General features: G+C 62.7%; 42 protein-coding genes, 1 tRNA gene and 2 pseudogenes. 14 read left to right on the forward strand and 31 right to left on the reverse strand.

Going from position 1 to position 45,038, the window contains the following annotated elements; all coding sequences use genetic code 11:
- The 9 genes and pseudogenes from B2V21_RS18215 to B2V21_RS18255 all read right to left on the reverse strand — a co-directional run.
- Positions 1 to 347 (reverse strand): annotated as a pseudogene (locus B2V21_RS18215) (aminodeoxychorismate lyase); the annotation flags it as partial.
- Between the two features lie 3 nt (positions 348 to 350).
- Positions 351 to 1,166 (reverse strand): aminodeoxychorismate lyase, encoded by an 816-nt coding sequence (pabC, locus tag B2V21_RS18220; RefSeq protein ID WP_282345761.1) that lies wholly within the window; start codon positions 1,164 to 1,166, stop codon positions 351 to 353.
- Positions 1,166 to 2,410, reverse strand: a complete 1,245-nt coding sequence (gene fabF, locus B2V21_RS18225; protein ID WP_286917625.1) for a beta-ketoacyl-ACP synthase II — start codon at positions 2,408 to 2,410, stop codon at positions 1,166 to 1,168. The genes pabC and fabF overlap by 1 nt, the downstream gene beginning before the upstream one ends.
- A gap of 110 nt (positions 2,411 to 2,520) precedes the next feature.
- Entirely contained in the window at positions 2,521 to 2,757 is a 237-nt protein-coding gene (acpP, locus tag B2V21_RS18230) for an acyl carrier protein (protein ID WP_049862239.1), read from the reverse strand.
- 197 nt (positions 2,758 to 2,954) lie between these two features.
- On the reverse strand, positions 2,955 to 3,695 hold the full coding sequence (gene fabG / locus B2V21_RS18235) for a 3-oxoacyl-ACP reductase FabG (protein ID WP_049862240.1): 741 nt from the start codon (positions 3,693 to 3,695) through the stop codon (positions 2,955 to 2,957).
- Positions 3,696 to 3,710: 15 nt separating this feature from the next.
- A complete protein-coding gene (gene fabD, locus B2V21_RS18240) occupies positions 3,711 to 4,649 on the reverse strand; it encodes an ACP S-malonyltransferase (RefSeq protein WP_090359703.1) in 939 nt (312 codons plus the stop codon).
- A 129-nt stretch (positions 4,650 to 4,778) separates the two neighbouring features.
- Positions 4,779 to 5,789: a phosphate acyltransferase PlsX gene (gene plsX, locus B2V21_RS18245; RefSeq protein WP_082223729.1), complete on the reverse strand. Its 1,011-nt coding sequence runs from the start codon at positions 5,787 to 5,789 to the stop codon at positions 4,779 to 4,781.
- Positions 5,790 to 5,792: 3 nt separating this feature from the next.
- Entirely contained in the window at positions 5,793 to 5,975 is a 183-nt protein-coding gene (gene rpmF, locus B2V21_RS18250; protein ID WP_003179396.1) for a 50S ribosomal protein L32, read from the reverse strand.
- 13 nt (positions 5,976 to 5,988) lie between these two features.
- The gene (locus tag B2V21_RS18255) at positions 5,989 to 6,516 is read right to left on the reverse strand and encodes a YceD family protein (protein ID WP_043185209.1); all 528 of its coding nucleotides are present in this window, start codon (positions 6,514 to 6,516) and stop codon (positions 5,989 to 5,991) included.
- Between the two features lie 94 nt (positions 6,517 to 6,610).
- Here B2V21_RS18255 and B2V21_RS18260 point away from each other — a divergent pair, with 94 nt between their 5' ends.
- The gene (locus tag B2V21_RS18260) at positions 6,611 to 7,189 is read left to right on the forward strand and encodes a Maf family protein (RefSeq protein ID WP_286917626.1); all 579 of its coding nucleotides are present in this window, start codon (positions 6,611 to 6,613) and stop codon (positions 7,187 to 7,189) included.
- A gap of 74 nt (positions 7,190 to 7,263) precedes the next feature.
- On the opposite strand, the gene B2V21_RS18265 is transcribed toward B2V21_RS18260, so the two are convergent.
- The 3 genes from B2V21_RS18265 to rluC are packed head-to-tail and all read right to left on the reverse strand — an operon-like array spanning position 7,264 to position 9,899.
- Positions 7,264 to 8,262, reverse strand: coding sequence for a S49 family peptidase (locus B2V21_RS18265; protein WP_049862245.1), 999 nt, complete (start codon positions 8,260 to 8,262; stop codon positions 7,264 to 7,266).
- 10 nt (positions 8,263 to 8,272) lie between these two features.
- Positions 8,273 to 8,953 (reverse strand): HAD-IIIA family hydrolase, encoded by a 681-nt coding sequence (locus B2V21_RS18270; protein WP_286917627.1) that lies wholly within the window; start codon positions 8,951 to 8,953, stop codon positions 8,273 to 8,275.
- Positions 8,943 to 9,899: a 23S rRNA pseudouridine(955/2504/2580) synthase RluC gene (gene rluC / locus B2V21_RS18275; protein ID WP_049862372.1), complete on the reverse strand. Its 957-nt coding sequence runs from the start codon at positions 9,897 to 9,899 to the stop codon at positions 8,943 to 8,945. The genes B2V21_RS18270 and rluC overlap by 11 nt, the downstream gene beginning before the upstream one ends.
- A gap of 734 nt (positions 9,900 to 10,633) precedes the next feature.
- On the opposite strand from rluC, the pseudogene rne reads away from it, so the two are divergent.
- The 4 genes and pseudogenes from rne (at position 10,634) to B2V21_RS18295 (ending at position 18,408) form a co-directional block, all read left to right on the forward strand.
- Positions 10,634 to 14,019 (forward strand): annotated as a pseudogene (gene rne / locus B2V21_RS18280) (ribonuclease E).
- Between the two features lie 143 nt (positions 14,020 to 14,162).
- Positions 14,163 to 14,239 (forward strand) — tRNA-Met (locus B2V21_RS18285).
- Between the two features lie 234 nt (positions 14,240 to 14,473).
- On the forward strand, positions 14,474 to 17,128 hold the full coding sequence (gene mprF, locus B2V21_RS18290) for a bifunctional lysylphosphatidylglycerol flippase/synthetase MprF (protein ID WP_192000918.1): 2,655 nt from the start codon (positions 14,474 to 14,476) through the stop codon (positions 17,126 to 17,128).
- Complete coding sequence (locus B2V21_RS18295; protein WP_286917628.1) at positions 17,128 to 18,408, forward strand: virulence factor family protein; 1,281 nt, start codon at positions 17,128 to 17,130, stop codon at positions 18,406 to 18,408. Before mprF ends, B2V21_RS18295 begins: the two co-directional genes overlap by 1 nt.
- 141 nt (positions 18,409 to 18,549) lie before the next feature.
- Here the strand turns inward: B2V21_RS18295 and B2V21_RS18300 are convergent, their stop codons facing one another.
- Positions 18,550 to 20,448 carry a potassium transporter Kup gene (locus tag B2V21_RS18300; protein WP_286917629.1) on the reverse strand — a complete coding sequence of 633 codons (1,899 nt, stop codon included), beginning with the start codon at positions 20,446 to 20,448 and terminating at the stop codon, positions 18,550 to 18,552.
- 196 nt (positions 20,449 to 20,644) lie between these two features.
- On the opposite strand from B2V21_RS18300, the gene rimO reads away from it, so the two are divergent.
- From rimO to tsaA, 4 genes are all read left to right on the forward strand, one after another.
- Positions 20,645 to 21,982 (forward strand): 30S ribosomal protein S12 methylthiotransferase RimO, encoded by a 1,338-nt coding sequence (gene rimO, locus B2V21_RS18305; RefSeq protein ID WP_049862251.1) that lies wholly within the window; start codon positions 20,645 to 20,647, stop codon positions 21,980 to 21,982.
- Between the two features lie 152 nt (positions 21,983 to 22,134).
- Positions 22,135 to 22,845 (forward strand): rRNA pseudouridine synthase, encoded by a 711-nt coding sequence (locus B2V21_RS18310; RefSeq protein ID WP_286917630.1) that lies wholly within the window; start codon positions 22,135 to 22,137, stop codon positions 22,843 to 22,845.
- A 55-nt stretch (positions 22,846 to 22,900) separates the two neighbouring features.
- Complete coding sequence (locus B2V21_RS18315; protein ID WP_090359721.1) at positions 22,901 to 23,362, forward strand: DUF1456 family protein; 462 nt, start codon at positions 22,901 to 22,903, stop codon at positions 23,360 to 23,362.
- 5 nt (positions 23,363 to 23,367) lie between these two features.
- Complete coding sequence (gene tsaA, locus B2V21_RS18320; RefSeq protein ID WP_286917631.1) at positions 23,368 to 24,060, forward strand: tRNA (N6-threonylcarbamoyladenosine(37)-N6)-methyltransferase TrmO; 693 nt, start codon at positions 23,368 to 23,370, stop codon at positions 24,058 to 24,060.
- 64 nt (positions 24,061 to 24,124) lie between these two features.
- Here tsaA and fpr read toward each other — a convergent pair whose 3' ends face one another.
- Positions 24,125 to 24,904, reverse strand: a complete 780-nt coding sequence (fpr, locus tag B2V21_RS18325) for a ferredoxin-NADP reductase (protein ID WP_002554680.1) — start codon at positions 24,902 to 24,904, stop codon at positions 24,125 to 24,127.
- Between the two features lie 118 nt (positions 24,905 to 25,022).
- On the opposite strand from fpr, the gene B2V21_RS18330 reads away from it, so the two are divergent.
- Complete coding sequence (locus tag B2V21_RS18330; protein WP_286917632.1) at positions 25,023 to 25,949, forward strand: LysR family transcriptional regulator; 927 nt, start codon at positions 25,023 to 25,025, stop codon at positions 25,947 to 25,949.
- A gap of 13 nt (positions 25,950 to 25,962) precedes the next feature.
- Here B2V21_RS18330 and B2V21_RS18335 read toward each other — a convergent pair whose 3' ends face one another.
- The 3 genes from B2V21_RS18335 to B2V21_RS18345 all read right to left on the reverse strand — a co-directional run bounded on the left by B2V21_RS18335 (position 25,963) and on the right by B2V21_RS18345 (position 27,891).
- Complete coding sequence (locus B2V21_RS18335) at positions 25,963 to 26,325, reverse strand: diacylglycerol kinase (protein WP_056843836.1); 363 nt, start codon at positions 26,323 to 26,325, stop codon at positions 25,963 to 25,965.
- A gap of 70 nt (positions 26,326 to 26,395) precedes the next feature.
- Positions 26,396 to 27,046 (reverse strand): response regulator transcription factor ErdR, encoded by a 651-nt coding sequence (gene erdR, locus B2V21_RS18340; protein WP_049862258.1) that lies wholly within the window; start codon positions 27,044 to 27,046, stop codon positions 26,396 to 26,398.
- A 134-nt stretch (positions 27,047 to 27,180) separates the two neighbouring features.
- Entirely contained in the window at positions 27,181 to 27,891 is a 711-nt protein-coding gene (locus B2V21_RS18345) for a tRNA-uridine aminocarboxypropyltransferase (RefSeq protein ID WP_286917633.1), read from the reverse strand.
- Between the two features lie 182 nt (positions 27,892 to 28,073).
- Between B2V21_RS18345 and B2V21_RS18350 the strand changes: the two genes are divergently transcribed.
- Positions 28,074 to 28,478 (forward strand): PA3611 family quorum-sensing-regulated virulence factor, encoded by a 405-nt coding sequence (locus B2V21_RS18350; RefSeq protein WP_049862260.1) that lies wholly within the window; start codon positions 28,074 to 28,076, stop codon positions 28,476 to 28,478.
- 60 nt (positions 28,479 to 28,538) lie between these two features.
- Here B2V21_RS18350 and recX read toward each other — a convergent pair whose 3' ends face one another.
- The 3 genes from recX to B2V21_RS18365 all read right to left on the reverse strand — a co-directional run bounded on the left by recX (position 28,539) and on the right by B2V21_RS18365 (position 30,670).
- A complete protein-coding gene (gene recX / locus B2V21_RS18355; protein WP_282345806.1) occupies positions 28,539 to 29,006 on the reverse strand; it encodes a recombination regulator RecX in 468 nt (155 codons plus the stop codon).
- A gap of 7 nt (positions 29,007 to 29,013) precedes the next feature.
- Positions 29,014 to 30,084, reverse strand: coding sequence for a recombinase RecA (gene recA, locus B2V21_RS18360; protein ID WP_286917634.1), 1,071 nt, complete (start codon positions 30,082 to 30,084; stop codon positions 29,014 to 29,016).
- 85 nt (positions 30,085 to 30,169) lie between these two features.
- Positions 30,170 to 30,670, reverse strand: coding sequence for a CinA family protein (locus B2V21_RS18365; RefSeq protein ID WP_286917635.1), 501 nt, complete (start codon positions 30,668 to 30,670; stop codon positions 30,170 to 30,172).
- 207 nt (positions 30,671 to 30,877) lie between these two features.
- Between B2V21_RS18365 and mutS the strand changes: the two genes are divergently transcribed.
- Together mutS and fdxA are read left to right on the forward strand one after the other, a co-directional pair.
- Positions 30,878 to 33,445 (forward strand): DNA mismatch repair protein MutS, encoded by a 2,568-nt coding sequence (mutS, locus tag B2V21_RS18370; RefSeq protein ID WP_286917636.1) that lies wholly within the window; start codon positions 30,878 to 30,880, stop codon positions 33,443 to 33,445.
- 138 nt (positions 33,446 to 33,583) lie between these two features.
- Entirely contained in the window at positions 33,584 to 33,907 is a 324-nt protein-coding gene (fdxA, locus tag B2V21_RS18375; RefSeq protein ID WP_043185148.1) for a ferredoxin FdxA, read from the forward strand.
- Between the two features lie 494 nt (positions 33,908 to 34,401).
- Here fdxA and rpoS read toward each other — a convergent pair whose 3' ends face one another.
- The 8 genes from rpoS to B2V21_RS18415 all read right to left on the reverse strand — a co-directional run bounded on the left by rpoS (position 34,402) and on the right by B2V21_RS18415 (position 41,521).
- Complete coding sequence (gene rpoS / locus B2V21_RS18380) at positions 34,402 to 35,406, reverse strand: RNA polymerase sigma factor RpoS (RefSeq protein ID WP_049862264.1); 1,005 nt, start codon at positions 35,404 to 35,406, stop codon at positions 34,402 to 34,404.
- A 107-nt stretch (positions 35,407 to 35,513) separates the two neighbouring features.
- Positions 35,514 to 36,371 (reverse strand): peptidoglycan DD-metalloendopeptidase family protein, encoded by an 858-nt coding sequence (locus B2V21_RS18385; RefSeq protein ID WP_286917644.1) that lies wholly within the window; start codon positions 36,369 to 36,371, stop codon positions 35,514 to 35,516.
- Between the two features lie 150 nt (positions 36,372 to 36,521).
- A complete protein-coding gene (locus B2V21_RS18390; protein WP_161804308.1) occupies positions 36,522 to 37,157 on the reverse strand; it encodes a protein-L-isoaspartate(D-aspartate) O-methyltransferase in 636 nt (211 codons plus the stop codon).
- A gap of 35 nt (positions 37,158 to 37,192) precedes the next feature.
- The gene (gene surE, locus B2V21_RS18395; protein WP_090359736.1) at positions 37,193 to 37,942 is read right to left on the reverse strand and encodes a 5'/3'-nucleotidase SurE; all 750 of its coding nucleotides are present in this window, start codon (positions 37,940 to 37,942) and stop codon (positions 37,193 to 37,195) included.
- A complete protein-coding gene (gene truD / locus B2V21_RS18400) occupies positions 37,930 to 38,988 on the reverse strand; it encodes a tRNA pseudouridine(13) synthase TruD (protein ID WP_286917637.1) in 1,059 nt (352 codons plus the stop codon). Before truD ends, surE begins: the two co-directional genes overlap by 13 nt.
- Positions 38,985 to 39,458 carry a 2-C-methyl-D-erythritol 2,4-cyclodiphosphate synthase gene (gene ispF, locus B2V21_RS18405; protein ID WP_286917638.1) on the reverse strand — a complete coding sequence of 158 codons (474 nt, stop codon included), beginning with the start codon at positions 39,456 to 39,458 and terminating at the stop codon, positions 38,985 to 38,987. Before ispF ends, truD begins: the two co-directional genes overlap by 4 nt.
- 99 nt (positions 39,459 to 39,557) lie before the next feature.
- Positions 39,558 to 40,400 carry an S-formylglutathione hydrolase gene (gene fghA / locus B2V21_RS18410; protein ID WP_286917639.1) on the reverse strand — a complete coding sequence of 281 codons (843 nt, stop codon included), beginning with the start codon at positions 40,398 to 40,400 and terminating at the stop codon, positions 39,558 to 39,560.
- An 8-nt stretch (positions 40,401 to 40,408) separates the two neighbouring features.
- Positions 40,409 to 41,521: an S-(hydroxymethyl)glutathione dehydrogenase/class III alcohol dehydrogenase gene (locus B2V21_RS18415; protein WP_043185129.1), complete on the reverse strand. Its 1,113-nt coding sequence runs from the start codon at positions 41,519 to 41,521 to the stop codon at positions 40,409 to 40,411.
- 106 nt (positions 41,522 to 41,627) lie between these two features.
- On the opposite strand from B2V21_RS18415, the gene B2V21_RS18420 reads away from it, so the two are divergent.
- Positions 41,628 to 42,521, forward strand: a complete 894-nt coding sequence (locus tag B2V21_RS18420) for a LysR family transcriptional regulator (RefSeq protein WP_049862271.1) — start codon at positions 41,628 to 41,630, stop codon at positions 42,519 to 42,521.
- A gap of 37 nt (positions 42,522 to 42,558) precedes the next feature.
- On the opposite strand, the gene ispD is transcribed toward B2V21_RS18420, so the two are convergent.
- The 3 genes from ispD to eno form a co-directional block, all read right to left on the reverse strand.
- Complete coding sequence (ispD, locus tag B2V21_RS18425; protein ID WP_049862272.1) at positions 42,559 to 43,266, reverse strand: 2-C-methyl-D-erythritol 4-phosphate cytidylyltransferase; 708 nt, start codon at positions 43,264 to 43,266, stop codon at positions 42,559 to 42,561.
- Positions 43,263 to 43,541, reverse strand: coding sequence for a cell division protein FtsB (gene ftsB / locus B2V21_RS18430; RefSeq protein ID WP_043185120.1), 279 nt, complete (start codon positions 43,539 to 43,541; stop codon positions 43,263 to 43,265). Before ftsB ends, ispD begins: the two co-directional genes overlap by 4 nt.
- A gap of 98 nt (positions 43,542 to 43,639) precedes the next feature.
- Positions 43,640 to 44,929: a phosphopyruvate hydratase gene (gene eno, locus B2V21_RS18435; protein ID WP_049862273.1), complete on the reverse strand. Its 1,290-nt coding sequence runs from the start codon at positions 44,927 to 44,929 to the stop codon at positions 43,640 to 43,642.
- Between the last annotated feature and the right edge of the window lie 109 nt (positions 44,930 to 45,038).

Consider the following 45,038-nt stretch of genomic DNA (forward strand, 5'->3'; position numbering starts at 1 on the left):
ACCAGGGTCAGGCTGTACTGCACCACTTCGCCGCGCTGCCAGACATTGAACAGCTCGTTCACGGTCATGCCCGGGGTCAGGCGGTATTCGCCGGTGTGCAGCGGCTGCCCGGCGCGATTGAAGCGCCAGTAAAGACGCAGCCAGAAGGCATCCCGCAGGGTGCCCGCTGCCTCCATGCGCAGGATCGTGCCGCCGGGGGTCGCGCGGTTGGGTACATCGAGCAATTGTTCTTGAGTGACGGCCAGCGGCTGGTTCAGGGCGCTGTCGACTTTCCAGGCCGCCACGCCCGCTGCCAGTACGGCAACCACGATGAGCGTCTCCAGCAACAGCAGAAATTTACGCTTCACAAATCAGGCATCCAATAGCGCGTGGGCAATGCCTTGCAGTTTACGGGTGAGCGGACCCGCCGGCCACCTCAGTGACGTGAATGCGCGCACAGGCCACACGCCGTAGACGCTATTGCACACGAAGACTTCCTCGGCCCGTGCCAGGTCCGCTGGCCACAGGTCGTCCACGACAACCTCCAGACCCAGGCTTGCGGCCTGCTCCAGCAGTTCGGCACGCATCACCCCGGCCACGCCACAGCGCTGCAGGGAAGGCGTGTGCAGCACTCCGTCGATGACCAGAAACAGATTGCTGTAGACCCCTTCGACCAAGCGCCCGGACATGTCCAGCATCAAACCTTCGGCGAAGCTCGGGTCGCTCCATTCGGCGCGTGCCAGGACCTGTTCCAGGCGATTGAGGTGCTTGAGTCCGGCCAGCAACGGCTGCTCGGCCAGGCGCGTACTGCAGGGGTAGAGTTCCACGCCCTGCGCGCCGTTGGCCTGCGGATAGGCAGGGCTTGGACCGCCTTGCAGAATACGTCGCGCACCGGCCTGCGGATCGGGCGCGTAACCTCGGGCACTGTCGCCACGGGTGACGATCAGCTTGAGCACGCCCTTCTCCAGCGCTGCGGCATAGCGGACAATTTCGTCGCGCAGCACATCCGAGTCGATCAGGATGGCCAGACGCTGGCAGCCCAGCGCAACGCGCGTCAGATGACGCTCGAGAAGTACCGCCTGGCCACCGCGCACGGCGACGGTTTCGAAGACACCGTCACCGTAGGCCAGGCCCCGACTCTTCAGGCCCAGCGCATCGCATGGCTGCCCGTCGAGCCAGGCCTGCATCAACCGGCGAAGCGCCGGAAGACCAGCGAACCGTTGGTCCCACCGAACCCGAACGAGTTGCTCAGTACCACATCGATCGGCATGCTGCGTGCGGTATGGGGCACGAAGTCCAGATCGCAGCCTTCGTCAGGCTCGTCGAGGTTGATGGTGGGCGGCGCCATCTGGCTGTTGATCGCCAGCACACTGAAAATCGCCTCGACCGCACCTGCGGCGCCGAGGAGGTGCCCGGTCATCGACTTGGTGGAGCTGACTGCGAGCTTGTAGGCATGCTCACCGAACACGGTCTTGATGGCACTGACTTCGGCCAGGTCGCCCGCCGAGGTCGAGGTGCCATGGGCATTGATGTATTGCACCTGGTCGGGCGTGATGCCGGCATCGCGCAGGGCGTTGGCCATGCAGCGCGCCGCGCCGGCGCCGTCTTCGGGCGGCGAGGTCATGTGGAATGCATCGCCGCTGGTGCCGAAACCGATCAGTTCGGCATAGATGGTCGCGCCGCGCGCCTGCGCATGCTCGAGTTCTTCGAGTACCAGCGCGCCAGCACCGTCGGACAACACGAAACCGTCACGGCCCTTGTCCCACGGACGGCTGGCACGGGTGGGCTCGTCGTTGCGCGTGGACAACGCACGGGCCGCGCCGAAGCCGCCCATGCCCAAGCCGCATGCAGCCATCTCCGCGCCACCGGCGATCATCACGTCAGCTTCGCCATACGCGATGTTGCGCGCGGCCATGCCGATGCAATGGGTGCCGGTGGTGCAGGCCGTGGCGATCGCGTAGTTGGGCCCCTGAGCGCCGAGGTGGATCGACAGGAAACCGGAGATCATGTTGATGATCGAACCAGGCACGAAGAAGGGCGATATCCGGCGCGGTCCGTTGTCATGCATGATGCGGCAGGTTTCTTCGATATTGGTCAGGCCACCAATGCCCGAACCCATGGCCACGCCGATGCGCTCGCGATTGGCGTCGGTGACTTCGAGACCGGCGTTGCGTACCGCCTGGAAACCCGCCGCCAGGCCGTATTGAATGAACAAGTCGAGCTTGCGTGCCTCCTTGACCGAGAGGTATTGCTCGACCTCGAACCCCTTCACCGAGCCGCCGAAACGGGTCGAATAGGCCGATAGATCCGTATGCTCGATAGGACCTATGCCACTGCGGCCGGCCAGGATGCCCTGCCAACTGCTCGGCACGTCGGTGCCCAGCGGTGACAGCATGCCCATACCTGTGACCACGACGCGTCTACGCGACACAGCACTCTCCTTATTCTGGAAACATCAACGCGCGGCCGTCTAAAGAAAAAACCGCACGCCAACGAAGGCAGTGCGGTTTTTCCATGACAAGCAACGGCGATTACAAAACGTTACGCCTGGTGGGCAGTGACGTAATCGATGGCAGCTTGAACGGTGGTGATTTTCTCGGCTTCTTCGTCAGGAATCTCGGTTTCGAATTCCTCTTCCAGAGCCATCACCAGCTCAACGGTGTCCAGGGAATCGGCACCCAGATCTTCAACGAAGGAAGAAGAGTTGGTGACCTCCTCCGCTTTGACGCCCAGTTGCTCGGCGACGATCTTCTTGACGCGTTCTTCGATGGTGCTCATACCTTGTTTTCACTCCTAATGGACATATGTCAGGCGGCTGGCCGGTACGTAAGTTTATAGAAGAAGCTCGGCTTTTCAAACTGAAAGCGTCACTGCGACCCTACGCGAGCCCGCCACCTAGAATTCGGATGCAGCTTTATAACGGATTTTGGATGCCGGGTAAGACATTTTTTTGAAGCCATCCGTCACAATTTTCGTTACATGTACATGCCGCCGTTCACCGGAATTGTAGCGCCGGTCACGTAGGCTGCACCGTCGGAAGCCAGAAAACCGACAACTTTGGCGATTTCGTCGGCCTGCCCCAAACGACCCAGCGGAATCTGCACCTGCAGGGATTCACGCTGCGCTTCAGGCAGTTCGCGGGTCATGTCGGTGTCGATGAAACCAGGCGCCACCGAGTTCACGGTGATCGCGCGCGAACCCACTTCACGGGCCAGGGCACGGCTGAAGCCTTCGAGACCGGCCTTGGCTGCGGCGTAGTTTACTTGGCCGACGTTGCCCATTGCACCCACAACCGAGCCGATGCTGATGATCCGGCCCCAACGTGCCTTGGTCATGCCACGCAGTACGGCCTTGGACAGGCGGAACAAGCTGTTGAGGTTGGTATCGACCACATCATGCCATTCGTCGTCTTTCATGCGCAGCATCAGGTTGTCGCGGGTGATACCGGCGTTGTTGACCAGAATCGCCGGCGCGCCGAACTGCTCCTGAATCTTGGCCAGGGTGGCGGCCACCGATTCGTCGCTGCACACGTTGAGCTCCAGGCCGGTACCTTCGATACCATGCTCCTTGAGCGTGGCGGCAATGCGCGCTGCGCCGCTCTCGGAGGTGGCGGTACCGATGACGGTGGCGCCCATGCGACCCAGTTCCAGGGCAATCGCCTGGCCAATGCCACGGCTTGCGCCAGTGACCAGTGCAACTTTACCTTGCAGGCTCATGCAAGTTCTCCTTGATCAGGCTTGCGCCGCGCGAGCGGCAGCGAAAGCTTCGGGGGTGTTCAGGTTTTCGGTGCTTACGCCATCGGCGCAGCGCTTGTTGAGGCCAGCCAGGACCTTGCCCGGACCGCACTCGACCAGACGTGGTGCGCCCTGGGCTGCCAGGTACTGCACGGTTTCGACCCAGCGCACCGGTTTGTACAGCTGCTCGAGCAGGTCGCGCTTGAGGGTTTCGAGATCGGCCGGTACGCCGGCACTGACGTTCTGTACGACCGGGATCTGCGGCGCCTGCCAGTCGATGGCGTTGACCGATTCAGCGAAGCGTTCGGCAGCCGGCTTCATCAACGCACAGTGCGACGGCACGCTGACCGGCAATGGCATGGCGCGCTTGGCGCCCTTGGCCTTGCACAGTTCGATGGCACGGGCAACGGCCTGTGCGGCACCGGCAATCACTACCTGGCCCGGGGAATTGAAGTTGACTGCACTGACGACTTCACCCTGCGCAGCTTCGGCGCAGGCAGCCAGCACATCGGCGTCTTCCAGGCCGAGAATGGCCGCCATGGCGCCCTGCCCGGCCGGCACGGCTTCCTGCATCAGTTGGCCACGACGCTCCACCAGCTTGACCGCATCGGCCAGCGACAGGCAGCCAGCGGCAACCAGCGCGCTGTATTCGCCCAGGCTATGGCCGGCGACATAGGCCGGACGCTCGCCACCCTCGGCCAGCCACAGGCGCCACAGCGCGATGGAGGCAGCAAGGATGGCAGGTTGCGTCTTGTCGGTCTGGTTGAGGCTTTCGACCGGGCCTTGCTGGACCAGCGCCCAGAGGTCATAACCCAGGGCGTCGGACGCCTCCTTGAAGGTGTCCATGACCAGAGGGTACTGTGCGCCCAGTTCGGCCAGCATGCCGAGCGACTGGGAACCTTGCCCCGGGAAAACGAATGCGAGGGATGCAGACATTGAACAAGCCCTTGTGTGATCTTGTTGCCGAAAATTTCGACGCCGGAAGCGTACCCGGCGCGCTGAACTCAGAGTTGGATAACCTATGCCCGCCCGTGGTCACATTCAAGCACTGGGGGCCAGGCATGCCTAAAGCAGCATCTGCGCCAACCGCCCGTGCAGGCGCTGGGGCAGGTTTTCACGAATCTCGTCGCGTGCACGGTCTATCGCGCACTGCAAGCCTTCCACGCCTGCGGCGCCGTGGCTCTTCACCACGATCCCCTGCAGGCCGAGGAAACTGGCACCGTTGTAGCGCGCCGGCGCCAGATCGGCCTGCAAGCGCTTGAGCAGCGGCATGGCCAGGGCGCCCACGGCCCGCGCCATCAGGCTGCTTTGAAACAATGCCTGAACGCGTTCGGCGAACATGCCGGCCAGACCCTCGTTGGATTTGAGCAGAATATTGCCAACGAAACCGTCGCACACCACCACATCGGCCTCTCCTCGGAACACACCGTCGCCTTCGATGAAGCCGGTGTAGTTCAAGCCCTGCGCCTTGCGCAGCAGACTTGCCGCCAGCTTGACCTGCTGGTTGCCCTTGATGTCCTCGGTACCGACGTTGAGCAGCGCCACCCGTGGCCGTTCGACACCCAGCGCTTGAGCGGCCACCGACCCCATCACGGCGAACTGATACAGATGCTCGGCGCTGCAATCGACATTGGCGCCCAGATCGAGCAGCTGGCAGTAGCCTCCCCGCGTGGGAATGGCGGCCATCATCGCGGGGCGGTCGATACCGGGCAAGGTCTTGAGCAGGTGCCTGGACAGCGCCATCAAGGCCCCGGTGTTGCCCGCGCTGACCACGGCCTGAACCTGCTCGTCGCGCAGCAACTGCAGCGCCACCCGCATCGAGGAATCGGGCTTGCCGCGCAACGCCTGTGACGGGCGCTCGTCCATGCCGACCACTTCGCTGGCGGCAGCGACGTGCAGGCGTGAGCGATCCACCGCCGGCTGGCTGGCAATCAGTTCTTCAAGGAGTTGAGGGTGACCGACGAGGGTCAGGTGCAGCGAGGGCGTAGCGGACAGGCAGGCAAGGCTGGCCTGAACAATGCTGCGGGGACCGAAGTCCCCGCCCATTGCATCAATCGCGACGGACTGAGCGGACAAGATTTACTCGTCAGCGCCCTTGTCGATCACTTTACGGCCACGGTATACGCCTTCTGGCGATACGTGGTGACGCAGGTGCACTTCACCGGTGGTCTTTTCGACCGACAGGGTGCTTGCCTCGAGTGCGTCGTGCGAACGGCGCATGTCACGGGCAGAGCGGGATTTTTTGTTCTGCTGAACAGCCATAATTGATTAACTCCTAAACGTTTGGGTCACGCTTTAACTGCGCCAATACACTGAACGGGTTGGACCGCGTTACCTCGTCCTCGCTCGGATCGGGATCATCTGCTCCCGCCGGCTGCTGGCATTCTTCCGGATGATGAGCAGGCACGATGGGCAAGGCGAGCAACAGCTCCTCCTCGACCAGCGCCTGCAGATCCAATGGATCTTCGCCCAGTTCCAGCACGTCATAACCTTTCGGTAACGACTGGGTGTTCGCACCCTCCTTCACCACGGCGTAACTGCATTCGCTATGGATCGGCAGGGTTACCAGCTCAAGACAACGCTGGCAAACCATCTTGACTTCGACGTCCAGGCAGCTGTGGATGACCACGGCCTTGCGTTCGTCTCGTTCGAAGATGAATTTGGCCTGCACCGTACCGACGTTGTCGGAAAGCGGGTCGCAGAGTCTCTCCAAATCGGCCAACTGCAGCGAACCTTCAAGGGTTACGCCACGATCTGCCAATTTGCGCGGGTCAACGTGAGGTGGAATCGGGTCATTCAACATAGGCGCAGCATTCTAGGGACGCCCCCCTCGCCTGTCAAAGGAAATTCGGGCCTGGGTGCGTGATAGAGTGGCCGTTCATCCACAGGAGCCTGCCATGCCCGCCCTGCTACTTGCTTCCAGCTCGCCCTACCGCCGCGAACTGCTGTCGCGGCTGCGTCTGCCGTTCACCTGCGCCTCGCCCGATATCGATGAAAGCCACCTGCCAGACGAGCCGGCGTGCGCCCTGGTCAAGCGCCTGGCCGAACAGAAGGCCAGGGCACTGTCGGCCGCCCACCCCGGGCATCTGATCATTGGTTCGGATCAGGTCGCGGTGCTGGGCGAGAGAATTCTGGGCAAGCCGCTGGATTTCGAGCGTGCGCGCGAACAGCGGATCGCGGCCAGCGGTGCATCCGTCACGTTTCTCACCGGCCTGGCGCTATTGAATGTGAGCAGCGGCGAATGCCAGGTCGATGTGGTGCCGTTCACGGTGAACATGCGCCCGCTGTCGACTGCAGCCATCGAGCGCTACCTGCTGGCGGAAAAGCCCTACGACTGCGCCGGCAGCTTCAAGGCCGAGGGTCTGGGCGTGAGCCTGTTCCAGAGCACCGAAGGCCCGGACGCCACCAGCCTGGTCGGCCTGCCACTGATTCGCCTGGTGGACATGCTGCTCAAAGAAGGTGTGCAAATCCCTTGAGTCCTGCAGGGCGATCACGGTCGCCTTCGGGGGCAGAGGGCCCGCGAAAGGGCCCTTGACCGCCCCGCATGACCTCAGCGCAGACTCGGCCCCTGGAACCCCATCCACATGGCGATCTGATCGGCAACGCTGGCACCCAGCTTTTTCGAGAAACGGTCCAGTGGCGACTCCTTCACGGTGAAGTCGACCATATCCTTGGCGCCGATCACGTCACGGGCAACCATACTGCTACTGCCCAAGGCATCGACCAGGCCCAGTTGCAGCGCCTGCTCGCCCGACCAGATCAGCCCGGAAAACAGCTCCGGATGTTCCTTGTCCTTGAGCCGATCGCCGCGCCCGGCCTTCACGCTGTCGATGAACTGTCGATGGGTCGTGGCCAGAACGCCCTTCCAGAACTCGGTCTCATCGGCGCGCTGCGGCTGGAACGGATCCAGGAAGGCTTTGTGCTCACCCGAGGTATAGGCACGTCGCTCCACGCCCAGCTTTTCCATGGTGCCGACGAAGCCGTAGCCGGCCGCGGTCACACCGATGGAGCCGACCAGGCTGGATTTGTCCGCATAGATCTGATCAGCCGCGCTGGCAATGTAATAGGCCCCGGAGGCGCCCAGGTCGGCGATCACTGCATAGACCTTGATGTCCGGGTGCTCACCGCGCAGGCGACGGATCTCGTCATATACGTAGCCGGATTGCACCGGGCTGCCGCCAGGGCTGTTGATGCGCAGGATCACGCCTTTCACCTTGGTGTCTTCGAAGGCGCTGCGCAGGCTGCCGACGATGTTGTCCGCGCTCGCCGCTTCCTTGTCGGCAATCACGCCGCGTACGTCGATCACGGCGGTGTACCCGGATGCACCACTGGTGGCGGCCTTTTCCATGTCCAGCAACGGCGAAAACAGCAAGATCGCGCCGAACAGGTAAATAAAGGTCAAGAACTTGAAGAATATGCCCCATCGACGTGCGCGGCGCTGCTCCTGAACACTGGCCAGCAGAGTCTTTTCCAGCAATCGCCAGCTTTTCTCGTCGCCGATCGGGGCGCTGTCTTCTTCGCTGCGCGGCGCTTTCCATTGGTCAGACATTTTCTACTCCTTATGCAAGGCCACGCGCACCGGCGCGGCGACTGTCCAGCCACTGCGGCAGTTGATCGAACGACTCGATACACAGCTGCGGTTCGTATTGCCGCAGCACGTCCAGCGGCAAGGCGCCATAACCCACTGCGACGCTGTGCATGCCGGCATTGCGGGCCATCAATAGATCGAACGAGGCATCGCCGACCATTAGCGAACGCTCAGGCCCCACCTCACAATGGCTCATGATCTGCTCAAGCATCAGAGGATGGGGTTTGCCGCGGGTTTCATCGGCCGCCCGGGTGATGTCGAAAAAGTCCTCCCAGCCATGGGCCTTGAGCACACGGTCCAGCCCTCGGCGCGCCTTGCCGGTGGCCACCGCAAGGCGGTAACCCTGCTCGCGAAACCCGAGCAAGGCCTCGCGGACCCCGGGATACAACGAGGAAGGGGTAGCGTCCAGGGCCATGTAGGCGTCGGCATAGTGATCGCGCATAGCCATCACCTGTACGTCGTCGAGCTGGGGATACAACACGCTGATGGCTTCCGGCAAGGCCAGGCCGATGATGCCCTTGACCGCCTCGTCACTGCAGGGCGGATACCCCGATGCCGCCGCTGCGGCGTGCATGGCCTCGACAATCCGGCCGATGGAGTCGCACAGGGTGCCATCCCAGTCGAAAATCAGCAGTTTGTAATCAGCTTGCACTCAGTCGCTCCACGGTCTTGGCCCAGACCTCGTCGACCGGTGCCTCGACCTTCAGCTCGCCGCCATCGGGCAGCGGCACGGTCAGCGCGTAGGCATGCAGGAACAGCCGCTTGCCGCCCAGGTCGCGAATCTCCTTGGAAAAGTTCTCGTCGCCATACTTGGTATCGCCCGCGATCTCGTGACCGGCGTGCAGGGCATGCACACGGATCTGATGGGTGCGCCCGGTGATGGGGCGTGCTTCGACGATGGTCGCGAAGTCGCCGAAGCGACGCAGCACCTTGAACAGGGTCAGCGCTTCCTTGCCTTCTTCGTTGATCTCGACCATGCGCTCGCCGGAGCGCAGGTTACTCTTGAGCAAAGGCGCATTGACCTGTTTCTTGGCAGTTGCCCAATGCCCTCGAACCAGGGCCATGTAGCGTTTGTCGACACCGTCGCCACGCAGCGCCGCGTGCAGGTGGCGCAGCATGCTGCGCTTCTTGGCGATCATCAACAGGCCGGAGGTGTCCCGGTCCAGGCGATGCACCAGCTCGAGCTCCTTGGCATCGGGACGCAACTGGCGAAAGGCTTCGATCACACCGAAGCTCAGGCCACTGCCGCCGTGCACGGCAATGCCTGCCGGCTTGTTCAGCACGATCAGCGCCTTGTCTTCGTAGACGATGGCGTCCTCGAGGCGCTGCAGCAGCCCTTGCGCCACCGGCACCGGCGCGTCGCGCTCGGGCAGGCGCACCGGCGGCACGCGCACGATGTCGCCAGCCTGCAGCTTGTATTCCGGCTTGATGCGCCCTTTGTTCACTCGCACTTCGCCCTTGCGCAGGATGCGATAGATCAAGGTTTTGGGCACGCCCTTGAGCGCCGTGATGAGGAAGTTGTCTATGCGTTGGCCGGCAAGTTCCGGCGCAACCTCGATCAGCTGAACGCCGGAGGTTGGGGGAGTAGTAGTCGTCATGGCCGCGATCATAACAATTTTTTATGGATTTGAAGCACTTAATGATTGCTGCTATAGTCGCGAACGCCGCCATAAGCGGCTGGGCAGCGGACAAGCGGTTATGAACCAGCCCTGACCAACGCAATTCTCGAGGACGCGAGGCCGTCCTACGGGGCTTTTGCCAGTTACGGAGTATTTGAGGGCAACGCCCGCGCAGGTGCGAGAAGGCCGATGAAAGCCCAGGAACCCCGGCATACCGGACACCTTCCTGCCTTTGTTCGACGCCACTCCCGCTTCGCAGTCGCTCTCACCCAGTTCAGGCACAAGCTTCGGAAACCCAACGCCTTAGTCATACAGGGCGAACTTTACGAATTGAAGTTCGCGATATTGCCAACCCGTTGCGGATTCAGCGCACGGCAGCACCCGAATTATCAGGGATACGTGTAGGGTGGAGATGCACAACCGTCGGACCGTGTAGTACCGCGTCACGGCAGGAAGCAGCCTCAGGCACTTCTGCCATGCCGGTCTTGAACAAGACGCTCAAGGGCGTCCACGCCAGACGATTGATTCCTCCTCCTGACTGAGTGCTTTTGACACCACAGCAAGCAGGACGCGTCGTCGCGGTTCCGCCCCTGTTGGGCAGATATCGCTGGACACTGCAGTGGCCTAGGCCCTGTTGACGCACCTGACACCGACCGTGAGAAGTCGTGTGTGCCGAACGCCGTTTCCGGCAGCCCGGAAACCGACGGTACTACATGAAAAGAATGCTGATTAACGCAACTCAACCCGAAGAGTTGCGTGTTGCCCTGGTAGACGGCCAGCGCCTCTACGACCTGGACATCGAGTCCGGCGCCCGCGAGCAGAAGAAGGCCAACATCTATAAAGGCCGCATCACTCGCATCGAACCCAGCCTTGAGGCCGCCTTCGTCGACTTCGGCTCGGAACGCCACGGCTTCCTGCCCCTCAAGGAAATCTCCCGCGAATACTTCAAGAAAAACCCTGAAGGCCGCGTCAACATCAAGGAAGTCCTGAGCGAAGGCCAGGAAGTCATCGTCCAGGTCGAGAAGGAAGAGCGCGGCAACAAGGGCGCAGCCCTGACCACGTTCATCAGCCTGGCCGGTCGTTACCTGGTGCTGATGCCCAACAACCCACGGGCCGGCGGCATCTCCCGTCGCATCGAAGGCGAAGAGCGCAACGAGCTGCGCGAAGCACTCAATGGCCTGGTGGCTCCGGCCGACATGGGCCTGATCGTCCGCACTGCCGGCCTGGGCCGCAGCAGCGAAGAGATGCAATGGGACCTGGACTACCTGCTGCAACTGTGGACCGCGATCAAGGAAGCCTCCCTGGACCGCTCCGCGCCATTCCTGATCTATCAGGAAAGCAACGTCATCATCCGCGCCATCCGCGACTACCTGCGCCAGGACATCGGCGAAGTGCTGATCGATAGCGTCGAAGCCCAGGACGAAGCCCTGACCTTCATCCGCCAGGTGATGCCGCAGTACGCCAGCAAGATCAAGCTGTACGAAGACAGCGTNNGTTCAACCGCTTCCAGATCGAAAGCCAGATCGAAACCGCTTTCCAGCGTGTGGTCGAACTGCCTTCCGGTGGCTCGATCGTCATCGACCCGACCGAAGCCCTGGTGTCCATCGACATCAACTCGGCGCGCGCCACCAAGGGCAGCGACATCGAAGAAACCGCCCTGCAGACCAACCTCGAAGCCGCCGAAGAGATCGCTCGTCAGCTGCGCTTGCGCGACATCGGCGGCCTGATCGTCATCGACTTCATCGACATGACTCCGGCCAAGAACCAGCGCGCCGTGGAAGACAAGGTCCGTGAATCGCTGGAAGCCGACCGCGCTCGTGTCCAGGTGGGTCGTATCTCCCGTTTCGGCCTGCTGGAAATGTCCCGTCAGCGCCTGCGCCCTTCGCTGGGCGAAAGCAGCGGCATCGTCTGCCCACGCTGCAGCGGCACCGGGATCATCCGTGACGTCGAATCGCTGTCACTGGCGATCCTGCGCCTGATCGAAGAAGAAGCCCTGAAGGACCGCACTGCCGAAGTCCGCGCCCAGGTGCCGATTCCAGTCGCTGCCTTCCTGCTCAACGAAAAACGCAATTCGATCACCAAGATCGAACTGCGCACCCGCGCCCGCATCGTGATCCTGCCGAACGATCACCTGGAAACGCCGCACTTCGAAGTGCAGCGCCTGCGCGACGACAGCCCGGAAGCGCAGAACAGCCAGTCCAGCTACGAAATCGCCGCCGCCGAAGTGGAAGAAGTACAACCAGTGGCCGCCACCCGCACCCTGGTTCGCCAGGAAGCGGCGGTGAAAACCGCGCCGACCCGCACTGCCGCTCCGGTTGCCGCCGAAGAAGCAGCGCCCGTGGCCGCAGCTGCGCCCGCACCGGCTCCACAGATCGCCGAGCCAAGCCTGTTCAAGGGTCTGGTCAAGTCCCTGGTCAGCCTGTTCGCTACCAAGGAAACGCCTGCCGCTCCGGTGGTCGTCGAGAAGCCTGCCGCCACCGCCCCCGAGCGCCCGGCGCGCGAAGAGCGCCGCAACGGTCGTCAGCAGAGCCGCAACCGCAGCAGCAATCGCCGCGACGAAGAACGCAAACCGCGTGAAGACCGCGCCGCCCGCGAAGATGCACCCGCCGCACGCGAAGAACGCCCTGCCCGCGCGCCGCGCGAGGAACGCCAGCCGCGCGCTCCGCGTGAAGACCGCCGCCCACGCAACGGTGGCGACGACGCACCACGGGTACGTGAACTGCGTGAGCCTCTGGACGCACCGACCGCTCGCGAAGAACGCCCCGCCCGCGAGGAGCGTGCTCCACGTGAAGAGCGCGTGACCCGCGAAGAGCGCGCTCCTCGTGAGGAACGTGCACCGCGTGAAGAGCGCCCAGCCCGTGAAGAACGCGCACCACGCGAGGAACGTCCGGCCCGTGAAGAACGTCAGCCTCGCGTTGCCCGCGAAGAGCGCGCAGCGCATCCGGAACAGGCATCCGAAACCGACGCCGACACCACCGAAGACGTGCTGAACAACGAAGAGCTGCTGCAGGACGACAACCAGGAAGGCAACGACGGTGATCGTCCGCGTCGCCGCTCCCGTGGTCAGCGTCGCCGCAGCAACCGTCGCGAACGTCAACGCGATGCCAACGGCGACGTGATCGAAGGCTCGGAAGAGTCCAACGAGTCGATGACCGAAGGCGATTCCAACGGTGCAGCCCTTGCAGCCAGCGTTGCCGTGACTGCAGCGGTCGCGGAAAACGCCATCAGCGCTTCTGCCGAAGCCCAGGCCCACGAGCAGGCCGAACAGGCCAATCGCAGCGTGCAACCTGCCGCTACCCAGGAAGCCAACGCTGAAGGCGAAAGCCTGGCCGCGCCGGAAATCGTCGCCACTGCGCCGACTGCCGAAGCCGCCGTCGACACACCGGCTACCACCCCTGTCCAGGCAGATAGCCCTGCCGAAGTCGAACGCCCTGCAACGGTCTCGGCACCCGACACCTGGGCCGCGCCTTCCAACGAAAGCGCTGCACCTGTGGCCGAGCAACAGCCCGTCGTCGAAGCAGCCAAGCCTGCCGAGACCGATGAGCCGGTGCAGCAGGACGTCGCGGAACCGGTGGAAGTAACGCCTCCGTTCGACACCACCCCTGCGCCGATCAGCCAGCCAGGCACCGATGTCGAAGTGGACGCACCGGTGGTCGTCGATCCTGCACAGGTCAACGAGCCTGCGTTCCAGCAGCGCGCCGTGCCAGCCGCCGAAGACGTGCCTTCGTTGCCTGCCGAGCCTGCCCTGCACCAGATCAGCGAACCTGCTGCTGTGGAGCCGTCGTCTGTCGAGCCAGTCTCGGTCGAACCTGCCGCCGTCGAGCCTGTGACGGTAGAACCGGTCATCGCGCCGGTTGCCGAACCTGCGCCTGCGAGCGAGCCTGTGGTGGTTGCACAACCCGAGCCGCTCAAGGAAGCCGAACCGGCACCGGTGCTGCCGAGCAACGGCCGCGCGCCTAACGATCCTCGCGAAGTGCGTCGTCGCAAGCGCGAAGCCGAGGAAGCAGCGAAGCTCGCCGCGCTCAAGCCTGAAACCGAAGTATCGAGCGCTGCTGACAGCGCGCAAGGTACTCAGGACGAGCCCAAGCCGCTGGTGTAATCACTGCGTGTGAATCAGCCCCCGCCGCCCACGCGCCGGGGGCTTTTTCTTGCCTGCCGTTCAGATATCCGGGCTGATTTGAAGCTTAATGCATCTAATGCGTTGACAGCCTGCCAGGTATCTGTAGAATGCGCCTCCACAGACGCGGGATGGAGCAGTCTGGTAGCTCGTCGGGCTCATAACCCGAAGGTCGTCGGTTCAAATCCGGCTCCCGCAACCAAACATCGGAAGGGCCACTCTATAAACGGGTGGCCTTTTTCGTATGCGCTCGAAAAAGCCAATAGCCACCTAACGAAGGCTGCGCGCGAGCAATGTGAAAATTGCTTTACAGTTGGCCAGGCGCCGGTCACCCATGGCGCACAGGCGTTAGAATGGCGCGAATTATTTTTTCCACAGGGATTGGTACTTTGACGGGATCCCGGCATCCTGTTGCGCACAATCCAAGAGGTGATTGATGCGCTCTGACTTGCCCGACTCAACCGCTATGGAACTCCCACCTGCCGCTGCCGCCGGCCCGATAAAGCCCGAGCGCGCTCGCTGGCTGGATCTGCTGAGCCGCTACCGGCAGCCGGTGGGGCTGGCCGTTACCCTGTTGCTGTTTGCCATCGCCCTGCTCGCCTGTCGGCATCTGCTCAGCGAACTGGACATCTACGCGCTGCACGACTCGGTACTGGCCACGCCGCCTGCTGCACTGGGCGGAGCCTTGCTGGCCATGGTCTGCGGCTTCATCATTCTGCTGGGCTATGAATGGTCCGCCAGCCGCTATGCCAATGTGGCTCTCCCGGCACGCACCTTGGCCCTGGGCGGCTTTACCTCATTCGCCATCGGCAACGCCATCGGCTTGTCGATGCTGTCCGGCGGTTCGGTTCGTTACCGGCTGTACTCGCGATTGGGCGTAGGTGCAGGCGAAGTCGCGCGCATGACCTTGTTCGCCAGCCTTTCGCTGGGCTGTGCATTGCCGCCGCTTGCCGCCGTGGCCACCCTGAGCAGCCTGCCCGCCGCTTCGCTGGCCCTGGGGCTTTCGCAAGGGCTGCTGGGAACCATCGCCGCGATCGTGCTGCTACTGACTGCCCTGCTGGTGCTGGGCGTCTATCGACGTCGTCTTGCCGAGCAGCCGCTGGCCGATAACCTGCTGGTCCGTGCCGGACGTCGCACCCTGCGCTTGCCGAGTGCGCGCCTGACCCTGCTGCAACTGGTCATCACCGCACTGGACGTGGTGGCAGCCGCCACCGTGCTCTATCTGTTGCTGCCCGAGGCTCCGCCGTTCGGTGCCTTCGTACTGATCTACCTGCTGGCCCTCGCCGCCGGGGTGCTCAGCCACGTACCTGGGGGTGTCGGGGTCTTCGAGGCGATTCTGCTCGCAGCGTTCGCCGACACCCTGGGCGCCGCGCCCCTGGCTGCGGCGCTGCTGCTGTATCGCCTGATCTATGTCGTGCTGCCGATGCTGGTGGCGTGCGTGCTGCTGCTGGCCAACGAAGCGCGCCGTTTGTTCTTCGCCCAGCAGGCCATTCGCGTGGCCTCCGGGCTCGCCGCCCCGATCCTGGCGGTGCTGGTGTTCCTGTCCGGCGTCGTGCTGCTGTTCTCCGGTGCGACCCCAGAGATCGATACGCGCCTGCAGGACCTGGGCTTTCTGATCCCCCACCGCCTGATCGATGCTTCGCACCTGGGTGCCAGTCTGGTGGGCGTGCTGTGCCTGCTGCTGGCACAGGGGTTGCGCCGTCGCCTGTCGGCCGCGTGGGTATTGACCATGGTGCTGCTGCTGGTGGGTGCCGTGCTGTCGCTGCTCAAGGGCTTCGACTGGGAAGAGGCCTCGCTGCTGTGCATGACCGCACTGCTGCTCGCCGTCTTCAAGCGCTCCTTCTACCGGCCCAGCCGACTGCTGGAGTTGCCGTTCTCCCCGCTGTACCTGATCGCCAGCGTGTGCGTGGTGGGTGCGTCGATCTGGTTGCTGTTCTTCGCCTACCAGGACGTGCCCTACAGCACCAAGCTGTGGTGGCAGTTTGCGTTGGATGCCGATGCACCTCGCGGCCTGCGTTCGGCCCTGGGCAGCGCAGTGTTGTTGATCGTGGTTGCGCTGACCTGGCTGCTGCGCACCGCGCGCCCGGTGATCCATCTGCCCACACCCGAGGAACTGCAGCGCGCCGCGACCATTCTCAAGGCGTCGCACCAGCCCGATGGTGGCCTGGCCCTGACCGGCGACAAGGCACTGCTGTTCCACCCCAAGGATGAAGCCTTTCTGATGTATGCCCGTCGCGGGCGCAGCCTGGTGGCGCTGTACGACCCCATCGGCCCGACCCAGCCGCGCGCCGAAATGATCTGGCAGTTCCGCGACCTCTGCGACTTTCACCACGCGCGCCCGGTGTTCTATCAGGTCCGGGCCGAGAACCTGCCGTTCTACATGGACATCGGCCTGACCGCGATCAAGCTGGGCGAAGAAGCCCGGGTCGACTTGTACGCTTTCGATCTGGAAGCCAAGGGCAAGGAGATGAAGGACCTGCGCTACACCTGGAACCGCGGCACCCGCGACGGTCTGTCACTGGAGATCTACGAGCCCGGACAGGCGCCACTGGAAGAGCTCAAGGTCATTTCCGATGCGTGGCTCACGGGCAAGAACGTACGCGAGAAGGGGTTTTCCCTGGGCCGCTTCAGTCCTGAATACCTGAACCATTTCCGCATCGCGATCGTCCATTTCGAAGGCAAGCCCGTGGCGTTCGCCAACCTGCTGGAAACCGACAGCAAGGAGCTGGCCAGTCTGGACCTGATGCGTGCGCATCCCCAGGCGCCCAAGCTGACCATGGAGTTCATGATGGTAGGCTTGATCCAGCACTACAAGAAACACGGCTACGGGCGCTTCAGTCTGGGCATGGTGCCGCTGTCCGGTCTGCAACCGCGACGCGGTGCTCCCCTGACCCAGCGCCTTGGCTCGATGGTGTTCAATCGTGGCGAGCAGTTGTACAACTTCCAGGGCCTGCGCCGGTTCAAGGACAAGTTCCAGCCTACCTGGGAGCCTCGCTACATGGCCGTGCCGGCCGGCCTTGATCCGCTGGTGGCACTGGCCGATACCGCCGCCCTCATTGCAGGTGGCCTGACAGGATTGGTGAAACGCTGATGATTCGACGTTACTGGCGCAAGTTGTTCGCCTTGATCGTGGTACTGCTGCTGGCAGCTGCCGGCTACTACTGGTGGGCCACCCGCCCTGTCCCGGCTGCACAGCTCAGCGCACAACGCCTGAGCAACGGCAGCGACGCTCGCGATGTCGTCCCCGGCACGCGGACCAAGTCCCGGGTGGCGATCGCACTGCCCGCCGCCGAAGCCCTGACCGACAAGCAGTTGCTGGACTTGAGCCGGGACGCCTCCGCGCACATCGTCCAGGTGATCCTGCCGGAAACCGACTGCAGCGCGCAGCAAGCCGCGTTGAATGCCGCCATCGAGCGACTCGACGCCAAACCGGATCTGGTGGCGGGGATCGGTCCGGGCGCCTCGCTGGCCTGGCGCTGGCTGGCCACGCAGGACAACGACAAGGCCCAGGCCGTGTCGGTGGATCTGAGCGTGGAGAAACCCGACGGCTGTGTACCGGAGTTGCCGAAGAAAGCCGAGCATGGCCAATGGATGGTGGCCTGGAACGACAACCCCGACGACGCCAGCGCCGCGTTCGTGCGCGACCAACCCAATGCGCAGACCGTCATCAGCGATTACGACGTGAAGCTGCCGCAAGTGCTGAAGAATCAGATCACCGATATTCTGGTCGGCGATGAAGGCACCCACCTGGCCATTCCGGTGGTCGAGGTGCCCGCAACGCAGAGCAACGATACCGTCAGCCTGTTCCTTTCTGGCGACGGCGGCTGGCGCGACCTCGACAAGGCGGTGGCCGGGGACATGGCGACCATGGGTTACCCAACAGTAGGGATCGACACCCTGCGCTATTACTGGGAGCACAAGACACCCGAGCAAAGCGCCGACGACCTGGTCGAGTTGATGCACTACTACCGACAGAAATGGGGCGCGAAGCGCTTCGTGCTGACCGGCTATTCGTTCGGTGCCGACGTGCTGCCAGCCATTTACAACCGCCTGCCCGCCGAGGAGCAGAACAGCGTCAGCGCGATCATCCTGCTGGCCTTCGCGCGCAGTGGCAGCTTCGAGATCGAAGTCGAGGGATGGCTGGGCAATGCGGGCAAGGAGGCACCTACCGGCCCGGAAATGGCCAAGCTGCCGGCCGCCAAGGTGGTCTGCGTTTACGGCGAGGAAGAGGCCGATGAAAGCGGCTGTACCGAAGCCACCGCAGTGGGTGAGAAAATGAAGCTGCCAGGCGGGCATCACTTCGACGAGAACTACCCGGCGCTGGCCAAGCGCCTGGTGCAGCAGATCGACAAGCGTACCGGCTCGAACTGATCCGGCTCTAAAAACAAAGCCCCGGACCTGAACAGGTGCCGGGGCTTTTTTGTGGGGGTCAGCTAGGGCCTCTTCGCGGGCACTGCCGGCTCCTGCAGGGGAGTCGAGTCAGCAATGAGCATGCCCTGCCGCTGCCTCTCCCTACATTTCCACCTGCGTACCCAGCTCGATCACCCGATTCACTGGCAGCTTGAAGAAGCGCAGGTTGCCGTTGGCATTCTTCAGCATGAAGGCGAACAACTGCTCGCGCCAACGCGCCATGCCGGCCAGCTTGGAGGGGATCACCGTTTCGCGACTGAGGAAATAGGTGGTACGCATCGGGCTGAAGTCCAGGTCCGGCAGATCACAGAGGGCCAAGGCACCCGGTACGTCCGGTTCATCCATGAAGCCGTAGTGCAGAATCACCCTGAAGAACCCCTCACCATAGCTTTGCACTTCGAATCGACGGCCCACTGGCACCCGCGGCGTATCCTCGTTGACCACCGTCAACAGCACCACTTGTTCATGCAGCACCTGGTTGTGCAGCAGGTTATGCAACAGCGCATGGGGTACGGCATCGGAGCGCGCGGTCAGGAACACCGCCGTGCCTTGGACGCGATGCGGTGGCTGCACGCTGATGCTGCCGATGAAGATCGGCAGCGGCAGTCCGCCCTCGTCGATCCGCTCGACCAGCAGTTGCTTGCCGCGCTTCCAGGTGGTCATGAGGATGAACAGCACGGTCCCCGCCAGCACCGGAAAGGCACCGCCCTGGATGATCTTCGGCACGTTGGCGGCGAAGAACAGGCCATCCACCAGCAGGCAGCCGATCAGCACCGGCACCGCCAGCACCGGCGGCCATTTCCACAACAGCAGCATCACCGCCGAGACCAGAATGGTCGTCATCAGCATGGTGCCCGTGACCGCCACACCGTAGGCCGAAGCCAGGGCGCCGGAGGATTCGAAGCCGATCACCAACAGCACCACGCCGACCATCAACGCCCAGTTCACCGCGCCGATGTAGATCTGTCCCTGCTCGCTGCTCGACGTGTGCTGAATGTGCATGCGCGGGATATAGCCCAGCTGAATGGCTTGCTGGGTCAGGGAAAAGGCGCCGGAAATCACTGCCTGCGAAGCGATCACGGTGGCCAGGGTGGACAATGCCACCAAGGGCACCAGGGCCCAGCCCGGCGCCAGCAGGAAGAACGGATTGCGCGCCGCTTCGGGGTTCTCCAGCAGCAGGCCGCCCTGACCGAAGTAGTTCAGCACCAGAGCGGGCAATACCAGGATGAACCAGGCGCGGGCGATGGGCTTGCGGCCGAAATGGCCCATGTCGGCGTACAGCGCTTCGGCACCGGTCAGCGCTAGGACCACGGCGCCCAAAATCGCCACGCCCATGCCGGGATGAACGATGAAGAAGCGCACCGCCCAGGCCGGATTCAATGCTTTGAGCACTTCGGGATGCTGATACACGCCATAGGCGCCGAGCAGCCCCAGCACCAGAAACCACATCACCATCACCGGCCCGAACAGCTTGCCGATGCGCTGGGTGCCGTGTTTCTGGATCAGGAACAAGGCCACCAGCACCACCAGCGCCATGGGCACAACCCAGCGCTCCAGGCCATCGAAGGCCAACTCCATGCCCTCGATCGCCGAAAGCACCGAGACGGCCGGAGTGATCATGCTGTCGCCGTAGAACAGCGCCGCACCGGCCAATCCGCACACCACCATCAACGCGCGCAGCCTGGGCATTGATGAAGTGGCACGGGTTGCCAGTGCCGTCAGGGCCATGATGCCGCCCTCGCCCTGGTTGTCGGCGCGCAGCACGAACAGCATGTATTTGATCGAGACCACCCAGATCAGCGACCAGAAGATCAACGAGAGGATACCCAGCACGCCATCGTGGGAAATGGGTACGCCGTAGCCCCCGGAAAAGACCTCCTTGAGGGTGTACAGCGGACTGGTGCCGATGTCGCCATATACGACGCCGACCGCTGCCACCAGCATGCCGATCGGGCGGGCTGTCGAATGCCCACCATTGCCGTCACTACTTGCCTGAACCATCGACTACTCCTGCGACCTTGATTTGTAACGCCATGTGGCGCGACGCGGCGAAGCATAGCGCAGCACTCGTCGTAATTCCTCGCATAATGCTGGTCAAGAGACCTCGCCATCGCTAGAATTGCGCACTTTTTGATCAGAGGCGTACCCAGCGCCCGCCTGTGCGGCCCACGAGGCCCTATCGATACCGAGGTTAGCCATGTCCACCACTCCTTCGTCGGCCGCTCCAAAGGTCGGCTTCGTCTCGCTGGGTTGCCCCAAGGCCCTGGTCGACTCCGAGCGCATCCTGACTCAGTTGCGCATGGAAGGTTACCAAGTGGTACCGACCTATGAAGACGCCGACGTCGTGGTGGTCAACACCTGTGGCTTCATCGACACCGCCAAGGCCGAGTCGCTGGAAGTGATCGGCGAGGCGCTCAAGGAAAACGGCAAGGTCATCGTCACCGGCTGCATGGGCGTCGAAGAGAATGCCATTCGCAAGGTGCATCCCAGCGTGCTGTCGGTCACCGGCCCTCAGCAATACGAGCAGGTGGTCAACGCCGTGCACGAAGTGGTGCCACCGCGTCAGGACCACAACCCGCTGATCGACCTGGTACCGCCGCAGGGCATCAAGCTCACGCCGCGTCACTATGCCTACCTGAAGATTTCCGAAGGCTGCAACCACAGCTGCAGCTTCTGCATCATCCCCTCGATGCGCGGCAAGCTGGTCAGCCGCCCGGTGGGCGACGTCCTGAGCGAAGCCGAGCGCCTGGTCAAGGCCGGGGTCAAGGAAGTGCTGGTCATTTCCCAGGACACCAGCGCCTACGGCGTGGACGTCAAGTACAAGACCGATTTCTGGAACGGTCGACCGGTCAAGACGCGCATGCTCGAACTGTGCGAAGCGCTGAGCAGCCTGGGCGTCTGGGTCCGCCTGCACTACGTGTACCCCTACCCCAACGTCGACGACATCATTCCGCTGATGGCCGCCGGCAAGATCCTGCCGTACCTGGACATCCCGTTCCAGCATGCCAGCCCGAAAGTGCTCAAGGCGATGAAGCGCCCGGCCTTCGAAGACAAGACCCTGGCGCGCATCAAGAAATGGCGCGAGCAGTGCCCGGATCTGATCATCCGTTCGACCTTCATCGTCGGCTTTCCCGGCGAGACCGAAGAAGACTTCCAGTACCTGCTGGACTGGCTGAGCGAGGCCCAGCTGGACCGCGTCGGCTGCTTCCAGTACTCGCCGGTCGAAGGCGCGCCGGCCAACCTGCTGGACGCCGACATCGTTGCGGACGACGTGAAGCAGGACCGCTGGGACCGTTTCATGGCGCACCAGCAGGCGATCAGTGCAGCACGCCTGCAGATGCGCATCGGCAAGCGCGTGGAAGTGCTGATCGATGAGGTCGAGGAACAGGGCGCCGTGGGTCGCTGCTTCTTCGATGCGCCGGAAATCGACGGTAACGTATTCATCGACGATGCCACTCACCTCAAGCCGGGCGACAAGGTCTGGTGCACCATCGTCGACGCCGACGAATACGATTTGTGGGCCGAACTGGCCTGACTCCAGGCGCTCTGACCCACCGTGCAAGCAGGCGGCGACCGAACCGGTTCGCCGTCGCGCCCACTCCCGTTGCCGGTCGCTGGGTAATCTGCGCGGGCTTAACCGCCGCCAGACAGTTACACTAGCGCCCTTTCCCAGCTACGGCCGCAGTCATGTCTGAACCCATTCGTCTCTCCAAACGCCTCATCGAACTGGTCGGGTGTTCCCGCCGCGAGGCTGAACTCTTCATCGAAGGCGGCTGGGTGTCCGTTGACGGCGTGGTGGTCGACGAACCGCAGTTCAAGGTGGACACGCAGAAGGTCGAGCTCGACCCGCAGGCCAAGGCCGAAGCGCCGGAACCGGTCACCCTGTTGCTGCACCAGGCGCCGGGACAGAGCGCCGAAGGGGCGCTGGCCACCCTTGACGCGCAGACCTTGTCCGGCGAGCACGCCTTCGGCAAACGCCCGCTCAAGGGCCACTTCCTGCGCCTGAGCTGCGCGGCCGAGTTGCCGGCCAACGCCAGTGGCCTGCAGATTTTCACCCAGGACTGGAAGACCCTGCGCAAGCTGACCGCCGACGCGGCCAAGATCGAGCAGGAATACGTCGTGGAAGTGACGGGCGAAATGAGCCCCCACGGCCTCAATCGCCTCAATCACGGCGCGCTGTACAAAGGCAAGGCACTGCCGGCGGTCAAGGCCAGCTGGCAGAACGAGACACGCCTGCGCTTGGCCATGAAGAACCCTGCACCGGGCGTACTGCAGCAACTGTGCGCCAGTGTCGGCCTGACGATCGTCTCGATCCGCCGCATCCGTGTCGGTGGGGTGTCGATGGGCAAGCTGCCGCTGGGCCAGTGGCGCTACCTGACGAGCAAGGAAAAATTCTGAACCCTCTCTTTTTCCGGCGCTGCCTGGGCAGTGTCGTTCAACCAGGACCTACACGATGATTCACAACGATGTACTGCGCAGCGTGCGCTACATGCTCGACATCAGCGATGGCAAGGTGGCTGACATCACTGCCCTGGGCGGACTGGAAATCAGCAAGGCCGACGTCATCGCCTACACCAAAAAAGACGAGGAAGAAGGCTTCGTGCATTGCCCGGACGCGGTCCTGGCGCACTTCCTCGACGGCCTGGTGATCTATCGCCGTGGTCGTGACGAGAGCCGCCCGGCCCAGCCGGTCGAGCTGCCAGTGACCAACAACATCGTGTTGAAGAAACTGCGCGTGGCCTTCGAACTCAAGGAAGACGACATGCACGCCGTGCTCAAGTCGGTAGACTTTCCGGTGTCCAAGCCCGAGCTGAGCGCCCTGTTTCGCAAGTTCGGCCATAACAACTACCGTCCCTGTGGCGACCAGCTGCTGCGCAACTTCCTCAAGGGCCTGACCCTGCGAGTCCGTGGTTAAGCCCTATGGCCTATAGCGTCGAACCCATCGGTTTTGTCCGCTCCTGCTTCAAGGAAAAATTCGCCATCCCGCGCCAGCCCCAACTGGCGCCGGCCGCGTGCGGTGTGCTTGAGCTGCTGCCACCGTTCGATCAGGGCGAGGCTGTGCAGGGCCTGGAACAGGTCAGCCATGTGTGGCTACTGTTCATGTTCCATGAGGCCCTGGAAGACAAGCCACGCTTGAAGGTTCGCCCACCACGGCTGGGGGGCAACCAGTCGATCGGCGTCTTCGCCACCCGCGCTACCCATCGACCCAATGGCATCGGCCAGTCAGTGGTGCGCCTGGACAAGGTCGAGGGTGCGCGCCTGCACCTCTCCGGCATCGATCTGCTGGATGGCACGCCCGTGCTGGACATCAAGCCCTACGTGCCCTATGCCGATAACGTGCCTGGCGCCGTCAACGCGATTGCCAGCGCCGCGCCCGAGCCTATTGCCGTGCAGTGGCAGGACAGTGGACTGGTGCAGGCCCGAACGCACGCCGCACGCCTGGGACAGCCCTTGGTCGAACTGATCGAACAGTGCCTGGCCCAGGACCCACGTCCGGCGTACCAGAAGCCCGCGCCGGAGCGCGAATACGGTGCGCGGTTCTGGGATGTGGACGTGCGCTGGCACTATCCGCAACCCGACCTGATTCGTGTGCTGGAAGTGGTGTTGCCCTAGACCTTTTCACAGGCCACAAAAAAACCGCCCGAGGGCGGTTTTTTTCAGGATGCTGATCAGCCGCTTACTTCTCGACGAAGGCGCGCTCGATCAGGTAGTCACCCGGCTCACGCATGCGTGGCGAAACGGTCAGGCCGAAGCTGTTGAGCACTTCGCTGGTCTCGTCGAGCATGCTCGGACTGCCGCACAGCATGGCACGGTCGTCCTGCGGGTTGATCGGCGGCAGGCCGATGTCGCTGAACAGCTTGCCGCTGCGCATCAGGTCGGTCAGGCGGCCTTCGTTCTCGAACGGCTCACGCGTCACGGTGGGGTAGTAGATCAGCTTGTCGCGCAGGGCTTCACCGAAGAACTCGTTCTGCGGCAGGTGCTCGGTGATGAACTCGCGGTAGGCGACCTCGTTCACGTAACGCACGCCGTGGCAAAGAATGACCTTCTCGAAGCGCTCGTAGGTTTCCGGATCCTGGATGACGCTCATGAACGGCGCCAGGCCAGTGCCGGTGCTCAGCAGGTAGAGGTGCTTGCCCGGCTTCAGGTCGTCGAGGACCAGGGTGCCGGTGGGCTTCTTGCTGATGATGATCTCGTCGCCTTCCTTGAGGTGCTGCAGCTGCGAGGTCAGCGGGCCGTCAGGCACCTTGATGCTGAAGAACTCCAGATGCTCTTCCCAGTTCGGGCTGGCGATCGAGTAGGCGCGCATAAGCGGGCGGCCGTTGGGCTGCTGCAGGCCGATCATCACGAACTGCCCGTTCTCGAAGCGCAGGCCCGGATCACGGGTGCACTTGAAGCTAAACAGGGTGTCATTCCAGTGATGAACACTGAGTACACGTTCGTGGTTCATGTTGCTCATGTACGGGGCTCCTAGAAAAAGCGTACGCCTGACAGGGGCGCGAGTGCGCAGTAGTTTACGGGGATCAACAATATCTGTTAAATGGATTATTGAGATATGGGTAATCGGTTATATAGATATGCGATTCACACTCCGCCAATTGCAAGTCTTCGTCACCGTGGCCCAGCAGGAAAGCGTGTCGCGCGCTGCCAACCTGCTGTCGCTGTCGCAGTCGGCAGCCAGCACCTCCATCACCGAGCTTGAGCGGCAATCGAGCTGTCAGCTGTTCGACCGCGCCGGCAAGCGCCTGAGTCTCAACGCCCTGGGCCATCAATTGCTCCCCCAGGCCGTAGCCCTGCTCGACCAGGCCAAGGAAATCGAAGACCTGCTCAACGGCAAGTCCGGATTCGGGTCGCTGGCGGTGGGCGCGACCTTGACCATCGGCAACTACCTGGCCACTTTACTGATCGGCCGCTTCATGCAGGTGCACCCGGAAAGCCAGGTCAAGCTGCACGTACAGAACACCGCCAATATCGTCCAGCAGGTCGCCCATTACGAAATCGATCTGGGCTTGATCGAAGGCGACTGCAGTCATCCCGACATCGAGGTGCAGCCCTGGGTCGAAGACGAACTGGTGGTGTTCTGCGCACCGCGTCACCCATTGGCTCGCGTATCCAGCGCCAGCCTAGCGCTGCTGACCCAGGAGGCGTGGATTCTGCGCGAACAAGGCTCGGGCACGCGCCTGACCTTCGACCAAGCCATGCGCCACCATCGCCTGGCACTCAACATCCGCCTCGAACTGGAACACACCGAAGCGATCAAGCGCGCCGTGGAGTCCGGGCTGGGCATCGGCTGCATCTCGCGACTGGCCTTGCGCGACGCCTTTCGGCGCGGCAGCCTGGTGCCGGTGCACACGCCCGAACTGGATCTGGCGCGACAGTTCTACTTCATCTGGCACAAACGCAAATACCAGACGTCGGCGATGCGCGAGTTTCTCGAACTGTGCCGCGCCTTCACCGCCGGCGCCCAGCGCAGCGACGAAATCGTGCTGCCCGACATCGCCTGACCTCAGCCGCCGGTCACAGCAGAATCACCGCCCACACCAGCACGATCATGGTCAGCGCGACGAACTGGGCGGCGCTGCCCATGTCCTTGGCATTCTTCGACAACGGGTGACGCTCCAGCGAGATGCGGTCAATGGCCGCCTCGATCGCCGAATTGAGCAGCTCCACGATTAACGCCAGCAAGCACACGGCAATGAGCACCGCCCGCTCCACACGGCTGACCTGCAGTAAAAAGCTTACGGGCACCAGCACGACGTTGAGCAGTACCAGTTGGCGGAACGCGGCTTCGCCGGTGAACGCGGCGCGCAGGCCGTCAAAGGAGTAGCCGGTGGCGTTGAGAATACGTTTGAGGCCGGTCTGGCCCTTGAAAGGTGACATGCGCGACGATCCGGAAAGGGAAAACGGCCGACACTGAAACGTTCGGCATTGAAAGAGGTGACGGTACAGCTCAGTTCGCGGAGGTGGACTCCAGTTGTTGCAACAGCAAGGCGGCCTGGGTGCGAGTGCGCACGCCCAGCTTGCGGAAGATCGCCGTCACGTGGGCCTTGATGGTGGCTTCCGACACGCCGAGTTCGTAGGCGATCTGCTTGTTCAGCAACCCTTCGCAGACCATGGTGAGTACCCTGAACTGCTGAGGCGTCAAGCTGGCCAGTCCTTCGCTGGCGGCCTTGGCTTCAGCGGAGACGCTAACCGCCTCGAACGCCTGCGGCGGCCACCACACCTCCCCATCCAGCACATCACGCACGGCGGCCTGGATGGTTTCCAGCGGACTCGACTTGGGGATGAAGCCACTGGCACCAAATTCACGCGAGCGCACCATGACCCAGGCGTCTTCCTGGGCCGAGACCATCACCACCGGGATCTGCGGGTACTGGCCACGCAGCAAGACCAGTCCCGAGAAGCCATAGGCGCCTGGCATGTTGAGATCCAGCAGCACCAGGTCCCAGTCGGCCTTTTCATCGAGACGCCCCTCGAGCTCGGCAATGCTCGCCACCTCGACCAGACGCACGTCCGCGCCCAGTCCCATGGTCAAGGCCTGGTGCAGCGCACTGCGGAACAGAGGATGGTCGTCGGCGATCAGGATTTCGTAAGTGGCCATTGATCACAGGATTCCAGGAAATGAAGCCGCTCGGACAGTACCGCCCGATTCGGCGCCAAGAATGCCGACCCCGCTCATGGTGGTCAAGCGACTCCACGGCCAGAGTCGACTCGGATTCGACGCAGTGCCCGGAATTATAGGTAGTCGACCAGGAATCGATGCCCCGCATCCGTCTCGTCGACGGGCTCCTGAAATTTCGCCGCCAGGTAGTGTGCACTGAACACATCCAGATAGGCATCCAGCACTCGCGCTGCCGCCTCGTCCCCGGCCAACTCCAGACACAGCGCGGCCACCTCGGCCGTGCAGAAGTGATCATCACGCTTGGAACGGCGCAAGGTGTAGCGCGACAGTTGCTCAGGCGCCAGGCTCAGCACCGGCAGCGAAGCCAGATAGGGGCTCTTGCGGAACATCTTTCGCGCTTCGGTCCAGGTGGCGTCCAGCAGGATGAACAGCGGACGCCGGCCGGGCTGGGGAGTCACGCTGTTCGTCACCCGCTGCGGCTCGACGAATTCTCCGGGAAAGACCAGGTAGGGTTGCCACTGTGGATCGGCCAGCAGCGCCAGCAATTGTGGGTCGACACCCACCCGCGACCACATGAAGGCATGGGTGTCGGCGATCACGTCCGCGATCAGCCAACCGGTATTGCTGGGCTTCATGGGTTCGACGTCATGCATCAGCAGACACATGGCCGATTGCGCATCGACACTGGGGCGCCAGGCGCACAGACAGTACTGGGGAATGACCCGGCAACGCGGGCAGCGCGGCGCACGCGAACCCCTTGCGGTAAATGGCTGGGTACTGCGCGCCAGACGCTCGCTGCGCAGACGGAAAACGGCATGGCTCATTGCAGATCACGCTGGGAACTGGGGCGCGGATTCTAGCAGAGCTGACCCTGGCAGCGATGCCGATGGTGAGCGGACGTGCCGCACCGTATAATCCGCCTACCCTCAGAGGTGGGTGAACGCCTGTACCATCGACAGGTCTTACGCCCACTTGTCTTGCCCGGCTTTTTGCCCAGGAGTGTTTCATGCTGCGCTTTATCGCCCCATCCTTCGCCTTGCTGCTTGCCCTGCCGCTGGCCGCCCACGCTGCCTCGTTGAAGGAGATGGAGCTGTCGAAAAACCTGCAGAAAGTCGCTCAGCAAAGCAGTGTGGGTACGCCGCGCGCAATCAACGAGGACATCCTCGATCAAGGTTTCACCGTCGAAGGCAACCAGTTGATCAACCATCTGAGCGTTCGCGAAAGCCAGGCCGAAGAGATGCGCCGTGATCCCAAAACCGTGTACCTGCAGCTGGGTGCCAGCGTGTGTCGCAACAAGGGTTTCCGCAACCTGATGGCACAGGGTGCCGTGATGCGCTACGACTTCACCGAATACAAGACCAATCGCACCATCGGCACTCAGTCCTACACCGCCAAGGATTGCGGCAAGTAATGCTCTGAGAAAAATGACGGTGCTCCTCGACGAGCACCGCTAACTCAACGGCGAAAAGGATCAGTCCAGATCCTTGCCGTTGAGTAGACGGGAAATCAGCTCCATCGGGTAGCCCCGATACGCCAGAAAGCGGGTCTGCTGGGCTCGCTCCTTGGCTTCAATGGGAAGCCTGGCGGCGAACTTGCGCTCCCAGACATCACGCAGCTGTACGCCCCAATCGAATCCGCTTTGACGAAGTGCTTCTTCGACATCAGCCCGCTGCAGACCGCGCTGGGTCAGGTCTTCGCGTATCCGCGCAGGCCCGTAGCCCGAGTTGGCTCGGTAGCGAATGAAGCTTTCCAGATAACGCGCTTCGGACAACAAGCCTTCGTCGGTGAGACGATCAAGCTCGGTGTCGATCATGTCGGGGGAGGCGCCGCGCTGACGCAATTTGCGCGTCAGCTCGACTCGACCGTGCTCGCGACGTGCGAGCAGGTCCATGGCAGACCGTCGCACGGCGACGGGTGTATCCAGTACGACAGGTGGCATGGGCTAATCAGAAATCATCTTCTGCTTCAGCCGTGTCTGCAGCGGGTGCAGTCGCCGCCGATGCCTTGTCTGCTGCCGCCTTGTCGGTACCACCGGTCAGCAGTTTGTCGCGGATCTGTTTCTCGAGAGTGGCCTTGATTTCCGGGTTGTCTTGCAGGAACTTGGCCGAGTTGGCCTTGCCCTGACCGATCTTGCTGCCCTGGTAGCTGTACCAGGCGCCCGACTTCTCCAGCAGACCATTGGCCACACCCAGGTCGACGATTTCGCCGTTCAGGTAGATGCCCTTGCCGTACAGGATCTGGAACTCGGCCTGACGGAATGGCGGTGCCACCTTGTTCTTGACGACCTTGACGCGGGTTTCGCTGCCCACCACTTCGTCGCCTTCCTTGACTGCGCCGGTGCGGCGGATGTCCAGGCGAACCGAGGCGTAGAACTTCAGCGCGTTACCACCGGTGGTGGTTTCCGGGCTGCCGAACATCACGCCGATCTTCATGCGAATCTGGTTGATGAAAATGACCAGGCAGTTGGCGTTCTTGATGTTACCGGTGATCTTGCGCAGCGCCTGGGACATCAGGCGTGCCTGCAGACCCACGTGCATGTCGCCCATCTCGCCTTCGATCTCGGCCTTGGGCACCAGTGCGGCCACGGAGTCGACAATGATCACGTCGACTGCGTTGGAGCGTACCAGCATGTCGGTGATTTCCAGCGCCTGCTCGCCGGTGTCCGGCTGAGAGACCAGCAGGTCATCAACGTTGACGCCCAGCTTGCCAGCGTATTCGGGATCCAGCGCGTGCTCGGCGTCGACGAAGGCGCAGGTTGCACCGGCCTTCTGAGCCTGGGCGATGACCGAAAGCGTCAGCGTGGTCTTACCCGACGATTCCGGGCCGTAGATCTCGACGATCCGGCCTTTTGGCAGACCGCCGATACCCAGCGCGATATCCAGACCGAGCGAACCGGTAGAGATGGCCGGGATCGCTTGGCGATCGTGGTCACCCATGCGCATGACGGCGCCCTTACCGAATTGACGTTCGATCTGACCCAGGGCCGCAGCCAAGGCACGCTTCTTGTTGTCGTCCATTGAAGTCCTCACGTAATCAATAAGGCCTGACGGCCAGAACACCTGTATAAGTAGCCAGTATTATTCCACATACCACGTCCCTCGCCTACCCCGGAAACGGTTTTTCTCCAGCGGCAAGGTGTAACAAACCCTGAAGCGCAGCGACCACGGTTTGCCGGCGCACGGCATCGCGGTCGCCGGCAAACTGCTCGCGCCGGCTGAACAGCCGAGTGCCGTCGGCCCAGGCCAACCACACCGTGCCCACCGGCTTGTCAGCGGAGCCACCGCCAGGGCCGGCGACGCCACTGACTGCCACGGCAAAGCGTGCTCTGCTGTGCTGCTGAGCTCCGCGCACCATGGCTTCGACCACCTCGCGGCTGACGGCACCGACCTGTTCGAACAGCTCGGTCGGAACCTGTAACTGGGCGGTTTTCTGCGTATTGGAATAGGTGATGTAACCCGCTTCGAACCATGCCGAGCTGCCGGCGATTCGTGTGATGGCTTCGGCAATGCCACCGCCTGTGCAGGACTCCGCCGTGGTGACCTGGGCGCCGAGGGCAAGCAGGCGTTCGCCGAGGTCGGCAGAGAGTGAGGTCGAGGCGTCCATAGCAGCTCCTTGATGAGGCGGCCAACGAGGCTACGCCCTCGCGCCATGCAGGTCAAAAGTCGCCGTGGCCTGCCTGAATACGACCGAGCCGACGGGCATTCGTGCGACTGCGTCTGTGCTGCCAACGTCCTACATCGCAAAAAAAATCCCTGTACTATTGGCCACCTGCCTTACGTCCCCCAAGACACCCGCGAGCTAAGTCCTTGAATGTCCGATTTTTCTAACCACACCCCGATGATGCAACAGTACTGGAAGCTGAAGAACCAGCATCCTGAACAGCTGATGTTCTACCGCATGGGCGATTTCTACGAAATCTTCTACGAAGACGCGAAGAAAGCGGCCAAACTGCTCGACATCACCCTGACTGCCCGCGGGCAGTCGGCGGGGCAGTCGATCCCCATGTGCGGTATTCCCTACCATGCGGCCGAGGGTTACCTGGCCAAGCTGGTCAAGCTCGGCGAATCGGTGGTGATCTGCGAGCAGATCGGCGACCCAGCGACGAGCAAGGGGCCGGTCGAGCGGCAAGTGGTTCGCATCATCACCCCGGGTACGGTCAGCGACGAAGCGCTGCTCGACGAGCGTCGCGACAACCTCATCGCGGCCGTACTGGGCGACGAACGTCTGTTCGGTCTGGCGGTATTGGACATCACCAGCGGCAGCTTCATGGTCATGGAGCTGGCGGGCTGGGAAAACCTGCTGGCGGAGCTTGAGCGGATCAATCCGGTCGAGTTGCTGATTCCCGATGACTGGCCCCAGGGGCTGCCGGCCGAGAAGCGCAAGGGCTCTCGCCGCCGCGCCCCATGGGACTTCGAGCGCGACACCGCGCACAAGAGTCTGTGTCAACAGTTCGCCACCCAGGACCTCAAGGGCTTCGGTTGCGAGAAGTTGACCCTGGCCATCGGCGCCGCCGGTTGCCTGCTCGGCTATGCTAAGGAAACCCAGCGCACTGCCCTGCCCCATCTGCGCAGCCTGCGTCACGAACGCCTGGATGACACGGTGGTGCTGGACGGTGCCAGCCGTCGCAACCTGGAGTTGGACACCAACCTGGCCGGCGGGCGCGACAATACCCTGCAATCGGTCATCGACCGCTGCCAGACCGCGATGGGCAGCCGCCTGCTGACGCGCTGGCTCAATCGCCCACTGCGTGACCTCAAGGTGCTGCAGGCACGCCAGGGCTCGATCACCTGCCTGCTGGAAGGTTACCGCTTCGAAAGTCTGCAGCCCCAGCTCAAGGAAATCGGCGACATCGAGCGAATTCTCGCGCGGATCGGGTTGCGCAATGCCCGGCCGCGGGATCTGGCGCGCCTGCGTGACGCCCTGGCCGCCCTGCCCGAGCTGCAGGTGGCGATGGCCGAGCTCGAAGCGCCGCATCTGGCGCAGCTGGCGGCCATCGCCGGGACCTATCCAGAGCTGGCCGATCTTTTGGCCAAAGCCATCGTCGACAACCCACCTGCAGTGATCCGTGACGGCGGTGTGCTGAAGACCGGTTATGACAGCGAGCTGGACGAACTGCTGTCGCTCAGCGAGAACGCCGGGCAGTTCCTGATCGATCTCGAAGCGCGCGAAAAGGCGCGTACCGGCCTGTCCCACTTGAAGGTGGGCTATAACCGTGTGCACGGGTACTTCATCGAACTGCCCAGCAAGCAAGCCGAACAGGCACCGGCGGACTACATCCGGCGGCAGACGCTAAAGGGCGCCGAGCGCTTCATCACTCCCGAGCTCAAGGCCTTCGAAGACAAGGCGCTGTCGGCCAAGAGTCGCGCCCTGGCGCGCGAGAAGTCGTTGTACGAAGCACTGCTGGAAAACCTCATCGGCCATTTGCCACCCTTGCAGGACACTGCAGCAGCGCTGGCCGAACTCGATGTGCTGAGCAACCTGGCGGAGCGGGCCCTGAACCTGGACCTCAATCGTCCGCGCTTCGTGGAAGAGCCGTGCCTGCGCATCGGCCAGGGTCGCCATCCGGTTGTCGAGCAGGTGCTGACCACGCCGTTCGTGGCCAACGACCTGAGCCTGGACGACAGCACTCGCATGCTGGTGATCACCGGTCCGAACATGGGCGGTAAGTCCACCTACATGCGGCAGACCGCCTTGATCGTGTTGCTGGCGCACATCGGCAGCTTCGTGCCAGCGGCCAGTTGCGAGTTGTCGCTGGTCGACCGCATCTTCACCCGAATCGGTTCGAGTGACGATCTGGCCGGCGGTCGGTCGACCTTCATGGTGGAAATGAGCGAGACCGCGAACATCCTGCACAACGCCACCGAGCGCAGCCTGGTGCTGATGGACGAAGTCGGTCGCGGCACCAGCACCTTCGACGGCCTGTCGCTGGCCTGGGCTGCCGCCGAATGCCTGGCCGGACTGCGCGCCTACACGTTGTTCGCCACTCATTACTTCGAGCTGACGGTGCTGCCGGAGAGCCAGCCACTGGTGGCGAACGTGCACCTGAGCGCTACCGAACACAACGAACGCATCGTTTTTCTGCACCATGTGCTCGCCGGTCCCGCCAGCCAGAGTTATGGTCTGGCGGTAGCGCAGTTGGCGGGCGTGCCAGGCGCGGTGATCCAGCGGGCCAAGGAGCACCTGAGCCGCCTGGAAACCACCAGCCTGCCTCACGAGGCCCCGACGCCCGCACCTGGCAAGACGGCAGCGCCGCATCAGGCCGACCTGTTCGCGAGCCTGCCACACCCGGTACTGGAGCAGCTTGCCAAGACCGATATCGATGGACTGACCCCGCGCCAAGCGCTGGAATTGCTCTATGCACTGAAGAACCGGGTCTAACGCTTATTCCTACAAGCTGCTAGAATCCCGCGCGGTTTGGGAATGCCAACGGCTATTAGCCTGGTCTGCGGCTGCCTGTCCCAAACCAAGCGGCCCTGTGAAGGGCTTCGCTGCCGCCGCCTGAGGAGAGAAATAGAAATGACCTTCGTCGTCACCGACAACTGCATCAAGTGCAAGTACACCGACTGCGTGGAAGTCTGTCCGGTGGACTGCTTCTACGAAGGCCCGAATTTCCTGGTGATTCACCCGGATGAGTGCATCGACTGCGCACTGTGCGAGCCAGAATGCCCGGCCCAAGCCATCTTCTCGGAAGATGAGGTGCCCGAAGACATGCAGGAGTTCATCCAGCTGAACGTGGAGTTGGCCGAAGTCTGGCCCAACATTACCGAGAAGAAGGACGCACTGCCTGAAGCCGAAGAGTTCGACGGCGTTAAAGGCAAGATCAAGGATCTGGAGCGCTAAGTCGCCCCTGCTGCCCCGCGCCAGCCCGTTCGGCCGCGATCACTGAGGTGACGCCCGTTCGAGCGGCTGGGGGTTTGCTTCCCACCCAAAAAAAAGACAAAAAAAAGGGGCGGTAATGAGCCGCCCACCTTTCCCTGTCCCTTTTATCCCTGTCATCGTCCTGATGAATCGCGTCACTGCGATATCCCTTTTGGGCACTCGATCCTGAGCACCTGTGTCGTCCCTGAACACGCCTTGATATTAACGTATCCAAGAGTTAAGACAACTGCGGTTAATTCTCGCGGGAAGCTGACTTTGTTGTCAGATTATTGAATAAGTTGCGGTGGAACAGCCAGTTGCAGCGCACAGGATTTCAAATTACGAAACTTTGACTCGCTTTATAGCCAAAGGCTTACATAACGTCGCCGGAAATACTGACAATCACCTGCAACATTACAGCCGCCAATAAAAACGCCCCTGCGAAAGGGGCGTATTGATTGGCCATGCTAGCGAGCCTATTGAAACAGCGACTCGCTGGACAGCCCGTTCTTCTCGAGTATCTCGCGCAATCGTTTGAGGCCTTCCACCTGGATCTGGCGTACGCGTTCGCGGGTCAGGCCGATCTCCAGACCGACATCCTCCAACGTACTGCTCTCGTGCCCGCGCAGGCCGAAACGGCGCACCACCACTTCGCGCTGCTTGTCGGTCAGCTCGGACAGCCACTGGTCGATGCTCTGGGACAGATCGTCATCCTGCAGCAGCTCGCACGGGTCGGTAGGGCGGTCGTCGGTCAGGGTGTCGAGCAGGGTCTTGTCCGAATCCGGCCCCAACGATACGTCCACCGAAGACACCCGTTCGTTGAGCCCAAGCATGCGCTTGACCTCGCCCACGGGCTTTTCCAGCAGGTTGGCGATTTCCTCGGGGGACGGTTCGTGGTCGAGCTTCTGCGTGAGCTCGCGCGCGGCGCGCAGGTACACGTTGAGCTCCTTGACCACGTGAATCGGCAGGCGGATGGTACGGGTCTGATTCATGATCGCCCGTTCGATGGTCTGCCGGATCCACCAGGTGGCATAGGTCGAGAAGCGGAAGCCGCGCTCGGGGTCGAATTTCTCGACCGCGCGAATCAGCCCCAGGTTGCCCTCCTCGATAAGGTCGAGCAAGGACAGGCCGCGATTGACGTAGCGACGGGCTATCTTCACGACCAGGCGCAGGTTGCTTTCGATCATGCGCTTGCGACCGGCTGGGCAGCCGCTCTGGGAAAGCCGTGCGAAGTGCACCTCTTCTTCGGGTGAAAGCAGAGGTGAAAAACCGATTTCATTCAAATACAACTGGGTCGCGTCGAGCGCCCGTGTGTAATCGATGTACTTGTGCTGTTTGAGCGATGTGGAACTGCGGGCCTTGGTGCGAACCGCGGGTGCAGCAGGTTCTTCGTCCGACATCACATCCAATACGATGCCGGGTTCCATAAGGAGCACCTCATCGTCGATGTCAAACCCCGGCGCTTCTTTGCTGAGAGCCATTGTTATAGTCCTTTGCTGAGTTCGACCTCAAGCTCCAGCGGCGCCAATCTCCATGGCAGCGCTTGAGCCCGTCCCCACTACGTGAAGGAACAGGCTGGCAGTGCAAATCAACGACGTGGCAGGAACTGCAGCGGATCTACGGGCTTGCCCTGGCGGCGAATCTCAAAATGCAGCTTCACCCGGTCCGTCCCCGTTGAACCCATTTCGGCAATTGTCTGACCGACCTTGACCTGCTGACCCTCCCGAACCAACAACCTGCGGTTGTGACCGTAGGCACTGACGTAGGTATCACTGTGTTTGATGATGACCAACTCGCCGTAGCCCCTCAATCCACTCCCGGCGTAAACCACAGCCCCATCAGACGCAGCAAAAACAGGCTGTCCCAAATCACCGGCGATATCAATTCCTTTATTCAAACTACCGTTTGAAGCGAATTTGCCGATCAGAACACCATTGGCTGGCCATGCCCAACCACCCTGTGTGCGCTCGCCAGCGGGTACCGGCGTGGGCGAAGGCACGGGGATGGCAGCGCTGCTGGCGGTCGTGGTCGGCGCCGTGGTCAGCGGTCGGCGGGTGACGGTGGTACGGCTCGAGGACGATGCCGAGGCGCCACTCTGCGTGGTGACCACGGTGGTTGCTGGCGTGCCCGAGCTGCCGTCGAAGCGAATCACCTGACCGGGACGAATGGTATAGGGCACGGGAATGTTGTTGCGTGCGGCCAGGGCCTTGTAATCCCAACCATAGCGGAAGGCGATGGAAAACAGTGTGTCGCCGCGCTTGACCGCGTACTGGCCGGTGGTCACGGGCTGGCGCTGTGCCGCCTTGGCTGCATTGTTGCGATCGACCACGCTGACCTGGCTGGAGGTGCTGGAACAGCCGGACAGAAAAGCTGCGACCGCAACCCCGAGCATCAGGAGCTTGAAGCTCGAACTACCTGCACGCTGCCCAATGATTGTGAGGCTCACCCGCCGCTCCTTTGTTGTGGTGACAAAAAAATATCCAACTTCACTGCTCGCCTTCGACACGCCTGGCTGCAGGCTCTGGCCGTACCTGCGCCACGACCCGCTGTCAGACAGGCGCCGGGCAGCAGAATTCACTCCGCACGGCCACACCGATCACGCCAGCGGACCGTTGAGCAACGGCACGAAACGTACCGCCTCCAGGACATGCCGGGAGAAGCCGTGCTCTTCGCGTACGATCAGCATCAATTGCTGGACGTCGCCCGAGCCGACCGGAATCACCAGCCGACCACCGGGCGCGAGTTGATCGAGCAAGGCTTGCGGAACATCGGTCGCCACGGCGGTCACGATGATGCCGTTGTACGGCGCCAGCGCCGGCCAGCCCTCCCAGCCATCGCCCCAGCGGAACACCACGTTGCGTTGATCGAGGGCCTGCAGGCGCTCCTTGGCGCGATCCTGCAGGACCTTGATCCGTTCCACCGAGAACACCCGTTCCACCAGTTGGGCCAATACGGCCGTCTGGTAGCCCGAACCCGTGCCGATCTCCATGACCTTGTCCAAGGGACCCGCCGCGAGCAACAGCTCGCTCATGCGGGCGACCATGTAAGGCTGGGAAATGGTCTGGTTGTGGCCGATGGGCAGCGCCGTGTCTTCATAGGCGCGGTGGGCAAGGGCTTCGTCGACGAACAGGTGGCGAGGCGTGCGGCGCAGCACTTCGAGCACCTGGGTATTGGCCAGGCCTTCGTCGCACAACCGCTGGATCAGGCGCTCGCGGGTGCGTTGCGAGGTCATGCCGATGCCGTGGTGCTGATTGTCTCTATTGCGCATCAACCGAGCCCCTCGAGCCAGCCTTGAACCTGTTCGAAGGCCTGGTTGAAGGTACGGTCCAGCTGCAGCGGGGTGACCGACACGTAGCCCTGCATTACCGCATGGAAATCGGTACCGGGACCGCCGTCCTCGGCATCACCGGCCACCGCAATCCAGTAGCCAGGCTTGCCGCGCGGGTCGACCATGCGGATCGGTGCGGCGGCTCGGGCCCGATGGCCCAGACGGGTCAGGACCATGCCACGAATACGCTCGATCGGCAGGTTGGGAATGTTCACGTTGAGCACGGTGCGCGGCGGCAGGTTCAACTGGTCACGGGCCTCGATGAGCTTGCGCGCATAGTACGCCGCGGTCGGCAGGTGCTCGGGCTGACGCGACAGCAACGAGAAGGCAAACGAGGTGTGCCCCAGGAAGCGCCCTTCGAGGGCGGCGGCCACAGTGCCCGAATACAGCACGTCGTCGCCCAGGTTGGCGCCCAGATTGATGCCTGAAACCACCAGATCCGGCTCGAAGGGCAACAGGCCGTTGAGGCCCAGGTGCACGCAGTCGGTGGGCGTGCCGTTGACGCTGATGAAGCCGTTCGGCAAGGTCTGCGGGTGCAGCGGCCGATCCAGCGTGAGCGAACTGCTGGCGCCGCTGCGGTCCTGGTCGGGGGCGATCACCGTGCACTGGGCGTAGCCCTGCAACACGTCGTGAAGCGCGGCGAGGCCGGGGGCGGTGACCCCATCATCGTTGGAAATCAGAATACGCATGGACTTTCCGTCTGCCCTGTCGGCACCAGATCGACGAGTTCGCGCACCACGACAGTGGCGAAGCAACCGGCCGGCAGGACGAAGTGCAACTGCAGGATGTCAGGCTCGGGATAATGCCACGTCAGCTCGCCAATGGGCAGCCGCAGAATGCGTCGCTCCTGCTCCAGACCGGCTCGGGCGAGCCAGGCGCAGAGAGATGGATGCTGACCGGCCACGGTGTTTTCCAGGTCGGCGCAATGGCCGCCGGCGGCCGAAGCGCCCTCGCCCCACAGCGCTGCGGTGGGGTGCAGGTCGAGGATGTCCAGTCGCGGGTCGCTGCATTCGGCTTCACCGGCCACAAAGAAACTGCGGCTGTCAGTGAAGGCCAGCAGATCACCGACCTGGGCTCGGTTCCAGGTACCGTCAGCAACACGCGCGGCGAGTATCTGGTTGAACAGAAAACTGCGCGCCGTGGAGAGCAGGCGCGAACGCACGTTGCGTTGCTCGGGCAGCGCCTGGCGTTCGGCGTACTGCCGAGCGTCTTGCAGGTTGCCGCCCTGAAAACCGAAGCGCTGGGTGCCGAAATAATTCGGTACGCCGGCCTGCCGGATTTCTTCAAGGCGCGCATCGAGTGCTGTGCGATCGGCCTTGAGCGCGGTCAAGCGAACGGTGAAGCCGTTGGCCGAGTGGGCGCCGCGCTGCAATTTGCGCGAGTGCCGGGCGTGCTTGAGGATGACCAAGGTGTCGTTCTGCGCAGCACTCAGGTCCGGATCGGCCTTGCCAGGCAGATGCAGGCTGAACCACTGCCGAGTCAGCGCCTGGCGGTCCTTCAGGCCTGCGTAGCTGACGGTGCGCAGCGGTACGCCAGCGGCCTTGGCCAGGCGGCGGGCCGCTTCTTCGGTATTGAGGTTGCGTTTTTCGACCCATAGCCAGAGGTGCTCGCCCTGACCGGACAAGGGGATGTCCAGCACTTCATCGACCTGGAAATCTTCGGCGCTGGCCTTGAGTACGGCGCTGCCCAGGCTGTCGCCTGAAGCTCGCGGGCCGAGCAGTTCGAGTTCGGTCATGCGCGCAGCAACAAGGCGACCGCATGCACGGCGACACCTTCCTCGCGCCCGGCGAAGCCCAGCTTCTCGGTGGTGGTCGCCTTGACGTTGACCTGGTCCAGCTCCACGCCCAGATCGGCGGCGATCCGTTCCCGCATGGTTTCGATGTGCGGCGCCATCTTGGGTGCCTGGGCCACGATGGTTGCGTCGACGTTCCCGACTTTCCAGCCTTTCTGGGCCACTACCGACACCACATGACGCAGCAGCACACGGCTGTCCGCGCCCTTGAACTGCGGATCGGTGTCCGGAAAGTGCTTGCCGATGTCGCCCAGCGCAGCGGCGCCGAGCAAGGCATCGCTCAAGGCGTGCAGCACGACATCGCCGTCGGAATGAGCCAGCAGGCCGAACTTGTGAGGGATTCGCACGCCGCCCAGGGTAATGAAGTCACCCTCGGCGAATCGGTGCACGTCGTAGCCGTGGCCAATACGCATAGAAAAAAACGCCCTGATTGAGTCAGGGCGTGATTCTACCTGCTTTGGCACAGGTTGGGCGGATCAAAACATCTGTCGAAGATGGTGATGGCCGTCCAGTCACCCCAAGGCCCTGGCATGATGCCGCAAATGGTCATCGATGAAGCTGGCGATGAAGTAATAGCTGTGGTCATAGCCCGGCTGCATGCGCAGCGTCAGTGCATAGCCTGCAGCCTTTGCCGCCTGGCTCAAGGCCTGCGGCTTGAGCTGGTTCTCGAGGAAGTCGTCGCGATCGCCCTGATCCACCAGCAGCGGCAGATGTTCCGCCGCATCGGCAATCAGCACGCTGGCGTCCCATTCGCGCCAGCGCGAGCGCTCTTCCCCCAGATAATGGGAAAACGCTTTCTGCCCCCACGGACAATCCATCGGATTGCTGATGGGCGAGAACGCCGAGATCGATCGGTAGCGCCCTGGGTTGCGCAGCGCGCAGACCAGCGCACCGTGGCCGCCCATCGAGTGGCCGCTGATGGAGCGTTTGTCCGACGCCGGAAAGTGCGCTTCCACAAGGTCAGGCAACTCGTGCACCACGTAGTCGTGCATGCGGTAGTGCTGCGCCCACGGCTGTTCGGTGGCGTTCAGATAGAACCCGGCACCCAGACCGAAATCCCAGGCCTTCTCCGGATCATCCGGCACCTCGGCACCGCGAGGGCTGGTGTCGGGCGCAACGATGATCAGGCCCAGTTCCGCAGCCAGCTTGAGCCCACCGGCCTTCTGCATGAAGTTCTCGTCGGTGCAGGTCAGCCCCGACAGCCAGTACAGCACGGGCAACTTGCCGACCTCCTCGGCCTGCGGCGGCAGGTACACGGCGAAGGTCATATCGCAATTCAACGTTTTGGAACGATGCTTGTAACGCTTGTGCCAGCCGCCGAAGCTCTTCTGGCACGACAGGTTTTCCAGGCTCATGGCAGACCTCAGAAATGGATGACCGAGCGGATGCTCTTGCCTTCGTGCATCAGGTCGAACGCCTTGTTGATGTCTTCCAGACCCATGGTGTGGGTGATGAAGGTATCCAACGGGATTTCGCCGGTCTCGGCCATTTCGACATAGCTGGGCAACTCGGTGCGTCCGCGCACGCCGCCGAACGCCGAACCGCGCCAGACCCGACCGGTGACCAACTGGAATGGCCGCGTGGCGATTTCCTGGCCGGCGCCGGCCACACCGATGATCACCGATTCGCCCCAGCCCTTGTGGCAGCATTCGAGGGCTGCACGCATCAGTTGCACGTTGCCGATGCACTCGAAGGAGAAATCCACGCCGCCGTCGGTAAGGTCGACGATGACTTCCTGGATCGGACGGTCATATTCCTTGGGATTGATGCAGTCGGTGGCACCCAGCTGACGGGCGATCTCGAATTTGCTCGGGTTGATGTCGATGGCGATGATCCGCCCGGCCTTGGCCTTGACCGCACCGATGATCGCCGACAGGCCGATGCCACCCAGACCAAACACCGCCACGGTGTCGCCTGGCTTGACCTTGGCCGTGTTCAGTACCGCACCGATACCGGTGGTGACACCGCAACCCAGCAGGCAGACCTTTTCCAGCGGCGCCTGCTTGTCGATCTTGGCCACCGAGATCTCCGGCAGCACGGTGTACTCGGAGAACGTCGAAGTCCCCATGTAGTGGAACAGTTCCTTGCCGTTGTACGAGAAGCGCGTGGTGCCATCAGGCATCAGGCCCTTGCCCTGGGTGGCGCGGATGGCCTGGCAGAGGTTGGTCTTGCCCGACTTGCAGAACTTGCACTGACGGCACTCGGGTGTGTACAGCGGAATGACGTGATCACCCACCGCAACCGAGGTGACGCCCTCGCCCACGGCTTCGACGATGGCGCCACCTTCATGGCCCAGTACCGACGGGAAGATACCTTCCGGATCCGCGCCCGACAGGGTGTACGCGTCGGTGTGGCAGACGCCGGACGCGACCACGCGCAGCAGGACTTCACCGGCCTTGGGCATGGCCACGTCGATCTCGACGATTTCCAACGGCTTGTTGGCTTCGAATGCAACGGCGGCGCGGGACTTGATCATCAATGCTGCTCCTGAAATGAACGGGACTGACCACAGTGTAATTCATCGACCAATACGGAATAATCACCCCTTCGGCAAAACATTGATGCTGTACAGGGATAATCGGATGAGTGACAACCGCTGGGAGGGGATCGACGAGTTCGTCGCAGTGGCCGAGTGCGCTCATTTCAGCGCTGCGGCCCAGCGCCTGGGCGTATCGTCGTCCCATGTCAGCCGCCAGATCGCGCGGTTGGAAGAACGCCTGCAGACGCGCCTGCTCTACCGCAGCACGCGGCGCGTAGCGCTGACCGAGGCGGGCCAGACGTTCCTGCAACATTGCCAACGCCTGCAGGATGGCCGCGACGAAGCCTGGCGTGCCATGAGCGATCTGACCGGGGAACCCAAGGGGCTGCTGCGCCTGACCTGTGCCGTGGCCTACGGCGAGCGCTTCATCGTGCCGTTGGTCACGCGCTTCATGGGACTGTACCCGCAACTGCGCGTGGATATCGAGCTGAGCAACCGCACCCTGGACCTGCTGCACGAGGGCCTGGATCTGGCCATCCGGCTGGGACGCCTGCAAGACTCACGGCTGGTGGCGACACGACTGGCCCCACGGCGGATGTTCCTCTGCGCCTCACCCTTGTACCTGGCGCGATACGGCCGTCCACACAGCGTGTCGGAACTGGCGCGGCACAATTGCCTGGTGGGCAGCTCGGACATCTGGCCGTTGCAGGTCGATGGCAAGGAGCAGGCGCAGCGGGTACAAGGCAATTGGCGCTGCAACAGCGGTCAGGCGGTACTCGAGGCAGCGTTGCAGGGTGTAGGGCTGTGCCAGTTGCCCGACTACTATGTGCTCGAACATCTGCGCAGCGGTGCGCTGGTGTCGCTGCTGGACGCCCACCAGCCGCCCAATACGGCGGTATGGGGGCTTTATCCGCAACAGCGTCACCTGTCGCCGAAGGTCAGAAAGCTGGTGGACTATCTGCGGACGGGGTTGAGTGAGAGGCCGGAATATCTGTAGGAGCGATCATCGGCCGCAAACAAGGTCAGCGCGCGCCTCAGCCGCGCATGGCCCAACGCTGACGCAACCACTCGAGATCTTCCGGTCGGGTGACCTTGAGGTTGTCCGCCCGGCCTTCGACCAGTTTCGGCGCAAACCCGGCCCATTCGATGGCCGAGGCTTCGTCGGTAACGGCCACGCCGGCCACCAGGCTGTCGGCCAAGGCTCGATGCAGGGCGCCCAGGCGAAACATCTGCGGCGTGAACGCCTGCCAGATCGTGCTGCGATCCACGGTGTGCTGAACGCGCCCGGTCGCATCGGCACGCTTGAGCGTGTCCCGCGCCGGTACGGCCAGCAGCCCGCCCACGCTGTCGTCGGCGAGTTCGGCGAGGAGCTTGTCCAGATCGGCACGGGACAAATTGGGACGCGCCGCATCGTGCACCAGCACCCAATCGCCTTCGTCTGCGCCCTGGGCATGCAAATGCAGCAAGGCGTTGAGCACCGAGTCGGCCCGCTCGCGGCCGCCGGCCACGCGCTGGATCAGTTCGTTGCGGGCGCTGGGCAGTTCGGGCCAGAACGGATCATCGGCAGCGAGGCTGACGATCACGCCCTTGAGCTGCGGATGCCCGAGAAAACAATCGATGCTGTGTTCCAGAATGGTACGACCGCCCAGGCTCAGGTATTGCTTGGGACGGTCCGCCGCCATGCGTGCACCCACGCCTGCAGCGGGAATCACTGCCCAGAAGGCTGGCAGCGAGGTCTTCATTGGGCCAACTGGTAGAGGGTTTCACCCTCCTTGACCATGCCCAGTTCATGGCGAGCGCGTTCTTCCACGGTCTCCATGCCCTTTTTCAATTCGAGTACTTCAGCGTCCATCACGCGATTGCGTTCCAGCAGCCGCTCGTTCTCGGCGTGCTGTTCGGCGATCTGCTGTTTCAGCTCGGCTACCTGCTTGAGACTTCCGTTTCCGACCCACAGGCGATACTGCAAACCACCCAGGAGCAGAAGCAAGACGAGAAACAACCAATAAGGACTGCGCATCACATTACCCAGTGGTAAAAAACTTCAACTCTGCGACCAGATAGCACGAAGCCTGGCATCCGCCAGGCTCCGCATGTCGTCTTTCTACCATCTATTGCTTAGCCGCGAAACTCGTCGCGACCACGGTAGATCGCCTTGGCGCCCAATTGCTCTTCGATACGCAGCAGTTGGTTGTACTTGGAAACGCGGTCGGAGCGGCACAGCGAGCCGGTCTTGATCTGCCCGGCAGCGGTACCCACGGCCAGGTCGGCAATGGTCGAATCCTCGGTTTCGCCGGAGCGGTGCGAGATCACCGCGGTGTAACCTGCGGCCTTGGCCATCTGGATGGCTTCCAGGGTTTCGGTCAAGGTGCCGATCTGGTTGAACTTGATCAGGATCGAGTTGGCGATCTTCTTGTCGATGCCTTCCTTGAGGATCTTGGTGTTGGTCACGAACAGGTCGTCACCTACCAGCTGAACTTTCTCGCCGATCTTGTCGGTGAGGATCTTCCAGCCAGCCCAGTCGGACTCGTCCAGGCCGTCTTCGATGGAGATGATCGGGTAGCGCTCGGTGAGACCCTTGAGGTATTCGGCGAAACCTTCGGCGTCGAACTTGTGGCCTTCACCGGCCAGATCGTAGGTGCCGTTTTCGAAGAATTCGCTGGCAGCGCAGTCCAGTGCCAGGGTCACGTCGGTGCCCAGTTTGTAGCCGGCCTTCTCGACGGCTTCGGCAATGGCGCTCAGAGCGTCTTCGTTGGAGGCCAGGTCAGGGGCGAAGCCACCTTCGTCACCTACCGCAGTGCTCAGGCCGCGAGCCTTCAGTACCGCCTTGAGGTGGTGGAAGATTTCGGTGCCCATGCGCAGGGCGTCGGAAAAGGTCTTGGCGCCAACGGGCTGGACCATGAATTCCTGGATGTCGACATTGTTGTCGGCGTGCTCGCCACCGTTGATGATGTTCATCATCGGCACGGGCATGGAGTAGACGCCCGGGGTGCCATTGAGGTTGGCGATGTGCGCGTAGAGGGGCAGGTCCTGGTCCTGCGCGGCAGCCTTGGCGGCAGCCAGGGACACGGCGAGGATGGCGTTGGCGCCCAGCGATGCCTTGTTCTCGGTTCCGTCCAGGGCAATCATGGCGTGGTCCAGTGCCTTCTGGTCAACCGGGTCCTTGCCCAGCAGCGCATCGCGAATCGGGCCATTGATGTTAGCCACGGCTTTCAGAACACCCTTGCCCAGGTAGCGGCTCTTGTCGCCATCGCGCAGCTCCAGCGCTTCACGCGAGCCGGTGGACGCGCCCGACGGTGCACAGGCAGTGCCGATGATGCCGTTTTCCAGAAGCACGTCGGCTTCCACGGTAGGGTTGCCACGGGAGTCGAGAACTTCACGACCTTTGATGTCGACGATTTTTGCCATTGTTATGAACACTCCAAAGTAGACGAGAACGACGCAGCGGGGGTCTTGGTGGCCCATTCGCGGGCAGAGACCTACTCCCACATGGAGCCCTGTGGGAGCGGGTCTCTGC

This window comes from Pseudomonas sp. UBA6276 (assembly GCF_002438365.1).
GTDB classification, from domain to species: Bacteria; Pseudomonadota; Gammaproteobacteria; order Pseudomonadales; family Pseudomonadaceae; genus Aquipseudomonas; species Aquipseudomonas coleopterorum.

What these genes read in the sequence shown, in the direction of transcription:
- pabC (WP_282345761.1), bottom strand. Translation starts at nt 1,166, where the DNA reads ATGCAGGCCTGGCTCGACGGGCAGCCATGCGATGCGCTGGGCCTGAAG.
- acpP (WP_049862239.1), bottom strand. Translation starts at nt 2,757, where the DNA reads ATGAGCACCATCGAAGAACGCGTCAAGAAGATCGTCGCCGAGCAACTG.
- fabG (WP_049862240.1), bottom strand. Translation starts at nt 3,695, where the DNA reads ATGAGCCTGCAAGGTAAAGTTGCACTGGTCACTGGCGCAAGCCGTGGC.
- fabD (WP_090359703.1), bottom strand. Translation starts at nt 4,649, where the DNA reads ATGTCTGCATCCCTCGCATTCGTTTTCCCGGGGCAAGGTTCCCAGTCG.
- rpmF (WP_003179396.1), bottom strand. Translation starts at nt 5,975, where the DNA reads ATGGCTGTTCAGCAGAACAAAAAATCCCGCTCTGCCCGTGACATGCGC.
- B2V21_RS18255 (WP_043185209.1), bottom strand. Translation starts at nt 6,516, where the DNA reads ATGTTGAATGACCCGATTCCACCTCACGTTGACCCGCGCAAATTGGCA.
- B2V21_RS18260 (WP_286917626.1), top strand. Translation starts at nt 6,611, where the DNA reads ATGCCCGCCCTGCTACTTGCTTCCAGCTCGCCCTACCGCCGCGAACTG.
- B2V21_RS18265 (WP_049862245.1), bottom strand. Translation starts at nt 8,262, where the DNA reads ATGTCTGACCAATGGAAAGCGCCGCGCAGCGAAGAAGACAGCGCCCCG.
- rluC (WP_049862372.1), bottom strand. Translation starts at nt 9,899, where the DNA reads ATGACGACTACTACTCCCCCAACCTCCGGCGTTCAGCTGATCGAGGTT.
- mprF (WP_192000918.1), top strand. Translation starts at nt 14,474, where the DNA reads ATGCGCTCTGACTTGCCCGACTCAACCGCTATGGAACTCCCACCTGCC.
- B2V21_RS18295 (WP_286917628.1), top strand. Translation starts at nt 17,128, where the DNA reads ATGATTCGACGTTACTGGCGCAAGTTGTTCGCCTTGATCGTGGTACTG.
- B2V21_RS18300 (WP_286917629.1), bottom strand. Translation starts at nt 20,448, where the DNA reads ATGGTTCAGGCAAGTAGTGACGGCAATGGTGGGCATTCGACAGCCCGC.
- rimO (WP_049862251.1), top strand. Translation starts at nt 20,645, where the DNA reads ATGTCCACCACTCCTTCGTCGGCCGCTCCAAAGGTCGGCTTCGTCTCG.
- B2V21_RS18310 (WP_286917630.1), top strand. Translation starts at nt 22,135, where the DNA reads ATGTCTGAACCCATTCGTCTCTCCAAACGCCTCATCGAACTGGTCGGG.
- B2V21_RS18315 (WP_090359721.1), top strand. Translation starts at nt 22,901, where the DNA reads ATGATTCACAACGATGTACTGCGCAGCGTGCGCTACATGCTCGACATC.
- tsaA (WP_286917631.1), top strand. Translation starts at nt 23,368, where the DNA reads ATGGCCTATAGCGTCGAACCCATCGGTTTTGTCCGCTCCTGCTTCAAG.
- fpr (WP_002554680.1), bottom strand. Translation starts at nt 24,904, where the DNA reads ATGAGCAACATGAACCACGAACGTGTACTCAGTGTTCATCACTGGAAT.
- B2V21_RS18330 (WP_286917632.1), top strand. Translation starts at nt 25,023, where the DNA reads ATGCGATTCACACTCCGCCAATTGCAAGTCTTCGTCACCGTGGCCCAG.
- B2V21_RS18335 (WP_056843836.1), bottom strand. Translation starts at nt 26,325, where the DNA reads ATGTCACCTTTCAAGGGCCAGACCGGCCTCAAACGTATTCTCAACGCC.
- erdR (WP_049862258.1), bottom strand. Translation starts at nt 27,046, where the DNA reads ATGGCCACTTACGAAATCCTGATCGCCGACGACCATCCTCTGTTCCGC.
- B2V21_RS18345 (WP_286917633.1), bottom strand. Translation starts at nt 27,891, where the DNA reads ATGAGCCATGCCGTTTTCCGTCTGCGCAGCGAGCGTCTGGCGCGCAGT.
- B2V21_RS18350 (WP_049862260.1), top strand. Translation starts at nt 28,074, where the DNA reads ATGCTGCGCTTTATCGCCCCATCCTTCGCCTTGCTGCTTGCCCTGCCG.
- recX (WP_282345806.1), bottom strand. Translation starts at nt 29,006, where the DNA reads ATGCCACCTGTCGTACTGGATACACCCGTCGCCGTGCGACGGTCTGCC.
- recA (WP_286917634.1), bottom strand. Translation starts at nt 30,084, where the DNA reads ATGGACGACAACAAGAAGCGTGCCTTGGCTGCGGCCCTGGGTCAGATC.
- B2V21_RS18365 (WP_286917635.1), bottom strand. Translation starts at nt 30,670, where the DNA reads ATGGACGCCTCGACCTCACTCTCTGCCGACCTCGGCGAACGCCTGCTT.
- mutS (WP_286917636.1), top strand. Translation starts at nt 30,878, where the DNA reads ATGTCCGATTTTTCTAACCACACCCCGATGATGCAACAGTACTGGAAG.
- fdxA (WP_043185148.1), top strand. Translation starts at nt 33,584, where the DNA reads ATGACCTTCGTCGTCACCGACAACTGCATCAAGTGCAAGTACACCGAC.
- rpoS (WP_049862264.1), bottom strand. Translation starts at nt 35,406, where the DNA reads ATGGCTCTCAGCAAAGAAGCGCCGGGGTTTGACATCGACGATGAGGTG.
- B2V21_RS18390 (WP_161804308.1), bottom strand. Translation starts at nt 37,157, where the DNA reads ATGACCTCGCAACGCACCCGCGAGCGCCTGATCCAGCGGTTGTGCGAC.
- surE (WP_090359736.1), bottom strand. Translation starts at nt 37,942, where the DNA reads ATGCGTATTCTGATTTCCAACGATGATGGGGTCACCGCCCCCGGCCTC.
- truD (WP_286917637.1), bottom strand. Translation starts at nt 38,988, where the DNA reads ATGACCGAACTCGAACTGCTCGGCCCGCGAGCTTCAGGCGACAGCCTG.
- ispF (WP_286917638.1), bottom strand. Translation starts at nt 39,458, where the DNA reads ATGCGTATTGGCCACGGCTACGACGTGCACCGATTCGCCGAGGGTGAC.
- fghA (WP_286917639.1), bottom strand. Translation starts at nt 40,400, where the DNA reads ATGAGCCTGGAAAACCTGTCGTGCCAGAAGAGCTTCGGCGGCTGGCAC.
- B2V21_RS18415 (WP_043185129.1), bottom strand. Translation starts at nt 41,521, where the DNA reads ATGATCAAGTCCCGCGCCGCCGTTGCATTCGAAGCCAACAAGCCGTTG.
- B2V21_RS18420 (WP_049862271.1), top strand. Translation starts at nt 41,628, where the DNA reads ATGAGTGACAACCGCTGGGAGGGGATCGACGAGTTCGTCGCAGTGGCC.
- ispD (WP_049862272.1), bottom strand. Translation starts at nt 43,266, where the DNA reads ATGAAGACCTCGCTGCCAGCCTTCTGGGCAGTGATTCCCGCTGCAGGC.
- ftsB (WP_043185120.1), bottom strand. Translation starts at nt 43,541, where the DNA reads ATGCGCAGTCCTTATTGGTTGTTTCTCGTCTTGCTTCTGCTCCTGGGT.
- eno (WP_049862273.1), bottom strand. Translation starts at nt 44,929, where the DNA reads ATGGCAAAAATCGTCGACATCAAAGGTCGTGAAGTTCTCGACTCCCGT.